Genomic DNA, 56,022 nt, shown 5'->3' on the forward strand with positions numbered 1-56,022 from the left:
AAGGCGTCGTACCAGATGGACCCGGCCAACAGCCATGAAGCCCTGCACGAAGTGGCCGCCGACTTGGCCGAAGGTGCCGACATGGTGATGGTCAAACCCGGAATGCCCTACCTGGACATCCTTTACCGGGTTAAAGAGGAATTCAAAGTGCCGACCTTTGTCTATCAGGTCAGCGGTGAATACGCCATGCACATGGCCGCGATCCAGAATGGTTGGTTGAGTGAAGGGGTGATCCTCGAATCCCTGACTGCCTTTAAACGTGCTGGCGCTGATGGCATTCTGACCTACTTCGCCGCCCGCGCCGCCCAATTGCTTAGAGAGCAACAATAGCCCTCACAGGAACACTCGATGAATACCGAAGGCCTTTCAGAAGTTGCCGTAAAAGACGCTCACCCGGTGGTGGAAAAAGTCACTGAAACCCCACCGGAGCTGGAGCCGGCCCCGCCTGTAGTGGTGGCCGAAGCGCCCGCGCCGGCCCCGGTTGCCGCCGTCACCAACCTGGATGACAGTAGCCTGTACATCCACCGCGAGCTGTCACAACTGCAATTCAATATCCGCGTGCTGGAACAGGCACTGGATGAGTCCTATCCGCTGCTGGAACGGCTGAAATTCCTGCTGATTTTCTCCAGCAACCTGGACGAGTTTTTCGAGATTCGCGTTGCCGGCCTCAAGAAACAAATTACTTTTGCCCGCGAGCAAGCCGGGGCCGACGGCCTGCAGCCGCATCAAGCGCTGGCACGTATCAGCGAGCTGGTGCACGGCCATGTGGATCGCCAATACGCGATCCTCAATGACATCCTGCTGCCGGAGCTGGAAAAACATCAGGTCCGCTTCATTCGTCGTCGCCAATGGACCACCAAGATCAAAACCTGGGTGCGCCGCTATTTCCGCGATGAGATCGCGCCGATCATCACCCCGATCGGCCTCGACCCGACGCACCCGTTCCCGCTGCTGGTGAACAAGAGCCTGAACTTCATCGTCGAACTGGAAGGTATTGATGCCTTCGGCCGCGACTCCGGCCTTGCGATCATCCCGGCACCGCGTCTGTTGCCACGCATCATCAAGTTACCGGAAGAGGTAGGGGGGGCTGGCGACAACTATGTATTCCTTTCGTCGATGATCCACGCGCATGCCGATGACTTGTTCCAGGGCATGAAGGTGAAAGGCTGCTACCAGTTCCGCCTGACCCGTAACGCCGACCTGGCGCTGGATTCCGAAGACGTCGAAGACTTGGCCCGTGCACTGCGCGGCGAGCTGTTCTCGCGCCGTTACGGCGATGCGGTGCGCCTTGAAGTGGCGGACACTTGCCCCAAACACCTGTCGGACTACCTGCTCAAGCAGTTCAATCTGAGCGAAAGCGAGCTGTACACGGTGAATGGCCCGGTGAACTTGACGCGTCTGTTCAGCATTACCGGCCTGGACAGCCACCCGGAGCTGCAATACACGCCGTTCACTCCGCAGATCCCGAAACTGCTGCAAAACAGCGAGAACATCTTCAGCGTGGTGAGCAAGCAGGACATCCTGCTGCTGCACCCGTTCGAGTCGTTTACGCCGGTGGTCGACCTGCTGCGCCAGGCTGCCAAGGACCCGCATGTGTTGGCCGTACGCCAGACGCTGTACCGCAGCGGCGCCAACTCGGAAATCGTCGATGCCCTGGTAGACGCTGCGCGTAACGGCAAGGAAGTTACGGCAGTGATCGAGCTGCGTGCGCGGTTTGATGAAGAGTCCAACCTGCAACTCGCCAGTCGCCTGCAAGCCGCCGGTGCGGTGGTGATCTACGGCGTGGTCGGCTTCAAGACCCACGCCAAGATGATGCTGATCCTGCGCCGCGAAGCCGGTGAGATCGTGCGTTACGCACACTTGGGCACCGGCAACTATCACGCCGGCAACGCCAAGCTCTACACCGACTACAGCCTGCTGACGTCCGACGCCGCCTTGTGCGAAGACGTCGGCAAGTTGTTCAGCCAGTTGATCGGCATGGGCAAGACCTTGCGCATGAAGAAGCTGCTGCACGCGCCGTTCACCCTGAAGAAGGGCATGCTCGACATGATTGCCCGCGAGACCCAGTTCGCCCTCGACGGCAAGCCGGCGCACATCATCGCCAAGTTCAACTCGCTGACCGATCCGAAGATCATCCGCGCGCTGTACAAGGCCAGCCAGTCCGGCGTGCGCATCGACTTGGTGGTGCGTGGCATGTGCTGCTTGCGGCCAGGCATTGTCGGGGTCTCGCACAACATCCACGTGCGCTCGATTATCGGCCGCTTCCTGGAACACACGCGGGTGTTCTACTTCCTCAACGGCGGCGAAGAACAGATGTTCCTTTCCAGTGCCGACTGGATGGAGCGCAACCTCGATAAGCGCGTCGAGACGTGCTTCCCGGTAGAAGGCAAGAAGTTGATCATGCGGGTCAAGAAGGAGCTGGAAAGCTACCTCACCGACAACACGCACAGCTGGAGCCTGCAGTCGGACGGCCGTTACGTGCGCAACACGCCGACCGGCAACCAGAACCCGCGCAGTGCCCAGGCAACCTTGCTGGAGAAGCTTGGCAGCCCGATTCTGTCGGTGAACTAAACGCCTGTTGGGTCTCAACAATGTGGGAGGGGGCTTGCTCCCTCCCACATTTTTTTGCAGTGTGTTTTAGATCGGCTTAACGCAAGTTCAGGCTGAACCCCACCCGCGTCAGCCAGTCGGCTTCCTGGGCGAAGTCTGCCTGGGTCAGTTGGTTCTCATCCAGCCAGCCTTTCGGGAACACCACGTCCAGGCTGTCGCCGTTGGCACGCAGTGTCACTTGGGGCATTTCCTGGGTGCCACGGATGTGGTGGAACAAAATCGCAAAACGCAGCAGCACGCACAGGCGAATCAGCTTGATGCCTTCGTCGCCGAAGTCGGCAAACTTGTCCCTGGGGATGTTGCGGCGATGGCCGCGCACCAGCAACGCCAGCATCTGTTGGTCTTCGCGGGAGAAACCAGCCAGGTCCGAGTGCTCGATCAGGTAAGCGCCGTGCTTGTGATAATGGTAGTGGGCGATGTCCAGGCCCACTTCATGCACCTTGGCGGCCCAGCCGAGCAGCTCGCGCCACACGCCGTCTTCCAGGTCCCAGTCTGCGGCCACTTGGTCAAAGGCATGCAGGGCTTTGCGCTCCACACGGGCGGCTTGTTCCAGGTCAACGTGGTAACGCTCCATCAGCGAGCTGAGGGTGCGCTCACGCACATCTTCGTGGTGATGACGGCCGAGCAGGTCGTAGAGCACGCCTTCGCGCAAAGCACCATCACAATGGTCCATGCGTTGCAGTTCGAGGGCGTCGAAGATCGCTTCGAGAATCGCCAGGCCGGCCGGGAAAATGGCGCGACGGTCGGGCTTGATGCCGTCGAAGTCGATTTTCTCTGCATCGCCCAGCTTGAACAGTTTGCGCTTGAGCCACGCGAGGCCTTCGGCGTTGACCTCACCAGCGCCATGGCCACCCGCCTTCAAGGCCAGGCCGATGGCGCGAATGGTGCCGGACGAGCCGATGGCTTCATCCCACGTCAGGCGGTGCAGGGCGTGCTCGATGCTCATGATTTCCAGCCGCGCCGCGGTGTAGGCCTGGGCATAACGTGCCGGGGTGATCTTGCCGTCCTTGAAATAACGTTGGGTATAACTGACGCAACCCATTTGCAGGCTTTCGCGCAGGAGGGGTTCGAAGCGCTGGCCGATGATGAACTCGGTACTGCCGCCGCCGATGTCCGCCACCAGGCGTTTGCCGGGGGTATCGGCCAGTGTGTGGGATACGCCGAGGTAGATCAGGCGCGCTTCTTCACGGCCGGAGATGACTTCTACAGGGTGCCCGAGGATCTGCTCGGCGCGGCGGATGAATTCGCCGCGGTTGCGCGCTTCACGCAAGGCGTTGGTGCCGACGATTCGCACGGCGCCCAAGGGCATGCCATTGATCAGTTGGGCAAAACGCTTAAGGCAATCGAGCCCGCGTTGCATGGATTCTTCGTTGAGCTGGCGCGCGTCGTCGATCCCGGCAGCCAGTTGCACTTTTTCGCCGAGCCGCTCAAGGATGCGGATCTCGCCGTTCTGGGCCTTGGCCACGACCATATGAAAGCTGTTGGAGCCCAGGTCGATGGCGGCTATCAGGGACAGATTCTTGGCTTGGGATTGCGGCATGGTTTGGGGGTCTCGGTCGATAACCCGACCATCGTGCCACGATCGACCGCTGCCGCCAACGCGTAGTGCTTCAGTAATTTCGCTGACGCTCTCTATGGGGAATTCTTGTGGGAAGTGTAGGCGCGTTTTGTAAGTTGCCGACGAATAGAGCCTTCGCAGGTGTAGGGAGTTTTAACTCTGCACTGTTGTAAAGCGGTTTGTGAATTCTCCTACAGCGATGGAGTACAAGTTACCTTTGTTATTTTGTTAAGGGCTACCTGGTAATTGAGTTAGAGCGACTGTTTATTTTTACAACTCCCACAGCGACTGGCGTGTTGTCTGATTCTTTAATGAAGTGCCAAAGCGGCAGACTTGCACCCGGCAATTTTGCCAGGGTGTTATTTATTTATCGTTGTGTATGTCCGGGAAGATAGACAGTGGGGCGATGGAGTCGCCAACACACAAATAAACAACGCCTGATAACTTTAGTGACAGGACCAACATGAAAAAAATCATCGGCTTGACTCTCGGTATTACATGTTTGGCTGCGGCCATGGGTGCGCAAGCCTCCACCAGTGCCCAGTTAGTGGTCAGGGGCACGATCACACCGGCCGCCTGTAACCTCAGCCTGGCGGGTAGCGGCGTGATCGACTACGGCACGATTCGCTCCGGCGAATTGTCCCAGACGGCGTTCAACCCGCGCGAGGAAAGGAGCACTGCCTTGACCGTCAGTTGCGGCACCACAGCGGCCAGGTTCGGGCTGACCTTTACCGACCTGCAAGCCGGTAGCAAGGTTACCGGGGTGCTTGGCGCAGGGTTTACCGAAGCGCAGAACTTTGGTTTGGGAGCGGTAGGCACCCGGCGTACCGGTGGTTATTCGGTCACCCTCAAGGACCTCAGAGCGGCGGGTACTACCTTGTTGCCCATCACGCGCACTGGCACCGGCGCTTGGCAGAGCAGTGATGGCAAAGTCGCCCAATCGCCTAGCCAATACTCGTGGCGCAATGGCAGCGCGGTTACACCTGCCTCGATTACGCACTTGACCGGTACTGTTGCGGTCAAGGCTGTGATCAACAGGGCACAGGACCTGGACCTGAGCCGCGACATTTCCATTGATGGGCGCGCCACGCTTGTATTGAGCTACCTCTAAAAAGCTGAAAACAGCCGACCAACAAACTAACGTTTTTGGTCGGCTGTTTTTTGTGGGCGCTTGACGGTCAATTATGAACTTCATCAAACGCGGGGAATACTGAGTGCCTGGGTTTTCAATAATAAGCAGCGCGTTATTGTGTTGTGCAAGTTTTTGTCTTTTTTTTAGTGCTGTTACTACGGCAGACGGCATGCTGCCGGAAACCACGGTGGTAGTACTGTATGAAGAAGAGGGCGAAGCCACCATCAATATCAAGAACACTGATGCCGGGCCGGCGCTGCTTCATTCAGTGGTCGAAAATGTGCCCGAGGACCTGGAACCCTTGGTCATTGTCACGCCGCCCATTACGCGCGTAGAGGCGGGCGACACACAACTGGTGCGCTTCATCAGCACCTTGAAGGCGCCGCTCAAGACTCAACGGCTCAAGCGCGTGTCCTTTGAAGGCATTCCGCAAGCGCGGGCTGCCGGCGGCGCAACCATCGGTATCACCCTTCGGCAGAACCTGCCGCTGATCCTGCACCCGCAAGGCTTGCCTCGGCATCACACGCCTTGGGAGTTGCTGAAGTGGAAGCGCGTGGGGGAGCGCCTTACGGTTCATAACGACAGCGCTTATGTCGTTCGCATGGCGCCAGAGGTGCAGCTCTTGCCACACAGCATCCCGGCCACGTTGCCGCGTACCTATATCTTGCCGGGTGAGGCGTTGACGTTGAAGGTTGATCGCCCCTTGGGCGCTGTAGCCGAGGTCGAGATTCAGCCGGCCACGGTCTATGGGTTTTCGGTGGATAACTACCGGGCACCGATCAGCACCGATGAGGGCTGATCGATTGATGATCAACCCATCGAGTTACAGCACTACGGCATCGTTCTGGCTCTGCAACCGCACGTTGCTCATAGGGTTTGCGACGCTATGTAGCTCGCCGGGTCTCGTATCTGCGCTGGAGCTTGGTGAGGGCTTCGACCTTGCGGCACTGGCGGCCCACGGTATTGACCCGAAGGTCTCCGAGTACTTTCGCAGCGCGGCGCGTTTTCGCGAAGGTGTGCAGGTGGTCGGGTTGCGGGTCAATGGAAACCCGTTGGGGCTGGTGGATGCACGGTTCGACGCGCAGGGGCGATTGTGTTTCACCGCAGGGCTGCTGGACAAAGCCGGGCTGGTAAAGCCCAGCGCGATCATTCGCGAAGACGCCTTGCCGGACCAGGCCTGCCATGATTTTTTGGGTGCGTTCCCGACAACCAATGTGAGGTTGCGCCCTGGCACAGACGAGGTGGCGCTGGTGGTGCCGACCCAGTCACTGCGTGAGCCGCAGTGGGCCGCGGGGCAATTTACCAAGGGCGGAGCGGCGGCGTTATTCAATTATGACGTACTGGGTTTCGACAGCCGCTCGCGCAGTGGGCCCAGCCGGTTTATCTCGGCCTACACCGAGGCAGGTTTCAACCTGGAGGACTGGATTGTTCGCAGCCGCCAGTTCTATGTGTCCGACAACGGCAAGGCGCGCACCGAGCATCTGTACGCGTTTGCCCAGCGTGATATTGCCGCGCTGCAATCGACTTTCCAGGTGGGCCAGCTCTCCAGCAATAACCCGGTGTTTGGCGGCGTCCAGCTGTCGGGCCTGCAGTTTTTCCCCGATGGCCAATCACGCGCTTCAGCGGGCGGCAACAGTGCGGTGGTCGAAGGCCTGGCCCAAAGCCAGTCGCGGATTGAAGTTCGCCAGTCCGGCGTGTTGATCCACAGCACGTTGGTGCCTGAAGGGCCCTTTCGGCTGACCGGTTTGCCGTTGCTCAATGGCACCAGTGACCTTGAAGTCAGCGTGATTGATGTGCGTGGCGCCAGGCGCAGTTTCGTGGTGCCGGCGGCATCGTTTGCAGGCGCAGCACCGGCGGCGCCGGGTTATTACTTCTCGGCGGGTAAGCTGCGCAAAGATAACGGCGAGGAGGGGCCGTCACCGGTGGTTGCCATGGGCAGTGGCACTTGGGGGCTTGGGCAGGATTCGTCTGCGGGTTTTGGGTTGTTGGGCACTGACGAGTATTGGTCGGCAGGCGGCACCTTGAGCAGCGTGTTTTTCCAGCGGGTTTCTGTGAGCGCACGGCATAACCTCTCGCGTGACGGCAAAAACGCAGTGTCCGGCGCGCGCAGCAGCGTATCCGTGAGCAGCCCGGTATACGCCAATATCGACGTTAACCTCAGTGCAACCACGCAGACCCTGGGTTATCGCGAGGTCACTGAAGCCGGACGGTCAGCCAGGGCCAATGAACTGGATTCGCGCTTCAAAAACCAATACACCGCTGGCATGAGTTGGGCCGATCCTGTGGCGGGTGTGTTTTCCCTGGGGTATACGCGCAGTTCGCAATTTGACGGGCGCGCGTCCGAACACGTATTTGCCTCGTGGAACAAGTCATTCAGCCGCGCCGACGTTGCGTTGATCGCTGATTCGCAAGTAGGCGGCACGCGCAGTCGCCGTGACGCCACGCCCGTTGGCAGCCCGCGTGAGCGTGCCCTGGACAACGACCTGTCGGTGCGGCTGCAGGTCAGCGTGCCGCTGGGCAGCGATCGACGTGTGACCAGTTACACCAGCCGCCGTGGCGACCTATTCACTGCGGGCACAGCGCTCAGTGAACGCGTCAACGACTATGTGAATTACGAAGTGGGGGTCGAGCGCGACCTCAATGCCCGCGACCAATCATTTCGCGGGCAGGTCGGGCTGTTGCCACGTTATACACGGATAGGCCTGGGTGTCAGCCGCGACCCATTGGGCAGCAGCTATACCGGGCAGTTGCAAGGTGGTGCGGTGGCTCACGCAGGTGGGCTGACCTTCTCGCCTTACACCGTTCAGGACACGTTCGGCATTGTCTCGGTCGGCGACATCGGCGCTGCAAAAGTCGAGACCCCGCAAGGCCCGGTGTGGACCGACTTCAGCGGGCAAGCGGTGATCGCCGGTCTGCCTGCCTACACACCTAGCCGGGTCCAGGTGCAAACCCCGTCCTTGCCCAAACGCGTCGACCTGAAAAACGGTACGCAGACGCTGACTGCTGGCCGTGGCTCCTTTAACGCGGTGGGTTTTGATGTCGTAAAGGTACGCCGTGTGCTGCTCAACGCGACTGATCAGCAGGGGCGGCCGCTGCCTCAGGGCGCCGCCGTATTCGGCAAAGGCGACCTGTTCCTGACCAGCGTGGTGGGTGAAGGCATGATTTTTCTCAACGACGTCAGTGAGTCGCAAAACCTGCGCGTTTCATTGCCGGACTCTTCCACCTGCCTGTTGCGCATTGACCCCGGGAGCCAGCCTGACAATGACAAATTCTATGAAACCACCTCGGCGGTGTGCCATGGCCGTTAGGCTAAAAAGCCTGCCCCTCGCGTTGCTGTTCGCGGTGCTGGCAGCGCCTGACGCACAGGCAGAAAACTGCCGGTTATCGGTAAGCCAGCCGCGCATCGACTACGGCGCTATTCGCAGGGAAGCGCTGGTTGAACGGACCTCCATCGCGCTCGGCACTCGCTCGTTGCAGGTGAATGTTTTTTGCACTGAGCCTGCGGCAATCGGCCTGCGTTTTATCGGTGTGGCCGCCGATGGGCAGGGGTTTCGGTTTGGTCGCCAAGGGCGATTCAGGCTGAGCCTCAAACATGCCCAAGTGGATGGGCGGGCTGTCGGTTGGGAGGCGCAGCACCTGCCCGGCCAGCCTGTCGGAGGGCAGTTGCTGCCGGGCCAAAGCCTGGTGGCGCGGGCGGCGGGTATGCCGGTAACAGGCCGGCAATTGACCGCCCAAGTCGATATTGATACCGACCTGCCCGCCGATGCCCTGGAGGTGCGCAGCGAGACGCGCCTGGAAGGGCTGGGCAGTTTCGAACTGGTCAGTTCGGTTGTTCCACCGAGCCAATGAAGTTGGCGAGTTCGGGCGTTTTCGGGTTGGCAAATAATGTTTTTGGGTCGCCCACTTCATGCACCTTGCCCTGATGCATGAACACCAACTTGTCGCCGACCTCGCGGGCGAAGCGCATTTCGTGGGTCACCATGATCAAGGTCATGCCGTCCTTGGCCAGTTGGCGCACCACGCTGAGCACTTCATTGACCAGTTCGGGGTCGAGGGCCGAGGTGATTTCATCGCACAACAGCACCTTGGGCGACATGGCCAATGCGCGGGCGATCGCCACCCGTTGTTGCTGGCCACCGGACAGGCGATCCGGGAACGCGTCGAACTTTTCCCCCAGCCCGACCCGCTCCAACATCTGCCTGGCAAGCTGTGCAGCTTTGGCCTTGGGCACTTTCTGCACCACTTGGGGGGCGAGCATGACGTTTTCGCCCACCGTCAGGTGCGGGAACAGGTTGAACTGCTGGAACACCATGCCGACTTTCTGCCGCAGGCTGCGCAAGTCGGCGCGAGCGGCATCAAGGTACTCGCCGTCGACTTCAATCACCCCGTCGTTGATCGACTCCAGGCCGTTGAGGGTACGCAACAAGGTGGATTTGCCCGAGCCGCTACGGCCGATGATCGCCACCACCTGGCCTTCTTCAACGGTCAGGTCGATGCCCTTGAGTACGTGGTGATCGCCGTAATACTTATGCAGGGCGGAAATTCTAAGCAGAGGCATGCAGTCTCCTTTCCAGATAGCGCGCACTGAGTGACAAGGGGTAGCAGAGCAGGAAGTAACCGAGCGCCACCAGGCCGTAGACCATGAAGGGCTCGAAGGTCGCGTTGGCGAGCATGCCGCCGGTTTTGGTCAGTTCGGTAAAGCCGATGATCGAGGTGACGGCGGTGCCTTTAACCACTTGCACCGAAAAACCCACGGTCGGCGCCACAGCAATGCGCAATGCCTGCGGCAAAATCACGTAGCGCAGTTGCTCAAGCGGGTTGAGTGCCAGGCTGGCCGAGGCTTCCCATTGCCCGTGGGCGATGGACTCGACGCAGCCGCGCCATATCTCGGCCAGGTAGGCGCTGGTAAACAGCGTCAAGGCAATCGCCGCCGCCAGCCAGGGCGAAATATCCACCCCCAGCAGGGCGACGCCGAAAAACACCAGGAACAGCTGCATCAACAGCGGCGTGCCCTGGAACAGTTCGATATAAGTGCGCGCAAGATTACGCGGGAAGGTTTTGCGGCTGATGCGCATCGTCATCACCAGCAAACCAATGATGCCGCCACCGATAAACGCCACCAGCGACAGCAGCAGGGTCCATTGCAGGCCGATAGCGAGGTTGCGCACGATGTCCCAGAACGAAAAATCACTCATCGGCTGTTCCTCATCACAAATCGGCGGCCGATCCAGTTGAGCAACTGGCGAATCATCAGCGCCATGCACAGGTACACCAAGGTCGTCAGCGCGTAGGTTTCGAACGCGCGGAAGTTGCGCGACTGGATAAAGTTGGCGGCAAAGCTCAGTTCTTCAGTGGCGATCTGCGAACACACTGCCGAGCCGAGCATCACGATGATGATCTGGCTGCTCAGGGCCGGCCACACCTTGCCCAGTGCCGGCAGCAACACCACGTAGCGGAACGCCTCGAAACGCGTCATCGCCAGTGCCGCTGCGGCTTCCAACTGGCCGCGAGGAATCGCCTGGATGCCGGCGCGGATGATCTCGGTGGAATACGCCCCCAAGTTGATCACCATTGCCAATACAGCCGCTTGCCACTCGGTGATTTTAAGGCCCAGGGATGGCAAGCCGAAGAAGATGAAGAACAACTGCACCAGAAACGGTGTGTTGCGGATCAACTCGACATACACGCCGAAGAACCAGGCGAACGGCTGGATCTTCCACGCCCGCACCACGGCGCCGACGATGCCCAGGGCCACCCCGAGGATCGCGCCGATGGCCGTCAGCTCAAGCGTGAACAGAGCGCCGCGCAACAGCAGGTCGGTATTTGCCAGCACCGGCACAAAGTCAAATTGATACGCCATGAATCAACTCCGTCGCGTCAAAGATCTGCGGGCAGCGGCTCTTTTAGCCATTGCATCGCGTTCTTTTCCAGGCTGCCGTCGGCCTTGGCCGCGACCAGAATCTGGTTGACCTTCTCAAGCAGCGCCGGCTCGTTCTTGTTCACGCCTACGTACACCGGGGAATCTTTGAGTTTCACTTTCAGCACCGGCACGCGTTTAGGGCTCCGTTCGCTGATCGCCACCATCACCACGTTGCCGCTGGCAATCAGGTCGACCTGGCCGGCCAGGTAAGCAGCGATGGTCGAGTTGTTGTCTTCGAAGCGTTTGATGGTTGCTTCCTTGGGCGCTACCGCGGTCAACTCGATGTCTTCGATGGCGCCGCGTGTGACGCTGATGGTCTTGCCCTTGAGGTCGTCGGTGGTGCTGACGGTCGCATCAGGCGGGCCGAACACCGCCAGGTAGAACGGCGCGTAGGCCCTGGAAAAATCGATTACCTTTTCGCGCTCCGGGTTTTTGCCCAAGCTGGAAATCACCAGGTCGACTTTGCCGGTGGTAAGGAACGGAATGCGGTTGGTGCTGTTCACCGGGGTCAGCTCCAGCTTGACCTTGAGCTCGTCGGCCAGCAGCTTGGCGGTGTCGATGTCCAGGCCGCGGGGTTTCATGTCGGGGCCGACCGAGCCGAACGGCGGGAAGTCCTGTGGCACGGCAACTTTGAGGGTGCCACGGGCGACGATGTCGTCCAGACCATTGGCCTGGGCGGGTGCCTGGCTCAGCATCAGGCTGGCAAACAGGGCAGTGAGCAGGGCGCTGTAGCGCTTGGTCATGGCAACTCTCCGAAGGGCGAAGGAATTTTTTGTTTCTGCTCATGGCGTGATTGCACAGCGCATGCCATCACCGGCTGAATCGTCTGTAAGGCCGGAATTCGTTGAGGTTCGGCGGTCTTACTGGTCTGAACAGTTCGCCCGCTTTTCGCACCTTTTTCGAGCGCCGATAAAACCCCGCGAACCCCTTTGGGGCGTGGCTTGCCTAGGTCCCGGAATAGCTTTACAACTAGCCGCTCAGTTGTCTGGAACTACGAGTTTTTTATGAATTCCATCGCCCAAGCCGTACCGGAAGCGGCCCTGCAGGCCATCCGAAAACTGATCAAAGAGCAGGGCTTCGCAGCGGGCGATGCGCTGCCGTCCCAGCGCGACCTGGCGGTGCAGTTAGGCGTCAGCCGGGCATCGTTGCGCGAGGCGTTGTCATCCTTGAGTGCCTTGGGCGTGGTCAGCGTACAGCCGGGTAAAGGCGTGTTCGTGCAGGAGGTGCAAGAAGCACCGGGGTTTGCGTGGCCCTTCGCCGCCCAGGCTACGCCATTGGATATTTTCCAGTTGCGCTATGCCCTGGAGGGGTTTGCAGCGGGCTTGGCGGCAATGACATTGACCCTCGATGAGCTGGACAGCCTGCAAGACAATGTCGAGGCGATGCGCAAGGTGCTTAAGGCCGGCGACTTTGAAGCGGCCGGCCGGCTCGACTTCGAATTCCATCAACGGATTTTGCTGGCCAGCGGCAACCAAGCGATGGTGAGCATTTTGAGTGCGAGTGCCGAGGTGTTTCTGGAGAGTCAGAAACTACCGTTCATCCGGCCGGAACGGGCCATGGAAACCTGGCAGGAGCACCGCAGGATTTTGCGTGCGCTGGCCCGGCGCGCCAGTGCGGCGGCGCAGAAAACCATGCAGGAACATGTACGCAATGCGGCCTTACGCACCGGCATCGCCTTCGTCACGCCGGTTGCGCCGTGAGTGGGGTATACCCAAACTCATTCATCACCATAGCAAGACTCAATCAGCGGCGGCTTCCTGAACGGGGGAAGGGCGGCTATGATGGGCCACGTTTTTTTTGCTTACAATCCGGAGACATCCATGAGCAACGATCTTATCAAGCACGTCACCGACGCGACCTTTGAGGCCGAAGTACTCAAGGCTCAGGGCCCGGTGCTGGTTGACTACTGGGCTGAATGGTGTGGCCCTTGCAAAATGATCGCCCCTGTTCTGGACGACATTGCGACCACCTACGAAGGCAAGTTGACCATTGCCAAACTGAACATCGACGACAATCAGGAAACCCCGGCCAAGCACGGCGTGCGTGGTATTCCGACCCTGATGCTGTTCAAGGGCGGCGAAGTTGCGGCGACTAAAGTCGGCGCGCTGTCGAAGTCCCAACTGCAAGCTTTCCTCGACGCCAACATCTAAGCGTCGTCAAAAAAGCCCCGCAAATAGCGGGGCTTTTTCGTGAAACAGGGCTAGACGCTCCGAAACTCAGGTGGTACATTCGGCCCCGCACTGGTTTCTCCACTGCCCCCTGCAAGCCGTCGCCGACGCATTCCTTTTTGATTAGTACGCGATCCTGTCGCCTTCTCTGCGGCGCGGCCTCATTAAGCCAAAAGCTTAATTTCCCCCCCTCCATAAATGATTACGTCATTCCTATATGAATCTGACTGAACTCAAGCAAAAGCCGATTACCGACCTGCTCCAATTGGCCGAAGAGATGGGCATAGAAAATATGGCCCGTTCGCGCAAGCAGGATGTGATTTTCTCCCTGCTCAAAAAGCACGCAAAAAGCGGTGAGGAAATCTCCGGTGATGGCGTGCTGGAGATTCTCCAGGACGGCTTCGGCTTCCTCCGCTCTGCTGACGCTTCCTATCTTGCCGGCCCAGACGACATTTACGTCTCGCCGAGCCAGATCCGTCGCTTCAACTTGCGCACTGGTGACACCATCGTTGGCAAGATCCGTCCCCCGAAGGAAGGCGAGCGTTATTTCGCCCTGCTCAAGGTCGACACGATCAACTTTGACCGTCCCGAGAACGCGAAAAACAAGATTCTCTTCGAGAACCTGACCCCGCTGTTCCCGACCATTCGGATGAAGATGGAAGCCGGTAACGGTTCCACCGAAGACTTGACCGGCCGTGTCATCGACCTGTGCGCCCCGATCGGTAAAGGCCAGCGCGGCCTGATCGTCGCACCGCCGAAAGCCGGTAAGACCATCATGCTGCAGAACATCGCAGCGAACATCGCGCGTAACAATCCTGAAGTTCACTTGATCGTGTTGCTGATCGATGAGCGTCCGGAAGAAGTAACCGAAATGCAGCGCACCGTGCGCGGCGAAGTGGTTGCCTCGACGTTCGATGAGCCGCCAACCCGCCACGTGCAGGTTGCCGAAATGGTCATCGAGAAGGCCAAGCGCCTGGTCGAACACAAGAAAGACGTGGTGATTTTGCTCGACTCCATCACCCGTCTGGCGCGTGCCTACAACACCGTGATCCCGAGCTCCGGCAAGGTACTCACCGGTGGTGTTGATGCCCACGCCCTGGAGAAACCAAAGCGTTTCTTCGGCGCCGCGCGCAACATCGAAGAAGGCGGCTCGCTGACCATTATCGCCACCGCGCTGGTTGAAACCGGCTCGAAGATGGACGAAGTGATCTACGAGGAGTTCAAGGGTACCGGCAACATGGAACTGCCCCTGGACCGTCGTATCGCTGAAAAACGCGTGTTCCCTGCGATCAACATCAACCGTTCCGGCACCCGCCGCGAAGAGTTGCTGACCGCCGACGACGAACTGCAGCGCATGTGGATTTTGCGCAAGCTGCTGCACCCGATGGACGAAGTTGCGGCCATCGAGTTCCTGATCGACAAGTTGAAAACCACCAAGACCAACGACGAGTTCTTCTTGTCGATGAAGCGTAAATAATACGACGCTTCAGGTCCGAAAAATGGCGCCCTACGGGGCGCCATTTTTTTTGTATCAAAAAAGGGAGGTTTTCAGCACCAAAGTGTCAGTTATGAAACAAAAAAGTTGAGTGACGCTACGCTCATCTCCATTCGTATCTGCCTGACCTTAAATTTATGACCACTTTTGCTTACCGAAGAGACATTGATGGCCTGCGCGCCATCGCTGTCCTGGCTGTTGTACTGTTTCACTTTGGAGTACCGGGCTTCACTGGCGGCTTTGTCGGCGTAGACGTGTTTTTCGTGATTTCCGGCTACCTGATCACCTCGATCATCTGGCGCGAACGCCAGGTCGGTCGCTTCAGTTTCGTGGATTTCTGGGCGCGGCGTGCCCGGCGTATCTTGCCAGCCCTGTTTGTGATGATGGCGGCCACACTGGTGGTGGGTTGGTTGCTGCTGGCGCCCAAGGACTACGAGGCGTTGGGGCGGTCGGCGCATTACCAGGTGACATTCACCTCCAACCTGCTGTTTGCGCGCCAGCACGGTTATTTCGACTCGGCCTCCGACATCAAACCCTTGCTGCACACCTGGTCGCTGGCGGTGGAGGAGCAGTTCTATATTCTCTTTCCACTGCTGCTGGCAGTGCTTTCAAGCCGCCTGAAACACTGGCGTCTGGCGTTGTTCGGCGTGCTGCTGGTGTCTTTCGGCATGAGCGTCTGGGCGGTCGCTCATCAGCCGCAAAAAGCCTTCTTTCTGCTGCACTTGCGGGCCTGGGAATTGCTCGCTGGGGCAATGCTGGCGGTGATGCCGTTGCGTGAATGGCGCGCCTCGCCGGCCCTGGCGCAAGGGGTCAGCCTGGTGTCCATGGCGTTTATCCTGATAGCCGTATTCGGTTTCGACCGACATACCCCGTTCCCTGGCGCGGCCGCTTTGCTGCCGGTGTTGGGCGTGGTCGGATTAATCTGGGCGAATGGGCAACAGCACACGGCGGTCGGGCGTTTGTTGAGTTCGCGGGTGATGGTCGGCCTGGGGCTTATTTCGTATTCCTGGTACCTGTGGCACTGGCCGGTGTTTGTGTACGCCAACTATGCCGCGGTGGACGGTTTGAGCGCGCTTGAGCTGGCCGGGCTGATGCTGCTGAGCCTGGTACTGGGCTACCTTTCGTGGCGATTTGTAGAAGCGCCGTTTCGCGAAAAACGCCTGCTGGCCGGGCGCAAAGCGATCCTCGCGGCCGCCGCAGCCGGCATCCTGTGTCTGGGTTTTACAGGCCTGGCATTGCGCGAGGCGAAGGGTGTGCCTTGGCGCTTGTCCGAGCAGGCCCTGCGTTACGCCCAGGCGAAGACATGGAGCCCGGAACTGATGGCCTGCATGGCCGACAAAGACACCCCCGACGATCGGCTGTTCTGCCACTTCGGCCCCAAAAACCGCTCGACGTCTGCGCTGGTCTGGGGCGACAGCCATGCCACGGCGCTGGTTCCGGCGCTCGAAGACGCTGCCAAACGGCACACGATCAGCCTGGCCCAGACCAGTTTTGCCGGTTGTGTGCCGCTTGATGGTCTGGAGAACATCGCCCGCTGCGCACGTTTCAATCAACGCGTCGAGAAGGCCATGGCCGCGCAATCGTTCACTGATGTGGTGCTGGTGGCGCGCTGGAGCCTGTACCTGTACGGGCAAATGTCGGGGGACAAAGAGCATGCGCTAAAAGACCCGGGCACTGGCCAATACGTGCGTGCCATCGCCGAGCAGCGCTTCGCCGAAGGCCTGCGCGAGCGCGTCAAAGGTTTGCGCGCCGCCGGGTATCACGTGTGGCTGGTCAAGGAAGTACCGTTGCAGGAAATCATCGTTCCCTACCGCCTCAGTCGCCTGGCCATGATGCACCGGCCGGTCGACGGTGAAGGGCTGCCGGTAGCGGAACATCAGAAGCGCCAGCGCTTTATTACCCAACTGTTCGACGAACTGGCCGCGGCCGACCGTGGCGTTAGCGTGCTGGACCCGGCGCCCCTGCTGTGTGGCGCCGATGGCCTGTGCCGGGTGGAGCTCAACGGCCGTGCGCTGTACACCGACGATAACCATCTTTCGGACGTCGGGGCGCGGCACATTGAGGCGTTCCTGGAGCCCTTGTTCAATTCGCTGCAATCGCGCGGGCTGACGGCCAATTAAGCTGCCAGCCGCCTTCAGAGCAGGTAGGATGTAGGCCTATTTTACGGGTGGCATGGTTAATGAAATTCAAGGATCTTCGGGATTTCGTGCAGCAACTTGAGCAGCGCGGAGAGTTGAAACGTATCCAGGTACCGGTTTCGCCGGTGCTGGAAATGACTGAGATTTGTGACCGTACCCTGCGCAGCAAGGGCCCGGCACTGCTGTTCGAAAACCCGACCGGCTTTGATATTCCGGTGCTCGGCAACCTGTTCGGTACGCCCGACCGCGTGGCCTTTGGCATGGGCGCCGAGTCGGTCAGCGAGCTGCGCGAGATCGGCAAGCTCCTGGCCTTCCTCAAGGAGCCCGAGCCACCCAAAGGCCTGAAGGATGCCTGGTCGAAGCTACCGATCTTTCGCAAGATCATTGCCATGGCGCCCAAGGTGGTCAAGGACGCGGTGTGCCAGGAAGTGGTGATCGAGGGTGATGATGTCGACCTCGGCATGCTGCCCGTGCAGACCTGCTGGCCCGGCGACGTCGGCCCGCTGATCACGTGGGGCCTTACTGTGACCAAAGGCCCGAACAAGGATCGCCAGAACCTGGGTATCTACCGTCAGCAAGTGATCGGCCGCAATAAAGTGATCATGCGTTGGCTGAGCCACCGTGGCGGCGCACTCGACTTTCGTGAATGGTGCGAAAAACATCCCGGCAAGCCTTTCCCGGTTTCCGTCGCCCTGGGCGCTGACCCGGCGACCATCCTTGGCGCCGTCACGCCGGTGCCCGACAGCCTGTCTGAATATGCCTTCGCCGGTCTGTTGCGCGGTAACCGCACCGAACTGGTGAAGTGCCGCGGCAACGACCTGCAAGTGCCGGCCAGTGCGGAAATCATCCTCGAAGGCGTGATTCATCCGGGCGAAATGGCCGACGAAGGCCCTTACGGCGACCACACCGGTTACTACAACGAAGTCGACAGCTTCCCGGTGTTCACGGTCGAGCGCATTACCCACCGGATCAAGCCGATCTACCACAGCACCTACACCGGCCGGCCACCGGATGAACCGGCTATTCTGGGTGTGGCGCTGAACGAAGTGTTTGTGCCGATCCTGCAAAAGCAGTTCCCGGAGATCACCGACTTCTACTTGCCGCCCGAAGGCTGCTCGTACCGCATGGCCATTGTGACCATGAAGAAGTCCTATCCAGGCCACGCCAAACGGGTAATGCTGGGAGTGTGGTCGTTTTTGCGACAGTTCATGTACACCAAATTCGTTATCGTCACCGACGACGACATCAATGCTCGCGACTGGAACGACGTGATCTGGGCCATCACCACGCGCATGGACCCCAAGCGCGACACGGTGATGATCGACAACACGCCGATCGACTACCTCGACTTCGCCTCGCCGGTGTCGGGCCTCGGTTCAAAGATGGGCCTGGATGCCACCCACAAATGGCCGGGTGAAACCACCCGCGAGTGGGGCCGGGTGATCGTCAAGGATGAGGCTGTGACTGCCCGTGTCGATGCTATGTGGAAAGAATTGGGAATAGATTGATGCGTGTAACCCTGCAACCTTCCGGCGCGGTACTGGAACTGATCCCTGGCGAGCGAATCCTTGAAGGCGCGCGCCGTCTGGGCTACGAGTGCCCTCAGGCGTGTCGCAATGGCGTGTGCCATGTGTGTGCGGCGTTGCTGGTTGAGGGCCGGGTGCTGCAAGCCGGTGAGGTGCTCGACCACGGTGAGTTTTACACCTGCATCGCTGAGCCGCTGGAAGATTGCATTGTGTTATGGGATGGCGTGCTGGCGCCGGGAGAGTTGCCGTTGCGCAAGTTGTCGTGCCAATTGACTGAATGTGTGGAGGTCGGTGGTGATGTGTGGCGCGTGCGCCTGCTTGCCCCGGCCGGTAAAGCGCTGCGTTACCACGCTGGGCAATACTTGATGATCGAGCGGGAGAATGGCGAGAAGTCGGCGTTCTCGCTGGCGTCGGCGCCGCATTCCGGGCGTGAGCTGGAGTTGCATGTGCTGGTGCGGGAAGACAGCGCGCGCAACCTGCTTGAGCAGTTGCAGCGTAATCAGATGGCGCGCATCGAATTGCCTTTTGGCGACACGCACCTTGCCGAGCTACCCGACGGGCCGTTGGTGTTGATCGCCGCGGGTACCGGCATGGCGCAGATGCACAGCTTGATAGAGCATTGCCGCGCTTCCGGTTTCAAGCACCCGGTCCATTTGTACTGGGGTGTGCGTCGGCCGGAGGATTTTTACCAGATCGAGCACTGGGACCAATGGCTGCAACTGCCGAATTTATTCCTGCACAAAGTGGTCAGCGACCTGTGTGGTTGGCAAGGGCGTTGCGGGCTGCTGCATGAAGCGGTGTGTGAAGATATTCGCGATCTCAAGGGTGTGCACGTCTACGCAAGTGGCTCGCCTGCGATGATCTACGGCACGCTGGATGCGCTGGTTGACGCCGGCATGGACGCGCATCAGATGCGTGCTGATGTGTTCGCCTACGCACCGCGCCCTTAATGTGGGAACCGGCGCCTACACAGATAGGCAGTGTCGTTAGAAACGCGCCCCCGCCGTCAGCATCGCCGCATTAAAGCCCAGCAACACCAACTCGCTGGTCACCGGGCCGAAATTCACGCCCACCGAGGGGATGATCGCCGGTGCCACGCCAAAGCGGTTGAGCGGGATTTTGTCGCGGTACTTGCCGCGATACCCCTGAAGCGCGCCTGCGGTCACCTTCATGTAGAACGGCGAGTCGCCAAGGTCATAGCGTTTACCCGCGTAAACATAATATGAGCGCTGGCTGAACGAGTTGCGAAAGGTCGCCCCGCCGTACACCAGCCCGGACGCTTCGTTGCGCTCCAGGTTGATCAAATCCTGGTTGTTGTTGTGCTTGGGGTTCGGTGAAAAGTGCTGGGTGTAGAGGCTCGTCTGGGCGTACCAGAAGCCCTTATCGCCTTTGACGGCCGCCTCAGAGGCCAGCGCGGTAGCGGCTTGTGCCATAAGCAGCAAGCCGGAATAAACGTACTTCATGGTTCGACCTCGATAGTCGTTTGAATAGGCGGCTAATGTGGGGTCGCTAAACTTCTACAGTTTGGCGGCTAACGTCCTGCGGGGCCTGAACCTGCGCTGAAGGTTTGGTCGCCTATGCTTATGCAATTAAGGTATTACTTATGTAGGAAAAATCTCATTAAGCTATAAGGCACCGGACTACCGCCTTTCATCAATCACCAATAACTGACCGCCACCGCCCGCCAGACGGATCGATCGTAAGCACTCAGAGCAGCAAGTTCTGATGTTTGATTCCTGGGTTAAAAGGAGTGGGAGCGGTATGGGGAGCTACAACAAACACGCGCTGTACACAGCGATTTTGTCGGCTAATTTGCTGACCGCTGTGGGATTTAATCCAGCCTTGGCGGCCGAAACAGCCGCTGCCGATGTGCCAAAACTCGACACCGTGATCGTCACCGGTACGCGCGCCCAAGAGCGCACCGCCAGTGCTTCGCTTTCGCCGATTGATGTGATTTCCGGCGAAACCTTGCGCAGTACCGGCTCCGATGAGCTGGGAGCAGTGCTGGCGCGCTTGATTCCGTCGATCAACTTCCCGCGTCCAAGCCTGGTGGATGGCGCCGAGCTGGTGCGCCCCGCGCAGTTGCGCGGCCTGTCGCCGGATCAGGTGTTGGTGCTGATCAACGGTAAACGTCGCCACACCAGTGCCTTCGTTAACCTCGGCGGGGCCGTTGGCCGTGGCTCGGCACCGGCGGACTTGAATGCAATTCCGTTGTCGGCGGTCGACCACGTTGAAGTGCTGCGTGACGGTGCGTCGGCGCGCTATGGCTCTGACGCGATTGCCGGGGTAATCAACGTGATCCTCAAGCACGACGACCATGGCGGTTCGGTCTCGAGCAAATTTGGCGAATACAAAAAGGGCGATGGTATTCAACGCAATGTCAGCGGCAATACCGGCTTGGCGCTGGGTGACAATGGTTTTATCAACCTTTCCGCTGAAGGTGCCGACAACGATTACACCAACCGCGCCGGCGATGATTTCCGCCCGGCCAGCGTAGGTTCCACCACCTACGGCCAGCGTGTGTTCCGCCAGGGCGAACCGGCTACCAATGAAGGCAAGTTGCAGTTCAACTCCGAGTATTCCTTCAGCGACGGGCTGGAGTTCTACACGTTCGGCGGCTACAGCAAGCGACGTGGCGAAACCGCAGCGTTCTACCGGGCCAGCAATGCGTCCAACAACATTGCAGCGCTCAACCCCAATGGCTACTTGCCGCTGATCAAGGGCAACCTTGAAGACACCTCATTGGTGGTGGGCTTGCGCGGCTTGCTGGCCTACGACTGGCACTATGACCTGTCGGCCAACTATGGCAAAAACCAGTACGAATTAAGCACCGACACCATCAACACCTCACTCGGCCTTGCTACGCCGCGCAAGTTCGACAATGGCACCCTGAGCAACGATCAGAAGCAAGTCAGCCTGGACCTCTCACGTGAATTCGACGTGGGCTTTTTGCCCTACCCGGTGTCGGTAGCTTTTGGTGGCGAATACCTGCACCAGGGCTATGAGATCGAAGCGGGCGAGCCTGCGTCCTATTACCAGACCGGCAGCTCGGGCCTCGGTGGTTTCCGTGATGCCGACGCCGGCAGCAGCTCGCGGCATAACTGGGCGCAGTACCTGGACCTGGAAACCAACTTCACCGAAAAGCTCAGCGCCTCGGCCGCCGTGCGGCATGAGGATTACAGTGACTTTGGCTCCAACGTCAGCGGCTCGCTGTCGGCGCGGTATGACTTCACCCCGCAAGTGGCGTTGCGTGGCAGCATTTCCAACGGTTTCCGCGCGCCATCCCTGGCCCAGCAGAATTTTGCCTACACCTCGTCGCAGTTGATCGGCAGCACCATTCAGGAGGCGGGCACCTTTCCGGCCGACAGCCAGGTGGCAAGACTGCTCGGCGCCGAAGACCTGAAAGCCGAAAAGTCACGTAACTACAGCCTCGGCCTGGTGCTGGAGCCTGCAGATGACCTGACCGTAACGCTCGACGTTTATCGCATCGACATCCGCGACCGTATCAGCCTGTCCTCCAACCTTAATCTGAACCCGGCAACCGTGGCTTACCTGCAAGCCAACGGTGTTGGCAACATCAACTACACCAGCGCGCGCTACTTCACCAACGCCACCGATACCAGCACCGATGGCGTCGATTTGGTGGCCAACTATCGTTATCAATTCGATAACGGCATTCGTTGGAACAGCACGGTAGGGTATAACTACAACCACACCAAAGTGACGGACGTGAAAGCCAACCCGGCCATTCTGGACAGTTTGGGCGCCAACTTGGTGCGGGTGGACCGCCGCGAGCGTATCGGTTTACTCGGCGACACCACGCCGCAGCACAAACTCAGCCTGGGTAACGATTTCACCTACGGCCGTTGGGCACTGCACAGCAACCTGGTGCGTTATGGTGAGTTCACCAGTTACCAGGCGGACAAGGTCAACGACCAGACCTTCAAGGCGGCTTGGGTGCTGGACCTGTCGGCGGACTACAAACTGAAGAACTGGACGTTCACCGTGGGCGGTGACAACGTCACCGACAAATACCCGGAGAAGGTCAATGCCTACGCCAGCAGTGGCGGCAATTTGGCCTATAGCACTTTTTCGCCGTACGGTTACAGCGGCGCGTTTTATTACGGTAAAGTTGCTTACAACTGGTAATACACAGGAGGCGCACCGCTTTTCGCCATGACCGCCATTGAAACCGATCTTTTGCAATTGGCTTACCCTCCGCGGCTCGATCTTGGGCCGCAACTCACTCACGAACAGTTAATGAGCTCGATGCAGGCCACGATGGCCCGGCATAAGGGTGGGCCGGTCTGGCTATTCGCCTACGGGTCGTTGATCTGGCGGCCTGAATGTTCGTCGACCGAGCGCGTGCGTGCGCGGGTTCACGGTTACCACCGGGGCTTGTACCTGTGGTCCCACGAGCATCGGGGCACGCCGGAATTGCCGGGGTTGGTGTTCGGGCTGGACCGTGGCGGTTCCTGCAGCGGGTTTGCCTACCGTTTGCCGGAAGACCAGTTGGAAGCCTCGCTTTACGCCTTGTGGCAGCGCGAGATGCCTTACCCCTCCTACCGGCCGCACTGGCTGACCTGCCGTTTGGAAGATGGCAGCCAGGTTCAGGCGCTGGGTTTTGTGTTGGAGCGGCACTTGCCCAGCTATGCCGGCAACTTGCCCGACATCGTGCTCAATCACGTGCTGCAAAGCGCTTGCGGGCGTTACGGCACGACTCGCGATTATGTCGAGCAGACCGTTAACGCCCTGCGTAGCCACGCCATGCCAGATAAAAACCTGGAGGCGCGGCTCAAGCGTTGTGCAAAGGATTGCTCAGGCGATTAACGCGCTGTGCTGACACTGTTGGTGTGCCACAGCGTTGGGATCAGGAACGCGATCGCCAACAAGCACGCACCTATCAGCAGGACAAAACCACCGTCCCAGCCGAAATGGTCAACGGTGTAGCCCATGGCCGCACTGGCCGCCACCGAGCCACCCAAGTAGCCGAACAAACCGGTGAAGCCCGCCGCGGTGCCAGCGGCTTTTTTCGGCGCCAACTCCAGCGCCTGCAGGCCGATCAGCATCACCGGGCCGTAGATCAGGAAGCCGATGGAGAACAGCGCAATCATGTCGACCATCGGGTTGCCTGGCGGGTTGAGCCAGTAAACCAGGGTCGCCACGGTGACCAAGGCCATGAATACGATGCCGGTCAGCCCACGATTGCCACGGAAGATCTTGTCCGACATCCAGCCGCACAGCAGCGTGCCCGGAATACCTGCCCACTCATAGAAGAAGTACGCCCACGAGGTTTTATCCACGTCGAAGTGTTTGGCTTCCTTGAGGTACGTCGGTGCCCAGTCCAGCACGCCGTAGCGCAACAGGTAGACAAACACGTTAGCGAAGGCGATGTACCAAAGCATTTTGTTGCGCAGCACGTACTTGACGAAGATTTCCTTGGCGCTGAATTCGTCTTCGTGGCTGGCGTCGTAGCCTTCCGGGTAATCGTTTTTGTATTGCTCAATCGGTGGCAGGCCGACCGACTGCGGCGTGTCGCGCATGGTGATGAAGGCAAACGCCGCCACGGCCAGGGCCACGGTCGCCGGCACGTAAAACGCTGCATGCCAGTCGTTAAACCACGCCATACCGAGCAAGAACAGCGGGCCGATCAGGCCGCCGCCGACGTTATGCGCCACGTTCCATACCGACACCACGCCGCCGCGTTCTTTCTGCGACCACCAGTGCACCATGGTCCGCCCGCTGGGTGGCCAGCCCATGCCTTGGGCCCAGCCGTTGATGAACAGCAAAATGAACATCATGGTCACGCTGGACGTTGCCCAAGGTGCGAAACCGAAAATGAACATTACGCCCGCCGACACCAGCAGGCCAAAAGGCAGGAAGTAACGCGGGTTCGAGCGGTCGGACACCAGGCCCATCAGGAACTTGGACAGGCCGTAGGCAATCGCAATTGCCGACATCGCCAAGCCCAGCTGGCCGCGGGTGTAGCCCTCGTCAATCAAGTACGGCATGGCCAGCGAGAAGTTCTTGCGCAGCAAGTAGTAGCCGGCGTAACCGAAGAAAATACCGGCGAAGATCTGCCAGCGCAGTCGTCGATACGTGCTGTCTATTTTTTCTTCAGGCAGGGGCGCCTGGTGTGCGGCAGGACGAAAGAAAGCAAACATTCAAGAGCTCCAAATTTCTTGTTTTAACTGCGGATGCGAATGTTACAGTTTCGTTACCGAATATAGCATCATTGTCGTTATTGAATTCTTCAGTGCTATAGAGATGCAAATGTGGGAGGGGGCTTGCTCCCGATAGCAATGGCTCAGCTAACATTTCTGTTGACTGAAGCACCGCTATCGGGAGCAAGCCCCCTCCCACATTGATTGCATTCAGGTCGGTTAGCGGACTTGAACCACCACTTTGCCCACCGCCTTACGCTGCCCCAAGTCATTGATCGCCTGGGCGGCCTGTTCGAGTGGATAGACTTTCGACACCAGCGGCTTGAGCTTGCCCTCGGCGTACCACGTGAACAATTGCTGGAAGTTCGCCGCATTGTCTTGCGGCTGGCGCTGGGCGAACGAACCCCAGAACACCCCGACCACGGCTGCGCCCTTGAGCAACGCCAGGTTCACCGGCAGTTCCGGGATGCGCCCGCTGGCAAAACCGACTACCAACAGGCGGCCGTTCCAGGCGATGCCGCGGATAGCCTGGTCAAACAGATCGCCGCCCACCGGGTCGTAGATCACGTCGACACCGTTGCCATCGGTCAGGCGTTTTAGTTCGTCTTTAAGGCTGGCTTCGCTGTAGTTGATCAACTCGTCCGCGCCAGCGGCCTTGGCCACGGCGAGTTTATCCGCACTGCTGGCGGCGGCGATCACCCGGGCGCCCATGGCTTTGCCGATTTCCACCGCCGCCAGGCCCACGCCGCCGGAGGCGCCGAGCACCAGCAAAGTTTCGCCGGGTTGCAGGTTGGCGCGTTGTTTGAGGGCGTGCATCGAGGTGCCGTAGGTCATGCTGAAGGCGGCGGCGGTGTTGAAGTCCATGCTCGGCGTTATCGGCAGTACGTTGTAGCCCGGTACCGCGACCTGTTCGGCAAAGCTGCCCCAGCCAGTCAAGGCCATCACGCGGTCACCGACTTTCAGGTGGCTGACTTTTTCGCCCACTTCGGTGACCACGCCGGCCGCTTCGCCACCCGGTGAAAAAGGGAAGGGCGGCTTGAACTGGTATTTGCCCTCGATGATCAAGGTGTCCGGGAAATTCACCCCCGCCGCGTGCACGTCCAGCAGGACCTCGTTCTTCTTGATCGCAGGGTTCGCGATCTCATCGAGCACCAGGGTTTCGGCGGGGCCGAAGGCTTTGCACAGCACAGCTTTCATCGGACTATTCCTTTTAGCATCGTGGCCGATAAGTGTAGGTGGGTGCGCCCGTGGGTCAACGAGCATGCCCGGGCCTGATAAGCCGCCATAAGCTTGTACTCAGCCTTGCTAGCGTTATGCTACCCGGCAACCGAATTCGAGGAATGAACTGTGAAAGCGTGGATCCTGTTGATGCTCGCCCTGACTTTGCCGATGGCAGCCCAGGCCGAAGAAGCGAAAGAAGGCGAGGCCCCCAAGGTCAGTTATATCAGCCTGACCCCGCCGTTCGTGGGTAACTACGGCTTGGACGGCACGGCCAAACTCAAGGTATTCAAGGCCGACATTGCCCTGCGCGTGACCGGCACTGAAGCCGCCGCCGCGGTCAAAGCCAACGACGCGCTGATCCGTAACCAATTGGTGGCCCTGTTTACCCAGCAGACCAACGACGCCATGAGCACGGTTGAAGGCAAAGAAAAGCTGCGCCAGGAAGCCCTCAAGCAAACGCAACAAGTGATGAACGACGAGACCGGTAAACCGATGGTCGAAGACCTGTTGTTCAATAACCTGATCATTCAGTAACGGGTGGCGTCACGTTCCAGATTTTCAGCAATGCTGCGCTGAAGGCGGGCTCAAGCACGCGGTTGCCATGGCCGCTGAGGTGGTTGGAGTCAAAAAACAGGGGCTTGGCATGTTCGTCATAGGCCGAGCAGGTCGGGCCAGGGCACAGCAGCGGCAACGGGTCCCAGACGTGCAAGGCCGAGTAATCCGCCTGCAAATTTTGCAGCAGTTGCATCTGCGGCGCGCGTAGCCGTTCAAGCTGGTCACGCGCCATGGTCATGCCCGGCTCGCAGATTGGGTTCATCCGGTTGAACCAGTCCGAGCAGCGGTTGGGCGCTGACTTGAACAATGGTTTGGGGGCGTCAATCAAGAGGTTGAGCTGTGCCGCCTGCAAGCGGCTCAACAACGCATCAGCGGATATTCGCGCCGCTTCGAGGTTTTCGGCAGTCAACTCACCCAGTGCCTCGTCGATCATCGCCGCTTCACCGTTCTGCCACGCGCGCCCGTCGAGTTCCGGCATGCGCAGCGAGGCCAAAAATACCACGTCACCCGGCTTGGCCTGCGCCTCGATTGCCCTGAGTTGGGCTTCGCGTGAAACGGCGCAATGCGCGGGGTCGGCGCCGATCAGGCTGACGAGCGCGCAGCCGCCTTGTTCGTATTCCACTACCGTGATGCCCAGTTTGAGCGAGACCAGTTTCAGCAAGGTGCGGTAGGCGGCCGTGTGCGAATCGCCGATGACAAACAGCTGCCGTCCCTCTAGGCGCGGGTCGTCGAGGGTCTCGAAAGCTTCCTGGGGATAGTGTTGATAGGCATACCAGGTGTAGCTGTCGCGAGTCTGGCTGAGTGACAGGGTTGATGCGTTGTTTGACACCCACTGCGCACCCAGCCACATCAGGCCCGTAACGCCCAAACCGCTCGCAAAGGTGAGCCATGCCGTGCGTTGCACAGCCGACTTGCCGCTGCGCACAGGCGTTTCTATCCAGTGGTAGGACGCCGCCGCGAGCGCGAATACCAGCACGGGGTAGAGCACTTGTACGGCCAGCAGCTCCAGACCGGTGGTCCACCGCAGGAACACTGCAACCGGCCAGTGCCACAGGTACAGCGAATAGGACAGCCGGCCAATGTAGGTTGCCAGCGGGTGTTGCAGCAGGCGTTGCAGCATGCCCGGGGCGCTGTCGGCCTGCAGCACTATCCCGGCGATCATCGACAGCGAGCCTGCTACGGTGAGCATTGCCCACGGAAAAGGGAACTGGCTGGGGCTGGCGAGCAAGAAACCGGCGACCGCCAGGCCGAGGCCGCCAGCCAGCATGGCCGGTGCCAGGCGGTTTAGGCGCGGCGTCACATCGCGCGTACCGATCAGTTGAAACAGGATTGCACCGGCGGCCAATTCCCAGAAGCGCCCAGGCAGCAGATAAAACGCCGACAGCGGCTCGGCAGTTACCTGATAAGCACCGACGCTCAGCGAGGCAATCGCCATCAGCGGCAGCACCGCCCAGGCACATGCCGCCTGCCGATAACGCAGCCACACAAAAAACAGGGCCGGGAAGATTACGTAGAACTGTTCTTCAACGCCCAGTGACCAGGTGTGCAGATACGGGTTGAGTTCAGCGCTGGGTGAAAAGTAGGTGTCGGTGTTCCATGCGAGGACAAAATTGCTCAGGCCAAAAAATGCCGCGAGGCCGGTGCTGTTGATCATCTCGCTGAGCCAGAACTGCGGCATGAACATCGCCGAAAGCACAAAGCTGACACACAGCACGGTCAGCAACGCGGGCATGATGCGCAGCAGGCGGCGCCGGTAGAAGTCTGCCAGGTAACGGCCGAAGGTCAGGTCACGACGCTGCCACAGTGATTGGCTGATCACGTACCCGGAAATCACGAAGAACATATCCACGCCGGTAAAACCACCGGGCAGCCAGTCTGCAAAATTCAGATGGAAGATGATCACGCTGAGCACGGCAATGGCGCGCAGCCCATCGATAGCGTGTCTGTAAGTGGGAGTAGACACGCGACCTTCCTTGCTGATGGGCGGGGCAGTGATTCTGCCCCAACCTACGGTGAGCGGCGACTAGCCGTTTGGACAGGTTTGAGTCGGCGTGTTTCGTTATCAGCGCACCGAGTGTGTGCTGATCAATCAACTAATTGAAGGATGGCGGCCCACTGCTCGGCAGTGACCGGCATCACTGAAAGCCGGCTGCCTTTTTGCACCAATGGCAGCTCGGCGAGAGCGGCCTGCTGTTTCAGATAGCCCAAGCCCAGCACCGCGGGAAAGGTCTGTAGGTGCGCGACGTTGATTGCGCTCCACGGATTTTTTTCGGCGCTGGCCTTGGCGTCGAAATAGTGGCTTTGCGGCTCCAGCGCGGTGGGGTCCGGGTAGGCCGCCTGGGTGATTTTGCCGATGCCGGCAATGCCAGGCTCGGGGCAACTGGAGTGGTAGAAGAAAAACTCATCGCCCACTGCCATGGCCCGAAGAAAATTGCGTGCCTGATAGTTGCGCACCCCGTCCCAGCGGGCTTCGCCAAGTGTGTGCAGGTCTTTTATCGAGAGTTCATCGGGCTCGGATTTCATCAGCCAATAGGCCATTTGTGGGCTCCTGAAAAAGGCAGTGGGGAAGTTGCGGGGCAATTGCATGACAAACCGACAGTCGGTTGGCGTCAAGGTTTGCGTGTTGGTTCACGTTACCGCAGAATGCCCGCTTTTAAGCTTGACGCAGCTGCAACGGACTACTTTGGAACGTTGTTGTCATCGTGTACGAGGTGCCTGCAGGGGGGCAATCGATGCAACGTAAGCCGGATTTACTATGGATTTTGGTTATTTTGTTTGGTCTGGGCGTCGTGACCACCGGTTATGCCCAGAGCTTGTGGTCGAACAAGACCGATGCGCCGATTGAGCTGGCTCAGCAGCAGCCACAACTGTTCAAGCGTTAATACGACTTCAAGGCGTCGCTGACTCCAGCGGCGTTTCTGCGACATACCACTGCTTATCGGTAACGGTGCCTGCCAGTGGCACGTCCCAACTCGCCTGTGCCAGGCGTTCGACTTTCTGACATTCGTGGGCCAGCCCCAGCAGCGTCGGCGCACGCCAGTTTTTGCGCCGGGCAAGGTAGGCCAGGCTGCGATCATAAAAGCCGCCGCCCATACCCAGGCGACCACCCACATCATCAAAGCCCACCAGCGGCAACAGCACCAGGTTCAGTGCCCACACGTGGCGCTGGCGATGGGCATTGATGCGGGGCTCAAGAATGCGAAAGCGGTTGGGCAGTAACGTATCCCCAGGCCGCACACGCTGGAACACCATCTTGGTTCGCGGCCAGGCACTCAGCACCGGTAGGTACGTCGCCTTGCCCCGGCGCTGAGCGGCGCGCAGCAGCAGGCGCGGATCGATTTCGCCGTCCGTCGGTAGGTATAAAGCAATATGTTTGGCGCGGCGAAACAGCGGGTGCTGTGCCAGCTGGCGATACAAGCCTTGGGCTGCCTGGCGCTGTTCACTCGGCGTGAGGGCGCGGCGGGCTTTGCGCAACATGCGTCGAAGTTGCGGACGAGAAAGCGGCGCAGGTTCGGTCATGGCTTTTCGGCTCATAAAACAATGCCAGTCCTGAGACTGGCATTGAGTTTGGATATTCAGGCTCCCCGACAGAGTCGCTGTCGACTAAGCCCTTGAACCCGAAAGTTCAAGGTGGAAGATGCAGTAGGCTTTAAGGCTTTCCGTCTAGCGGACATGCACACCAGCCCAACGTGCAACTTCCAGGGTAGTGCGAATCGGCTCCGGGACATCGCCGACTGGCAAACACGCCAGGGAGTGAGGCGAGTATACCTTAAACGTGCGCGGCAATCAGCCCTTGGGTGGCTCTTGATCGGTAGACAGCACCAGATCCACGCGCTCCAGCAGGTCACGCACTTGCTCACGTGTCGAGCCGCTGGCCTGCACGTCAGGCCGTTCCTGCTTATGCAGCAAGTCGTGGGTAATGTTGAGTGCAGCCATCACGGCGATACGGTCGGCGCCGATGACTTTGCCGCTGCTGCGGATTTCACGCATTTTGCCGTCCAGGTAGCGGGCAGCACTCACCAGGTTGCTGCGCTCTTCCTGGGGGCAGATGATCGAATATTCTTTGTCGAGGATCTGCACGGTTACGCTATTGCTTGAACTCATGAGTCTTGCTCCAGGGCCTTCAGGCGCGAAATCATCGATTCGACCTTACGCCGGGCGATTTCGTTTTTTTCAATGAGGTGAGCGCGTTCCTCGCGCCAGGTCTTTTCCTGAGCTAATAGGAGTCCGTTTTGGCCCTTTAGTTGCTCGACCCGGGTAATTAGCAATTCGAGTCTGGCCATCAGCGCTTGCAGGTCGGTGTCTTCCATTGGGTTCCACTGGATTTGTCTGATGAATGGCGACTGCAGGATAAACGATCTGACGCCCTTGATAGTCTTGGTACGTATGCCGGTGCTAGGATACAGCGCTTCATTCTAGACATTGCGCCGTCTGGCGCCTAGCTCACCATGCCTATTCAGAACTCCCCGTACGATGCTTTTTCCAAACTGCTGAGCACCAGTGGCCATCCTTGCTCGCCTGCCGAACTGCACGGTGTGTTGTTGGGCCGCAGTTGCACCGGCGTCGGCTTTGACGCCGACAACTGGCTGGCTGACGTCGCCGAACTGCTGGAGACCGAGCCGACCGAGAACGTGCGTAATGCGTTGATCGGCCTGCAAGAAATGGTCAAGGGCGAGCTGACCGGTGATGACGTCACCGTGGTCTTGCTGTTGCCGACCGACGATGCGCCGCTTACTGAGCGCGCCGCAGCGCTGGGCCAATGGTGCCAGGGTTTCCTCCACGGCTTTGGCGTGAACGCCGGCGGCCTGGAGCTGAGCACTGACGCCAAGGAAGTGTTGCAAGACTTGGCCGCCATCTCCCAGGTGCAGGATGCCCTGGAAGAATCGGAAGACGGCGAAGGCGACTATATGGAAGTGATGGAATACCTGCGCGTCGCGCCGTTGTTGCTGTTCACCGAGACCAAAAAGGCCGCTGAGCCAACCGCAACCAAGCCGTCGCTGCACTAAAAAAGGAAGCCCAACTGCCCATGATTCATATCCCAAGAGCGGAATACACCCGTCGCCGCAAGGCGCTCATGGCGCAGATGGAACCCAACAGCATCGCGATACTGCCGGCCGCCGCCGTGGCCATTCGCAATCGTGATGTCGAGCACGTTTACCGTCAGGACAGCGATTTTCAGTACCTGAGCGGGTTCCCTGAACCTGAAGCGGTGATCGTGCTGATGCCCGGTCGCCTGCACGGTGAGTACGTGCTGTTCTGCCGCGAACGCAATGCCGAACGCGAATTGTGGGACGGCCTGCGCGCCGGCACCGAAGGCGCTGTGCGTGACTTTGGCGCCGACGATGCGTTTCCCATCACTGATATCGACGACATCCTGCCCGGCCTGATCGAAGGTCGTGACCGGGTGTATTCGGCCATGGGCAGCAACGCCGAATTCGACCGGCACGTGATGGAGTGGATCAACGTTATCCGCTCTAAAGCGCACCTCGGCGCGCAGCCGCCGAACGAATTCGTTGCCCTGGACCATCTGCTCCACGACATGCGCCTGTATAAATCGGCGGCAGAAGTGAAGGTGATGCGCGAGGCTGCGCGAATTTCCTGCGCCGCGCATGTGCGGGCGATGCAGGCCAGTCGTGCCGGTTTGCACGAGTTCAGCCTCGAAGCCGAGCTGGATTACGAATTCCGCAAGGGCGGCGCCAAGATGCCCGCCTATGGCTCCATCGTCGCGGCTGGGCGCAACAGCTGCATCCTGCATTACCAGCAGAATGACGCCGTGCTCAAGGACGGCGACCTGGTGCTGATCGACGCCGGTTGCGAGATCGACTGCTACGCCAGCGACATCACGCGGACCTGGCCGGTCAACGGTAAGTTTTCGCCGGAACAAAAGGCCATCTATGAAATCGTGCTGGCCTCGCAGGAAGCCGCCTTCGCCGAGATCGCGCCGAACAAACACTGGAACCAGGCCCACGAGGCGACCGTGCAAGTGATCACCGCCGGGCTGGTAAAGCTGGGGCTGTTGCAGGGTGACGTTGACGCGTTGATTGCCAGCGAAGCCTACCGTGCGTTCTACATGCACCGCGCCGGCCACTGGCTGGGAATGGATGTGCACGATGTGGGCGATTACCGGGTGGGCGGCGAATGGCGTGTGCTGGAAGTCGGCATGGCATTGACCGTGGAGCCAGGCATCTATATTTCGCCGGACAACCAGAGCGTGGCGAAGAAATGGCGTGGTATTGGCGTACGTATCGAGGACGACGTGGTGGTGACCAAGCAAGGCTGTGAAGTTCTGACCGGCGGCGTGCCCAAAACCGTCGACGACATTGAAGCGCTGATGGCGGCTGCGCGATGAGCCGGGTCAACCTGGCGATCATCGGCGGCGGCCTGGTCGGCGCCAGCCTGGCGTTGGCATTGCAGGCGGGCGCGAAGGCACGTGGTTGGAGCATCGTGCTCATCGAACCGTTCGCGCCCGGTGACACTTACCAGCCGAGCTATGATGCACGTTCTTCGGCGTTGTCCTTCGGCGCGCGGCAGATTTACCAGCGGTTGGGTGTGTGGCCGGAGATTTCCCGTCGCGCCGAACCGATCAAGCAGATTCACGTGTCGGACCGTGGGCGCTTCTCTACCGCGCGCTTGTCCGCCATCGAAGAGGGCGTACCCGCGCTCGGTTATGTGGTTGAAAACGCCTGGCTGGGCCAATGCCTGTGGCAAGGGTTGGACAAAGAGGTGGTCAGTTGGCGCTGCCCGGCGGAAGTCACGCGCATGGAGCCGCTGCCGGATGGCTATCGCCTGACCCTCAACGATGAAACCGTGCTGGAATGCGACCTTGCGGTGCTGGCCGACGGCGGCCGTTCGGGTTTGCGCGAGCAATTGGGCATCGGCGTGAAAACCCGCCCTTACAACCAGAGCGCGCTGATCGCCAATATCACCCCAAGCGAAGCGCATAACGGCGAGGCGTTCGAGCGTTTCACCGATGACGGGCCGATGGCTTTGCTGCCGCTGCCGGACAACCGCTGCGCGCTGGTCTGGACCCGCATCGGCATGGACGCGCAGCGCCTGGCTAACCTTGATGAACGCAGTTTCTTGAGCGAATTGCAGGGTGTGTTCGGCTACCGCCTGGGCACCTTGAAACAGGTGGGGGCTCGCCATTTGTACCCGCTGACGTTGGTTGAGGCAGAAGAGCAAGTACGCTCGCATTTGGCGGTCCTCGGCAATGCCGCGCACAGCCTGCACCCGATTGCCGGGCAGGGTTTCAACTTGTCCCTGCGCGACGCGAATGCATTGGCCGAGGCCTTGCTGGCCGGGCCGGCGGTGCCAGGTGATTTGGCGACCTTGCAGCGCTATCGCCAGCGCCAGCGCCAGGACCAGAACCTCACCGTGGGTTTCTCTGATCACGTCACGCGTTTGTTTGGCAGCGCTCAACCGTTGGTCGCGCTGGGCCGAAACATGGGCTTGCTGGGCCTGGATGTGTTGCCGCCGGCCAAACGCTGGTTTGCCCGTCAGGCCATGGGCCTGGGCACGCGCCCGGATGCGTAACTGGCTGATCAAGCGGTTCGGCAAGGCGCGGTTGTTGCGTTGGATCATGACCCTGTACCCGCCGTACTTGGGCGCCGGGGTCAGCGTGCAGCACATGAGCGCGGATTTTCGTCACGTCAAAGTGCGCATGGGCTTGGGCTGGTACAACCGCAATTACGTTGGCACACAGTTTGGCGGCAGCCTGTATTCAATGGTCGACCCGTTCTACATGCTGATGCTGATGGAGAACCTTGGCCGCGATTACATCGTGTGGGACAAGGCCGCGAGCATCGACTTTATCTCGCCGGGCAAAGGCCCGGTGTACGCCGAATTTTCAATCGACGAAGCCTTGCTGGATGAGGTTCGTCGACACACCGAAGGGGGCGATAAGTACTTGCCCCACCTTGAGGTGCAGATTCATGACGGCTCCGGCACCCTGGTGGCGCGAGTCGACAAAACCCTTTACGTGCGGCGCAAGCCGCCAGCGAGACAGGCTTAAAGCATGGACATGCGCGCAGATGTGCTGATTGTCGGGGCCGGAATGGTCGGAAGCGCCTTGGCGCTGGCGTTGCAGGGCAGTGGCTTGCAGGTGCTGCTGGTCGACGGCAGCCCATTGAGCGTCAAGCCGTTCGACGGTGAAGCGGCCTTCGAGCCCCGCGTCAGTGCCCTGTCTACCGCCAGCCAGCGCATTCTGGAACGCCTGGGCGTATGGGATGGTGTGGTGTCGCGCCGCGCCAGCCCCTACGGCGAGATGCAAGTGTGGGATGGCAGCGGCACCGGGCACATTCATTTTTCGGCGGCCAGCGTGCACGCTGAAGTGCTCGGGCATATCGTCGAAAACCGCGTGGTGCAGGATGCCTTGCTCGACCGCTTGCATGAGTGCGACCTGGGCTTGCTGGCCAATGCACGCCTGGAACAGATGCGCCGCTCCGGCGATGAGTGGCTGCTGACCCTCGCCGACGGCCGCAGATTGCGCGCGCCGCTGGTGGTTGCTGCCGACGGCGCCAACTCCGCCGTGCGCCGCCTGACTGGCACGGTGACGCGCGAATGGAATTACCTGCATAACGCCATTGTTACCAGCGTACGCAGCAGCCAACCACACCAGCGCACCGCCTGGCAGCGCTTTACCGACAACGGCCCGCTGGCGTTTTTGCCACTGGTGCGCGATGGCCAAGAAGATTGGTGCTCGATCGTCTGGTCAACCACGCCCGCCGAGTCCGAACGCCTGATGGCGCTGGATGATGAACGCTTCTGCCATGAACTGGAGCGCGCCTTTGAAGGGCGACTCGGCACAGTCATCAGCGCCGACCCACGCCTTTGCGTGCCGTTGCGTCAACGTCACGCCAAGCGCTACGTGGCCGAAGGCCTGGCGTTGATTGGCGATGCGGCGCACGTGATCCATCCCTTGGCGGGGCAGGGCGTGAACCTTGGTTTTCTCGATGCGGCGACCCTGGCCGAAGTGCTGTTGGCGGCGAACGAACGCGGCGAGCGTTTGGCGGATGTAAAGGTGCTGAGCCGTTACGAGCGCTGGCGCATGCCGCATAACCTGGCGCTGATGGCGGCGATGGAGGGGTTTGAGCGGTTGTTCCAGGCTGATCAGTTGCCGTTGCGCTGGCTGCGTAATGCCGGGTTGAAGCTGGTCGACCAGATGCCCGAAGCCAAGGCCGTGTTCGTACGCCAAGCGCTGGGCTTGACGGGTGATCTACCGAAACTGGCCAAACCCTGAACCTGAAATACAAACCCCTGTGGGAGCGGGCGTGCTCGCGAAGAGGCCACTCGCTCCACTGCACATGCCGGCCATGCAACATCTGGTAACGCCTCCATCAAGCGTTACCAAATGTGAGTCCTTATCATTTGCCCTCTTTTTGCAAATGAGAGACCGCACCCATGTTGGCACCCAAGCGCCTCCTGACTGCCCTGGCACTCACCCTAATCGGCAGCACCACCGTGCAGGCAGCCGACGAAGTCGTGGTCTACTCCTCGCGCATCGACGAACTGATCAAGCCGGTATTCGACGCCTACACGAAAAAAACCGGCGTACAGGTGAAGTTCATCACCGACAAAGAGGCTCCGCTGATGCAGCGCATCAAGGCCGAAGGCGAAAACGCTACGGCCGACCTGTTGCTCACCGTCGACGCCGGCAACCTTTGGCAGGCCGAGCAAATGGGTATCCTGCAACCGTTTACCTCCGATGTGATCAACAAAAACATTCCGCTGCAATATCGCTCATCCAACCACGGCTGGACCGGCTTGAGCCTGCGTGCGCGGACCATCGCCTATTCCACCGACCGCGTTAAGCCGGCTGACCTGACCACGTACGAAGCCTTGGCCGACAAGCAGTGGGAAGGCCGCTTGTGCCTGCGCACTGCGAAGAAGGTCTACAACCAATCGCTGACCGCCACCCTGATCGAAACCCATGGCGCGGCCAAGACCGAAGAAATCGTCAAAGGCTGGGTCAACAACTTGTCCACCGACGTGTTCTCCGATGACATCGCAGTGCTTGAAGCGATTAACGCCGGGCAGTGCGACGTGGGCATCGTCAACACCTACTACTTTGGACGCCTGCACAAAGAGAAGCCGGACCTGGCGGTGAAGCTGTTCTGGCCGAACCAGGGCGACCGTGGCGTACACGTGAACCTGTCGGGCATTGGCCTGACCCAGCATGCGCCGCACCCGGAAGCGGCCAAGGCGTTGGTGGAGTGGATGACCACGCCTGAAGCGCAGAAGATCTTTGCCGATGTGAACCAGGAGTTCCCGGCTAACCCGGCCGTACCGCCATCGGCGGAAGTGGCGACCTGGGGCAAATTCGTCGCCGATACCTTGCCGGTGGAAGTGGCGGGCAAGCGCCAGGCTGAAGCCATTCGTTTGATGGACCGCGCCGGCTGGAACTGAATGTGTAAAAGGTGCGAGGCTCCCCTACAGCCTTGATGCAGCGCCGTCGAAAGCGCTTTTTTGTGGGAGCGGGCTTGCTCGCGATTGCGGTTCGCCAGTTGAAAAATACTGATCTGACACACCGCAATCGCGAGCAAGCCCGCTCCCACATTTTATCGCGTTCGGCTTTTGAGCTTGGCGGGGCTTGCCCGTCACTGTTTTGTGTCTGCCTTTAGATTACCCACTCACTGAGAATCCCTTTTGGCCCACCCCGCCCAACGTCGCTGGTACCTGCCGGTGTTCAGCGTCGCCGCCCTGGTGCTGCTGCCGCTGAGCGTGCTGTTGCTGTCCTGGCAAAGTATCGATCAACAGATCTGGGCGCACCTGTGGGAGACCCAGATGCCGCGCCTGCTGGGCAACACCTTGACGCTGGTGCTGGGTGTCGGTGTCGGCGTGACGCTGTTGGGCGTGAGCCTTGCGTGGTTGACCAGCCTTTGCGAATTCCCGGGGCGGCGCTGGCTCGATTGGGCGTTGATGCTGCCCTTCGCGATTCCGGCCTACGTGCTGGCCTTTGTGTTTGTCGGCCTGCTGGACTTCGCAGGCCCAGTGCAAACCCTGCTGCGTGAATGGTTCGGCACGGGCTTGCGCCTGCCGCGCGTTCGCTCTACCAGCGGCGTGATTATCGTGCTGGTGCTGGTGTTTTACCCGTATGTCTATCTGCTGGCGCGTAGCGCATTTTTAGCTCAGGGCAAAGGCCTGATGGAAGCGGCGCGGGTACTCGGGCAATCACCCTGGCAAGCGTTCTGGCGCGTGGCGCTGCCCCTGGCGCGACCGGCAATTGGCGCGGGTGTGGCGTTGGCCTTGATGGAAACCCTGGCGGATTTCGGCGCCGTTTCGGTCTTCAACTTCGATACCTTCACCACCGCCATCTACAAAACCTGGTACGGCTTTTTCAGCCTGTCCAGCGCGGCCCAACTGGCGAGCCTGCTGCTGTTGGTGGTGATGCTGGTGCTGTACGGCGAACGGCGTGCGCGGGGTGCGAGTCGACCGAGCAATGAGCGGCCACGCGCCAAGGCGTTGTATCAGCTGCGTGGGTTCAAGGCGGCAGCGGCCAGCGCGTGGTGTGGCGTGGTGTTCGCCTGCGCCTTCGTCATCCCGATGCTGCAACTGATCGCCTGGTTCTGGCAGCGTGGCCGGTTTGACCTGGACGAGCGCTACACCGGCTTGATCATCCACACCCTGTATTTGGGTGGTATGGCCGCTCTGATCACTGTCAGCGTGGCGCTGGTACTGGCCTTTGCCAACCGGCTGGCGCCAACCCGGGCGATTCGCTCCGGCATCAGCCTGGCCAACGTCGGCTATGCCTTGCCGGGCTCGGTGCTGGCAGTGTCGATCATGCTGGCGTTCAGCTACCTGGACCGCGCGCTGGTGGTGCCGCTGTCGGGTTGGCTCGGCGGCGCGGGCAAACCCTTGTTGCTCGGCAGCCTCTTGGCGCTGGTGCTGGCGTATCTGGTGCGTTTTCTGGCGGTGGCCTACGGGCCATTGGAAAACAGCTTGGCGCGAATTCGTCCGTCGTTACCGGAAGCGGCCCGCAGCCTCGGGGTGAGCGGCCCGCGACTGTTTTACAAAGTGTATCTGCCGTTGTTACTGCCAGGCACATTGAGCGCGGCGCTGTTGGTATTCGTCGATGTACTGAAAGAGATGCCCGCGACCCTGCTAATGCGTCCGTTTGGCTGGGACACACTGGCGGTACGGATCTTTGAAATGACCAGTGAAGGCGAGTGGGCGCGGGCGTCGCTGCCGGCGTTGACCCTGGTATTGGTGGGCTTGTTGCCGGTGGTTGGCTTGATCCGGCGCTCAGCCCGTCAAATCGGCTAGGTGTCAGTCCTACGGCTTGCGGCTACAATGCGCGGCATTCGGTGCGCTTCGTCTTTCGGGGTGAGTCGCTGTATGCCGCTGCAGGCCTCGTAATTCGAGGCGTATAGCGCACATGGCAATTCTGCGCATCTTCGCCAAGCCCGGAAGGAGAAACCCATGGGACAGCGTACGCCTCTGTATGACCTGCATCTCGCCCTCGGCGCGAAAATGGTCGATTTTGGCGGTTGGGATATGCCTCTGCACTATGGTTCGCAAGTTGAAGAACACCATCAGGTGCGACGCGACTGTGGGGTGTTTGATGTATCTCATATGACCGTGATTGATGTCACAGGCCTTCAGGCCAAGGAATGGCTCCAGCATTTGCTGGCCAATGATGTTGATCGTTTGCAGGGCTGCGGCCGTGCGCTTTACAGCGCCATGCTTAATCAGCAGGGTGGCGTGGTGGACGACATGATTGTCTACCGTACCGAAACCGGTTATCGGCTGGTGGTCAACGCCGCTACGCGCGACCAGGATATGGCCTGGATGCAGGCACAGTTGGGCAACTACTCGGTGCAATTGCATGAACGGTCCGAGTTGGCCATGCTGGCCATTCAAGGCCCACATGCGCGGCAAAAAATCGCCGAGCTGGTTACCCAGTCGCGCGGCACGCTTATCCACGCGCTCAAGCCCTTTGAAGGCCAGGCGGATGGCGATTGGTTTATCGCCCGCACCGGTTACACCGGTGAAGACGGCCTCGAAATTGTGCTGCCAGCCGATCAGGCGCCGGGTTTTTTCAACGACCTGGTCGGTGCGGGTATTTCACCCATTGGCCTCGGCGCCCGCGATACCCTGCGCCTGGAAGCCGGCATGAACCTGTATGGCCAGGATATTCACCAAGGTGTTTCGCCGCTGGCGGCCAACATGGCCTGGAGCATTGCCTGGGAGCCTGCTGCGCGCCAATTCATCGGGCGCGCCGCCCTGGAGGCGGAAAAAGCCGCCGGTGTGCAGTCCAAATTGGTCGGGCTAGTGCTGGAAGAGCGGGGTGTTTTGCGCGCTCACCAAGTGGTTCGTATCGCCAATGTTGGCGAAGGGGAGATCACCAGTGGTAGTTTCTCTCCTACGCTGAGCAAATCCATTGCCCTGGCGCGCGTGCCGACGGCCACGGCTGATCGGGCCGAAGTGGAAATCCGCGGCAAGTGGTACCCGGTTCGAGTGGTCAAACCGACCTTCGTGCGCCATGGCAAAACCTTGATCTAACTATTCCGGCAGGCCAAAGGCCGCTGACATTTCTTCTTGAGGACACAGACTATGAGCAATATCCCTGCCGACCTGCGTTTTGCCGAAAGTCACGAATGGGCCCGTCTGGAAGCTGACGGCAGCGTGACCGTCGGTATCTCCGACCATGCTCAGGAAGCGTTGGGTGATGTGGTGTTTGTTGAGTTGGCTGAAGTTGGCGCCACCTTCAAAGCTGAAGGCCAGGCCGGCGTAGTTGAATCGGTGAAAGCCGCTTCGGATATATACGCCCCGATTGCCGGCGAAGTGATCGCCGTCAACGAAGATCTGAGTGCCAGCCCTGAGCTGCTGAACTCCGACCCGTACGGCGCCTGGATCTTCAAGCTCAAGCCAAGCAACCCGGCAGACCTTGAAAAACTGCTGGACGCTGCCGGTTACAAATCCGCCATCGGCGAATAAACGCAAAACCCCTGTGGGAGCGGGCTTGCTCGCGAATGCGGTCTGTCAGTAACAGATGTCCTGATGGATACAGCGCATTCGCAAGCAAGCCCGCTCTCACATTGTGCTGTGCCTGCCGTAAATGATCAGTTTGCTTTCAATACCGCTTTCACCGCCGCAACCGACCGCTCGACGTCCGCCTCTGTCATCGCTGTAAACATCGGCAACGACACGATCAAACGTCCAACACGCTCCGCTACCGGGAACATACCTTCCTTGAAACCCTGTGCCCGATAAAGGCTGAGCAGGTGGATCGGCGGGTAGTGATAGCCAATGCCCACGCCGTGAGCCTGCATCTGTTCCATGAACGTTGCGCGCGCAGGCAGGCCATCCTGACGCTCTGGCAGCACCAGTTGGAACAGGTGCCAGTTACTGTTTTCGAAATCCGCCGGCGGCAACTGCGCGCCGTATTGCGCTTCAAAATCACTGCCGAAGCACTTGAAGTAGTGGCGTGCCAGGTTCTGACGGTGCGCGGTGATCTTCTCGATGTGCGCAAACTGCCCCAGGCCGATAGCGGCGGCAATGTCGGTCATGTTGAATTTGCCGCCCAACACATCCACGTCCAAGCCATCGAAGCCGGTACGGGTCACACCTTGCAGGCGGTACTTTTCGGCCAGGCGCGCTTCTTCGGCGTTATTCAGCACCAGGCAGCCGCCCTCGGAGGACGTAATGTTCTTGTTCGCCTGGAAGCTGAACGATACGAAGTCACCGGTAGCGCCGATACGCTCACCGTCCCAGCTGGAGCCCAAGGCTTGGGCGGCGTCTTCGACGATACGCAGGTTGTACTTGTTGGCCAGTGCATACAGCATCGGCATGTCCAGCGGCAGCCCCGCCAGGTAAACCGGAATGATCGCCTTGGTGCGTGGTGTGATCGCGGCTTCCACTTGGGCCAGGTCGATATTGCGCGTGACCGGGTCGATGTCGGCAAACACCGGCGTGGCGCCGACTTCCAGAATCACGTTGGCCGTGGCGACCCAGGAAATCGGTGTGGTAATGACTTCATCCCCAGGGCCAATCCCGGCGATGCGCAAGGCAATCTCCATGGTGCACGTGCCGGAGTTGAATGTGCGTACCGGCCGGCCGCCAAAGTATTCCGACAGTTGCGCTTCGAATGCCTGCACTTTCGGTCCGCTGGTGATCCAGCCCGAGCGTAATACATCGCCGACCGCCGAGATGGTGGCTTCATCAATGGTAGGTTTGGAGAACGGCAGAAAGGGCTGTTGGCTCATAACGACGAAGGCATCCGTTTCAGATAGGCGATGAGTGGGGTACGTATCAGTACCCGCATGGTTACACGACTCGACTGAATATAGCCTGTCACCCGTGAATGAATCGTCATGCCGGGCACAAAAAAAAGCCGCTCCCAAAGAGCGGCATTTTTTATGCGGGGTGGTTACTCGGTCACAGCGTTTTTCGCCAGGATCGCGTTGGCCAGCTCCATGTCCGTTGCCTGCAGGGTAGGGTTATCGGCGCGGACTTTTTGCATGGCAGCTTCCAGATACGGGCCACGGATACCGCCGTTGCTGGCAACAAAGCTGCCCGCGTCGTCTTGGGCGGCTACCACCAGCTTGTGGTCCTTGAAGGTCAGGTATGTCGAGCCAGTAGTGGCGCCCGAGGAAATGACATTGCGCCAGAAGCTATCGGCCATGGCTGAACCGACAGGTAGGGAAAGCACAGCGAGGGTCGCGACAGCATATTTGAGACGCATGGTGGGTAACTCCGGTGGGTTATCTGTACGTTATGATTGTGTTTAGCCCAACTGAGTTCCCTCACGGGCTAAACCGTTTCGACCTTCAACATCGTCCCATCCTGCCCAATCACCCGTACTTGGGTGCCTACAGGGCTGTCTGGTCCGCAGGCGATCCATACACCATCGCCGACTTTTATCTTGCCTCGGCCATCGACAATCGCCTGATGCACCATAAACGTGCGCCCGATCAACTCGGAACCACGCATGTTCAGTCCCGGCTGGTCGCTGACCTTTGCGCTGCTGCGCTGGCGCTTCCACCAGTACACCGCCGTCAGAATCGACAGCACGGCGAATAGCAGCAGTTGCCATTCCAGGCCAAGCGGCGGCACCAGAAACTTGATCACGCCCACGGCGGCTGCGGCGATGCCCATCCACAACAGGTAGCCACCGGTGCCAAATACTTCAAGAATCAACAGCACGGTGCCCAGTGCCAACCAATCCCAAAACGATAGATGCTGCAGGAAATCCCACATGGCGATTGCCTCAGCCTTTTTTGTTGTCGAAGGTTGCCTTGACGATTTCGCCGATACCACCGACGGCGCCAATCACCTGGCTGGCTTCCAGCGGCATCAGGATGACTTTGCTGTTGTTGGCCGAGGCGAGTTTGCCCAGTGCATCAATGTATTTTTGCGCGACGAAGTAGTTGATGGCCTGCACGTTACCGGTGGCGATTGCTTCGGAGACCACCTGGGTCGCGCGGGCCTCTGCCTCTGCCTGACGTTCACGCGCTTCAGACTCGAGGAACGCGGCTTGGCGCCCACCTTCGGCTTCTAGAATTTGCGCCTGCTTCTTGCCCTCTGCCGTCAGGATCGCCGATGCGCGCAAGCCTTCGGCTTCCAGTATTTGCGCACGCTTGATGCGCTCGGCTTTCATCTGGCCAGACATTGCGGCCATCAGGTCGGCAGGCGGGCTGATGTCCTTGATCTCGATACGCGTGATCTTGATGCCCCACGGTGCCGTGGCTTCGTCGACGGTACGCAACAGTTTTTCGTTGATGCCGTCGCGCTGGCTGAGCATTGCGTCCAGCTCCATGGAGCCCAGCACCGTGCGGATATTGGTTTGCAGCAAATTGCGAATGGCGTGCTCGAGGTTGTTCACCTCGTACGCAGCTTGTGCGGTGTTGACCACCTGAAAGAAGCACACGGCATCGATTTGCACGGTGGCGTTGTCGGCGGTGATCACTTCCTGAGGCGGTATATCCAGCACGCTTTCCATCACGTTGATCTTGCGGCCGATACGGTCCATGACCGGGATGATGATGTTCAGGCCAGGCTTTAGGGTGTTGGTGTAGCGGCCGAAACGTTCGACCGTCCACTGGTAGCCCTGAGGCACCACTTTAAAACCCATGAACAGGATGGCAATCGCCAAACCCACGAAAAGAAGCAGTACCGTTCCAATCTGCATAACGATTCCTTATCTGGTTGTGTCAGTGAAACAACGTTGGGCCGATTGTAACGGTCTGCTCACCGATAAGGAGGGTTTCACGGCCTGACGCTAAAAGCATTTGTATCTGAATCCCCAGGCGTGACCCGTAATGCCTCTGCCATCGTGGTCAGCCCGGCGTTGACTTTGTCGATGCCGGCCATGCGCAGGCTGCACATACCTTGCCCGAGCGCTGCACGACGTATTGCCTGCACATCGGCGCCGGGAGTGATCAGCGCTTTCAGCGTTTCGTCCATCGGCATGATTTCGTAAAGCCCGGCGCGGCCTCTGTAACCGCTGTCCCGACATTCCGCACAGCCTACGGCTTGGTAAACAGTACCGAGCGCATTCTCTGCGCGTTTGCAGTGCGGGCACAAAAGCCGCACCAAACGCTGTGCCATCACGCCGACCAACGTAGCCTTGATCAAATAATGAGCAATGCCAAGCTCTTGCAGACGACTGATGGCGCCGGGTGCATCGGTGGTGTGCAGGGTCGACAGCACCAGGTGCCCGGTCAGCGCGGCCTGGATCGCCATTTCTGCGGTTTCCTGGTCCCGGATCTCGCCAATCATGATGATGTCCGGGTCTTGGCGCAGCAGGGCGCGGATACCGCTGGCGAACGTCAGGTCAATGTTGTGCTGCACTTGCATCTGGTTGAAGGCCGGCTCAACCATTTCGATTGGGTCCTCCACCGTGCACAGGTTGACCTCCCGGGTCGCCAGTTGCTTGAGCGTGGTGTAGAGCGTACTGGTTTTGCCCGAGCCGGTGGGGCCGGTGACCAGGATGATGCCATTCGCTTGGCGGGTCATGGCGTGCCAGCGCTGTTGGTCCTCGCGGGACAAACCCAACTGGTCAAAATCCTTGAGTAGCACCTGCGGGTCGAAAATCCGCATCACCAGCTTCTCGCCAAACGCCGTCGGCAAGGTTGAAAGGCGCAATTCGACTTCGGCGCCCGTCGGGCTCTTGGTTTTGACTCGCCCGTCCTGGGGTTTGCGTTTTTCCGCGACATTCATTCGGCCAAGGCTTTTCAGGCGGCTGACCACCGCCATGCTGACCTGAGGCGGAAACTGATACACGTCGTGCAGCAGGCCATCAATACGAAAGCGCACACGGCCTTGGTCGCGGCAAGGTTCGATATGAATGTCGCTGGCCCTTTGGCCAAAGGCGTACTGCAGCAGCCAGTCGACAATATTGACGATGTGCGCGTCGTTGGCGTCCGGCTCTTTATCGCTGGCACCGAGGTTGAGCAGTTCACTATTGCCCGGCGCCGCCACCTTTTGCTCTGCGCCGCTGACCGACTTGGCCAGCCGGTAAAATTCGCCGATGCAACGTTGAATGTCGTGAGGGTTGGCCACCACCCGTTTGATCGAGCGTTTGAGCACATGTGCCAGCCCTGCTTCCCAGCCGGTGATGTAGGGCTGGGCGCTGGCGACGGTAACGGTCTGCGCGTCCACGGCCACCGCGAGAATAGCGTGGCGTTGGGCGAAGGCGTGGGACATCAGTGGCACCACCGTCGCCACATCGATTTTCAGCGGGTCGATACGCAGATAAGGCTGCCCGACATGCAGGGCCAGCCAGTGGGTCAACGTTTCCAGGCAAGGCCCTTCAGCCGCGATGCATTCCAACGCATGTTGGGTAGGCGTAACGCTCGACAACCGTTGCGCCCTGTCCGCTGTTATCAACCCCTGCTCGACTAACGCAGGCAGCAGCGCTTTTAGGTCCAATCGACGATCTTGCAAGGCAGCGGACATTAAGGTGTTCCTGATCGGCATTGGGCTTAATCGCAGGCTAGTCAGCCTTTGGCGTTCCACCTCCCGCCGTGTGTTGCAGGCCTTTACTGCGCGACTGTCAGCACTGCCTCAGGCCGCGCAGAGTCAGCCGACCACACGTCCAGCGAACACACGCTGATCAGGTTTCGAATCTTTTCAGCGATGACTTGAGCGCGGTGCCAGCTCAAACCGTCCATCACGATAGTGATGTTCAGGCGATCTTCTTGCCGGTGCACACTCACCTGTTGCGGCGTTAAAAACTGCAGCGCGAAATAGTTGAGCACCCGGCACAGCACGTCCGGTTCTGCTTCGGCAACAATCCGGTAATGCGCCTGGCAATGGGGGCTGTTGACGGCCCACGCATCGACGCGGGTAACGGGGTGAGTGGTTTCGACGACGTGCATGCGCGTTCTCCGGTTTCATTGGAGAAATTTTTACATCCGACGTTGGGTATTTCTTATCTAAGATGGGCTTTAATGACGATTAATCGAATCAATCAATTCAAGATCAGCGCTATATAAGGTTTTTTTATGCACAGTGAGTTGGACGTCTATGACCGCCGTATTCTGGCCCTGTTGCAAGAGGACGCCTCGCTCTCCAGCGCGCAGATCGCCGAGCAGGTGGGCTTGTCGCAGTCGCCATGCTGGCGACGCATTCAGCGGCTCAAGGAAGAGGGTGTAATTCGCGGCCAAGTCACTCTGCTGGACCGAAAAAAGATCGGTCTCAACACGCAGATTTTTGCCGAGATAAAACTCAGCGCCCACGGCCGATCCAATTTCACCGAGTTCACCGAAGCGATTCGCGGGTTTCCCGAAGTGTTGGAGTGTTATGTGCTGATGGGGTCGGTGGATTTTCTACTGCGCATCGTCACTTCCGACATTGAGGCGTACGAGCGGTTCTTCTTCGAGAAGCTGTCGAGGGTGCCGGGGATTCAGGAGGTTAACTCGATTGTGGCCTTGTCCGAGATCAAGTCCACCACCAGCCTGCCGGTTTTGCGCTGACAGGGCGGGCCTCATCGGGAGCGCCCCTCCACAGGGGGACGGGGCTTGCTCCCGAGGACGGTATTACAGACGCAGCAAGGTTTTCCAGGCGCGGTTCTGATACACCGCAATCGCCTGATGCATGCGCGCATCCAGCGACTCATCGGTGATCGGCTGGTTGGCCAGTTGCACCAGCTTGTTCAGCTCGCCGTACAAACGGTCCAGCTCTGCAACGTCGAGCACTTGGCGCGCGTGATGCAGCCAGGCCTGGATGCGCTCGATGCGCGGCAGTTGCTCGGCCAAATCTTCGGGTTGCTGCTGATAGCGCGGCAGTTGCAAGGCCACGGCGTCGTCGGCCAACAGGCGCGGCAGCCAGTTGGCGATTTGCGCAGCGCCCTGGCGGTTGCCACGCACGGTGCGGTCGGCGGTCCAGGTGCGAGCCAGCAACCAACGGGAGGTGTTCAGCGAGAACAAACCCCAGCGCACGTCGTCCAGTTCTTCAGCAAACTGTTCCGGTGCGGCTTTGCGGATGTCTTCGTCGTCTTCACCGGCTTGCACCAGCGGGCGCCAGTCTTCCAGCAACGCGTCCAATGCACTGCGCAGCTCGCTGGTGGCCTGGCGCGGAGCGGCTTGGCCGAGGCTGCCGATCAGGGCACGCAGTTCGCCGAGGTTGTCGACCCAGTCCTGCAACAAGCGCCAGTGGCCATTAAAACGGTATTGCTCAGCCAGGCGCTGGCTGCTGCCGAGCAAGTGCCACATGATCGCGGCGAAGGCATCGTCCAGCGGCATTTCGGCGTGAATTTCAGGGGCTGGCAGGCTCAGCGAGTAGCTGCTCGCGTCGTACAGGCGGTAGCCGCGCTCAGCCTTGCTGATGTCGCAGGGCATCAGCGCCAGGGTGGCGGCCAGTTCAGCGGCCAGCTCCAACAGGGCGGCGGGTTCGCCTTCGCGCAGTTCCAGTTCCAGCTCGCAGATTTCTTCTTTCTGCTTGCCGACCACAACATGGCCCAGGTCCAGGGCAGCTTCGATCACCACCTTGGCCTTGCCACGGCCCCAAGCGATTTCGGCGCGCTCACGCACAAAGTCGGTGGTGAAGATCGGCTTGAGGGTCTTTTTGTCCAACTCGGCCAATTGCTCGGGCCAGCACTCGCCGTCGAGTTTCTTCACGTCGAGCTTGGCTTTGGGCAGGTCCCAGTTGTACTCGTTGCGTTCCGACAAGCCGGCAACGCTTTGGCCACGGGTTTTGAGGGTCTGGATGATGTCGTCACCGTCCTTGCGCAAGCGCAGGGCAACCTTGGCCTGGGCCAGGTCGCGCTCGGGGGTGTCGAAGTACTGGTTCATCAACTCACGGCGTTCCCAGCCACTTTTGTTGCGTTTTTTCAGTAACGGGTGCTCACGCAGCGCGGCGAGTGTTTCGCGGCTGACGCGGAGCTTGATTTCGGTTTCTTTCTGCATGGCCGGAAAATCCAGGATCGGGAGCGCAGCCGGGAAAAAGAGTGGCTGCCAAGGTCGTGCAGTGTACAGGACTGAGCCTTGCAACGTGCCGCAACGGTTTATTGTGTTGTGCAGATGCCTCTATAGTGGGGCTCATCCGGGAAGTTGGGAGACCGCGCATGCCGTTACCGTCCATGAAAGAGCAGTTCGCCGCATTGATTGCCGCGCCTTCGGTGAGTTGTACCCAAGCGTCTCTCGACCAGACCAACCGCCCGGTGATTGATTTGCTTGCCAACTGGCTGGGCGACTTGGGTTTCGCCATCGACATTCAACACGTCAGCCCCGGCAAGTTCAATTTGCTGGCCAGCTTCGGCAGTGGCCCCGGCGGCCTGGTGCTGGCCGGGCACAGCGACACCGTTCCTTATGACGCCGCGCTGTGGAAAACCGACCCGCTCAAGCTGACGGAGGTTGACGGGCGTTGGGTAGGGCTGGGCAGTTGCGACATGAAGGGCTTTTTCGCCCTGGCGATTGAAGCCGTGTTGCCGCTGCTGGATCAGCCGTTCAAGCAGCCCTTGCTGATTCTCGCCACCTGCGATGAAGAAAGCTCGATGTCCGGCGCCCGCGCGCTGGCCGAAGCAGGCCGCCCACTCGGCCGTGCAGCGGTGATCGGTGAGCCGACGGGGCTCAAGCCGATCCGCCTGCACAAAGGTGTGATGATGGAACGCATCGACATTCTCGGGCGCAGTGGCCATTCGTCGGACCCAAGCCTTGGGCACAGCGCCCTCGAAGCCATGCACGATGCCATCGGCGAACTGCGTGGCCTGCGTTTGGCCTGGCAGCGCGAGTACCGCAACGCGCAATTCAGTGTGCCGCAACCGACCATGAACTTTGGCTGCATCCACGGCGGCGACAACCCCAACCGCATCTGCGGCCAGTGTTCGCTGGAGTTCGACTTGCGGCCCTTGCCGGGCATGGACCCGCAGGTGCTGCGCGCCGCGATTCGGCAAAAGCTTGAACCCTTGGCCGAGCGCCATCAGGTAAAAATCGATTACGCACCGTTGTTTCCCGAAGTGCCGCCGTTCGAGCAGGCCGAAGACGCCGAGTTGGTGCGGGTGGCTGAACGATTGACCGGCCATCGTGCCGAAGCAGTAGCGTTCGGCACCGAAGCGCCTTATCTTCAGCGCCTTGGCTGTGAAACCCTGGTACTTGGCCCCGGCGATATTGCCTGCGCTCACCAGCCGGGCGAGTACCTTGAAATGTCACGCTTGACGCCTACAGTGCGTTTATTGCGCGAACTGATCGAGCATTACTGCCTCAAGCCTGCATAAATTAACCTTTGCCCATTCGTACATAAGGAGAGCGAGCGTGTCGCCAAGCCTGTTCCGACGATAACCATCAGCCCGCTGTGCGTTTTCACGATTCTTCCTTTTTTGGCTGCTCTTTATTACAGGCCCAGGTTTTATGCCCGACTACGTCAATTGGCTTCGTCATGCTTCGCCTTACATCAATGCTCACCGCGACTGCACCTTTGTGGTCATGCTGCCCGGCGATGGGGTTGACCACCCGAACTTCGGCAATATCGTTCACGACCTGGTGCTGCTGCACAGCCTGGGCGTTCGGTTGGTGCTGGTCCACGGTTCGCGCCCGCAAATCGAAACACGCCTGGAAGCACGCGGCCTCACCCCGGTTTACCACGAAGGTTTGCGCATCACCGATGCCGCCACGCTGGAATGTGTGATCGAAGCGGTTGGCCATTTGCGCATCGCTATCGAAGCACGCCTGTCGATGGACATGGCCTCATCGCCCATGCAGGGCTCGCGCTTGCGCGTGACCAGCGGCAACCTGGTGACTGCGCGGCCAATCGGTGTGCTTGAAGGCGTGGATTACCACCACACCGGTGAAGTGCGCCGGGTCGACCGCAAGGGCATCAACCGCTTGCTCGACGAGCGCTCCATTGTGCTGTTGTCGCCGCTGGGTTATTCGCCCACCGGGGAAATCTTCAACCTGGCCTGCGAAGACGTCGCGACCCGCGCCGCCATCGACCTTGGCGCCGACAAGCTGCTGCTGTTCGGCGCCGATCTCGGCCTGATCGATGAACATGGCCGACTGGTACGTGAACTTCGCCCGCAGCAAGTGCCGGCGCACCTGCAACGCCTTGGCAATAACTATCAAGCCGAACTGCTCGACGCGGCCGCCCAAGCGTGCCGTGGCGGAGTAGGGCGCAGCCATATCGTCAGCTATGCCGAAGACGGCGCATTGCTCACTGAGCTGTTCACCCGCGACGGCGGCGGTACGCTGGTGGCCCAGGAGCAATTTGAGCTGGTGCGCGAAGCGGCCATTGAAGACGTCGGCGGTTTGCTCGACCTGATCAGCCCGCTGGAAGAGCAGGGCATTCTGGTACGGCGCTCACGTGAAGTGCTGGAGCGTGAGATCGAGCAGTTCAGCGTGGTCGAGCGCGAGGGCATGATCATCGCCTGTGCGGCGCTGTATCAGATCGCCGATTCGGATGCCGGTGAACTGGCGTGCCTGGCGGTCAACCCGGAGTACCGCCACGGCGCTCGCGGGGATGTGTTGCTGGAACGCATAGAGACCCGCGCTCGCTCGCAGGGTTTGAAAACCTTGTTTGTGCTCACCACGCGCACCGCGCACTGGTTCCGTGAACGCGGGTTTGAGCCGAGCAGTGTTGATCGCCTGCCTTCTGCGCGGGCGTCGCTGTACAACTATCAGCGTAACTCGAAGATTTTCGAGAAAGCGCTGTAAGCCTGGTGCTGCTTACCTCGCCAGTGCAAATGTGAGAGGGGGCTTGCTCCCGATGGCTTTGAGTCAGTCAGGTAACTGCCGACTGACACTGCGCCACCGGGAGCAAGCCCTCTTTCACATCCCATCACACTAGCAGGCCTTCAGAAGCGTCGATCCGCGCCGATAGCGTCAATGCAGGCGCAGCGCGTGACACTAAAAGAAATTATTAGTGACACAAAAACTGTAACAAATTGACGTGAGTATGTGCATTTCGCCATCATGGCGTCGCTTTTTTGATCGAGAGTGACGTATGCGGCGTTACGTCTACGCCAATCGATCTAAAAAAAAGCGAGTAAATACCCTTGGGGAATTAGCTTATAGCGACGGATGGTCTACGCTGACCGGCTCGTCTGCGTTAAGCGCTTATTCCAGAAGCGTATGAAAAAGAATGAAACAATTCTTTTTGGGTGTATGAAAAACTCATTACCCTGCAGGGACCAAATTAACTGCAGTTAGACCAAGGTAGTAGACACACAAAGTTACGATTGACTTGTGGGTCACTCTCTGGCGCTAATCGCGCATCTGTGGATCGAGGGCGTTAGACCCAAGACCGAAGACATACAAAAATTAGAAATGAGAGGAGCGGTACATGAAGAAGTCTACCTTAGCGTTGGCTGTGGCTTTGGGCACAATCGCCCAGCAAGCAGGCGCCGCTGGTTTCATTGATGACAGTAAAGTAACGCTGGGTCTGCGTAACTTCTACATCAACACCGACAACCGCGATGGCCAGCCATCCGCGACGTCCAACACCCGCAACAAGAATGCTGAATGGGGCCAGGGTTTCGACCTGCGCTTCATCTCCGGCTTCACCCAAGGGACTGTTGGCTTCGGTCTTGATGCTATCGGCCTGTACGGCGTGCGCCTGGACTCCAGCCGTGCCGAACACGGCAACTACACGGGCACCGCTTCGGGCGGCACCGTGTTCCCAAGCGATGGCAACACTGCCGTCAACGATTTCGCCAGCCTGGGTGTGACCGGTAAGGTCAAGATCTCCCAGACCGTAGCGAAAATCGGCACTCTGCAGCCAAACAACCCGGTCATCAAGACCAACGACGGTCGTTTGCTGCCACAAACCTTCCAGGGCGGCGAGATCTCTTCGAACGAGATCAAAGACCTGACCCTGACTGCTGGTCAGATCGAGCACGCCAAGGGCCGTAACTCCAGCAACAACGAAGGTTTGTCGCTGGCTGGCGCCAACGGTAGCTCGAACTACAACGCGGGCAACTTCGTTAACAAGTTCTACTACGCCGGTGCTGATTACAAAATCACCAAAGACCTCACCGCTTCGTACTACTTCGGCGAGCTGAAGGACTTTTACGCGCAGAACTTCCTGGGCCTGGTACACAACTGGTCCATCGGTCCTGGCGTACTGAAAAGTGACCTGCGCTACTACCGCAGCCGTGACAACGGTGCCAACGGTGACGAAGCTGGCTACTACACCTCGGGTTACTACTCGGACAAGCCGACCAACGCTACCAAGGTTAAAGGTAAGGTCGACAACGACCTGTACAGCTACCTGGCGTTGTACTCGATTGCCGGTCACACTTTTGGTGGCGGTTACCAGTACACCAAGGGCGACAGCGACTTCCCTTGGCTGAACCAGGGTGATGGCTCGTCGAACAGCACCACGACCGACATGCAGATCCAGAAGTTTGCCCGTGCTGGCGAACGTACCTGGCAAGCTCGCTACGCTTATGACTTCGCCAAGATTGGCGTGCCTGGCCTGACGGCCGGTATGGTCTACCTCAAAGGCAGCAACATCGAAACTGTTGTCGGCGAGAAAACCGAGTGGGAACGCGACCTGACCCTGGCTTACGTTGTTCCAGAAGGTCCGCTGAAGAACCTCGGCGTAGCCTGGAAAAACGCTATGTGGCGCACCGACTTGGTGAACACCCGTTCCCAAGACGAAAACCGCGTAATCGTTAGCTACAGCTACGCGTTCAAGTAAGACTGTAAAACCTTGCCCGGCGCAATGCCGGGCAAGGTGTCTTGCTTTCAAGTCGGGCTCAACCCCCGCAAGCCCTTCCCGAATTCCTCTTTGCAGCGTCTCAAGGCCTTCTCGAACCTTGGAATGGATGTTGATCCCAGCCTTTTCTCACGTCCAGTGAACAGATTTTTAATATTCCTTTATCGTCTGGATAAATCGATATTTATTCTTTTTAAATAATCCTCAACCCATGCACAGTGGGCTCCATAAGCACTCATCAGGAGCCACACCATGAGCCTAAGACTGGGCGACATCGCCCCCGACTTCGAACAGGATTCCAGCGCCGGCAAGATTCGTTTCCACCAATGGTTGGGCGACAGCTGGGGTGTGCTGTTCTCTCACCCGGCCGACTTCACCCCGGTGTGCACCACCGAGCTTGGCTTTACCGCCAAGCTCAAAGACGAGTTCGCCACACGCGGCGTCAAAGCCATCGCCCTGTCGGTGGACCCGGTGGACTCGCACCACAAGTGGATCGAAGACATCAACGAAACCCAGAACACGGTGGTCAACTTCCCGATCCTGGCGGATGCCGATCGCAAAGTGTCGGACCTCTATGACCTCATCCACCCGAACGCGAGTGACACCCTCACCGTGCGCTCGCTGTTCGTGATTGACCCGAACAAAAAGATTCGCCTGACCATTACCTACCCGGCCAGCACCGGCCGTAATTTCCACGAAATTCTGCGGGTGATCGATTCGCTGCAACTGACCGACAACTACAAAGTCGCCACACCCGCCAACTGGCAGGACGGTGACGAAGTGGTCATCGTGCCGTCGCTCAAGGACGAGGAAGAAATCCAGAAGCGCTTTCCCAAGGGCTACCGTGCAGTGAAGCCATACCTGCGCCTGACCCCACAGCCCAACCGCTGAGGCTGACACCGCCATCGGGGGCAAGCCCCCTCCCACAGTTGACCGCGTTCCCCTGTGGGAGGGGGCTTGCCCCCGATGGCGTCTGTAGATACACCACTGATTCAATGCAAGGGTTTTCAGGCCGTTTTCACGGCCTTTTTTTTCGCCTGGCGGTTCAGTTTTCGCATATGCATTTAGAGAATAAACAAATGAAAAAATGAGATTTATAGATATATAAATCTACTGATAAGGTCTGTCCCATCTTGGCGACATCGCCACACAGCGAACCGCTGACACTTGCTCAAGGAATTTCCTACATGCTGGTCGTAACACTTGGAGGCAGTCCCAGCCAGCGTTCGCGCTCCGGGGTCTTGCTGGAAAAATCCCGTCAGTGGCTGCAAGACAAAGGCGTGGAAGTCGTCAGTTATCAGATACGCGACTTCCCCGCCGAAGACTTACTGCATGCCCGCTTCGACAGCCCCAAAGTCATCGACCTGTTGCAGCAGGTGGCCAACGCCGACGGCCTGGTTATCGCCACGCCGGTGTACAAAGCGTCGTTTTCCGGTGCGTTGAAAACCGTGCTCGACCTGCTGCCCGAACGCGCACTGGCGCACAAAATCGTATTGCCGATGGCGACGGGCGGCAGCATCGCCCACATGCTGGCGGTCGACTACGCCTTGAAGCCCGTGTTGTCGGCCCTCAAGGCGCAGGAATTGCTCCACGGCATTTTTGCCGAAGACAGCCAAATCGCCTACGCCGAAGGCAGTGCCCAGGCGCAATTGGTGCCGGTGCTTGAGCAGCGTTTACACGAGGCGCTGGAGACGTTTTACAGCGCCATGGCGCGTCGCCCGAAACCGCTTGATCCGAATGTGTTGAATGAACGTTTGTTGAGTGCTCGCTGGAGCATTTAAGCCTTACCGGATTGTGTAGTACTCACCTTACTCAGCCGCCAACGGCCAAGCAGGTGCAGCCAACCCCCTAATCGCACTTTTTGGAGAGAGCGCCATGCGCACTGTCATCTTGCGTCGTGGTCTGGTCGCACTGTTTGCTGCGGCTGTGTCCTTCGGCGCCATTGTCCAAGCCCAGGCCGCCGACACCCTGCGGATCGGTTATCAGAAATACGGCACGCTGGTGTTGCTCAAGGCCAAAGGCACGCTCGAAAAACGCCTCGCGGCTCAGGGCGTGCAGGTGCAGTGGACCGAGTTCCCCGGTGGCCCGCAGTTGCTCGAAGGCCTGAATGTCGGCTCCATCGACTTCGGCGTCACCGGCGAAACCCCACCGGTTTTCGCCCAAGCCGCCGGGGCAGATTTGCTGTATGTCGCCTACGAGCCACCGGCGCCGACCAGCGAAGCGATCCTGGTGCCGAAAGACTCGCCGATCAAATCGGTGGCAGAGCTTAAGGGCAAGAAAGTTGTGCTCAACAAAGGCTCCAATGTGCACTACCTGCTGGTACGTGCACTGGAAGACGCCGGCCTCAAATACACCGATGTGCAGACCGTGTTCCTGCCGCCCGCCGATGCCCGCGCCGCGTTCGAGCGTGGCAGCGTCGACGCTTGGGTGATTTGGGACCCGTACCAGGCCGCCGCCGAGAAACAACTGCAAGCGCGCACCCTGCGTGACGGCACCGGCATTGCCGACAACCATCAGTTCTACCTGGCCACCAAGCCCTACGCCGAACAACACCCTGACGTGATCAAGGCATTGGTGGAAGAAGTGCGCGCCGTGGGCGAATGGTCCAAGGCCCACCCGGAACAAGTCACCGAACAAGTCGCACCGCTGCTTGGCCTGCCGGCTGACATCACCCTGACCTCGGTGAAGCGCCAAGGCTACGGCGCGTTGTTCCTGACCCCGGAAGTGGTGGCCGCCCAGCAGAAAATCGCCGACAGCTTCTACCAACTCAAATTGATCCCCAAACCCTTGAACATCAAGGACGTGATCTGGACGCCACCCGCCGCCGTTGCCAACGCGCCGTAATTCGATTTCTTCAGGAGACAACTCCATGAGCCTCAATATTTTCTGGTTCCTGCCTACCCACGGCGACGGCCATTACCTTGGCACCGCCGAAGGCGCTCGCGCCGTCGATCATGGTTATTTGCAGCAGGTGGCCCAGGCCGCTGACCGCCTCGGCTTTGGCGGGGTACTGATCCCCACCGGTCGCTCCTGTGAAGATTCGTGGCTGGTGGCCGCCTCGCTGATCCCGGTGACCCAGCGTCTGAAGTTTCTTGTCGCACTGCGCCCAGGGATCATTTCCCCGACGGTGGCTGCGCGTCAGGCCGCGACTCTGGATCGCCTGTCCGGCGGCCGCGCGTTGTTCAACCTGGTGACCGGCGGTGATCCCGACGAATTGGCGGGCGACGGTTTGTTCCTCAGCCACGAAGAGCGCTACCAGGCCTCGGTAGAATTCACACGTATCTGGCGCCGCGTGCTGGAGGGCGAAACCGTGGACTACGACGGCGAGCACATCAGCGTCAAAGGCGCCAAATTGCTCTACCCGCCGATCCAGCAACCGCGCCCGCCGCTGTACTTCGGCGGCTCCTCGGAAGCGGCCCAGGACCTGGCAGCCGAGCAAGTGGA

Annotated in this window: 53 protein-coding genes and 1 other RNA gene (2 of these 54 only partly in view); 33 read left to right on the forward strand and 21 right to left on the reverse strand. The window is 59.6% G+C overall.

The features are described 5' to 3' along the window. Window positions 1-330, forward strand: partial view of a porphobilinogen synthase gene (hemB, locus tag ACOZK9_RS12220; protein ID WP_172979511.1) — the 3' end only. It extends 684 nt beyond the left edge of the window; the window shows 330 of its 1,014 coding nt (coding positions 685-1,014); its start codon lies beyond the left edge, outside the window; its stop codon occupies window positions 328-330. Window positions 331-348: 18 nt separating this feature from the next. Beyond that, window positions 349-2,571, forward strand: a complete 2,223-nt coding sequence (gene ppk1, locus ACOZK9_RS12225) for a polyphosphate kinase 1 (RefSeq protein ID WP_058413782.1) — start codon at window positions 349-351, stop codon at window positions 2,569-2,571. A gap of 76 nt (window positions 2,572-2,647) precedes the next feature. On the opposite strand, the gene ppx is transcribed toward ppk1, so the two are convergent. Next, window positions 2,648-4,150, reverse strand: a complete 1,503-nt coding sequence (gene ppx / locus ACOZK9_RS12230) for an exopolyphosphatase (protein ID WP_058413781.1) — start codon at window positions 4,148-4,150, stop codon at window positions 2,648-2,650. A gap of 481 nt (window positions 4,151-4,631) precedes the next feature. Between ppx and ACOZK9_RS12235 the strand changes: the two genes are divergently transcribed. The 4 genes from ACOZK9_RS12235 to ACOZK9_RS12250 all read left to right on the forward strand — a co-directional run bounded on the left by ACOZK9_RS12235 (window position 4,632) and on the right by ACOZK9_RS12250 (window position 9,149). Further along, the gene (locus tag ACOZK9_RS12235; RefSeq protein WP_122250767.1) at window positions 4,632-5,279 is read left to right on the forward strand and encodes a DUF1120 domain-containing protein; all 648 of its coding nucleotides are present in this window, start codon (window positions 4,632-4,634) and stop codon (window positions 5,277-5,279) included. 121 nt (window positions 5,280-5,400) lie between these two features. Next, a complete protein-coding gene (locus tag ACOZK9_RS12240) occupies window positions 5,401-6,099 on the forward strand; it encodes a fimbria/pilus chaperone family protein (RefSeq protein WP_421555932.1) in 699 nt (232 codons plus the stop codon). Window positions 6,100-6,106: 7 nt separating this feature from the next. Next, complete coding sequence (locus tag ACOZK9_RS12245) at window positions 6,107-8,608, forward strand: fimbria/pilus outer membrane usher protein (RefSeq protein WP_421555917.1); 2,502 nt, start codon at window positions 6,107-6,109, stop codon at window positions 8,606-8,608. Next, complete coding sequence (locus tag ACOZK9_RS12250) at window positions 8,598-9,149, forward strand: DUF1120 domain-containing protein (RefSeq protein ID WP_421555918.1); 552 nt, start codon at window positions 8,598-8,600, stop codon at window positions 9,147-9,149. Before ACOZK9_RS12245 ends, ACOZK9_RS12250 begins: the two co-directional genes overlap by 11 nt. Here the strand turns inward: ACOZK9_RS12250 and ACOZK9_RS12255 are convergent. From ACOZK9_RS12255 to ACOZK9_RS12270, 4 genes are read right to left on the reverse strand one after another with little or no spacing between them, the layout of a single operon-like run. Next, the gene (locus ACOZK9_RS12255) at window positions 9,121-9,858 is read right to left on the reverse strand and encodes an amino acid ABC transporter ATP-binding protein (protein WP_058413776.1); all 738 of its coding nucleotides are present in this window, start codon (window positions 9,856-9,858) and stop codon (window positions 9,121-9,123) included. The two genes, ACOZK9_RS12250 and ACOZK9_RS12255, sit on opposite strands and share 29 nt — an antisense overlap. Next, entirely contained in the window at window positions 9,845-10,495 is a 651-nt protein-coding gene (locus ACOZK9_RS12260) for an amino acid ABC transporter permease (protein ID WP_058413775.1), read from the reverse strand. Before ACOZK9_RS12260 ends, ACOZK9_RS12255 begins: the two co-directional genes overlap by 14 nt. Beyond that, window positions 10,492-11,160 (reverse strand): amino acid ABC transporter permease, encoded by a 669-nt coding sequence (locus tag ACOZK9_RS12265; RefSeq protein WP_122250762.1) that lies wholly within the window; start codon window positions 11,158-11,160, stop codon window positions 10,492-10,494. Before ACOZK9_RS12265 ends, ACOZK9_RS12260 begins: the two co-directional genes overlap by 4 nt. A gap of 17 nt (window positions 11,161-11,177) precedes the next feature. Beyond that, on the reverse strand, window positions 11,178-11,963 hold the full coding sequence (locus ACOZK9_RS12270; RefSeq protein WP_152750448.1) for a transporter substrate-binding domain-containing protein: 786 nt from the start codon (window positions 11,961-11,963) through the stop codon (window positions 11,178-11,180). Window positions 11,964-12,224: 261 nt separating this feature from the next. Between ACOZK9_RS12270 and ACOZK9_RS12275 the strand changes: the two genes are divergently transcribed. The 6 genes from ACOZK9_RS12275 to ACOZK9_RS12300 all read left to right on the forward strand — a co-directional run bounded on the left by ACOZK9_RS12275 (window position 12,225) and on the right by ACOZK9_RS12300 (window position 19,497). After that, window positions 12,225-12,920, forward strand: coding sequence for a FadR/GntR family transcriptional regulator (locus ACOZK9_RS12275; protein ID WP_122250760.1), 696 nt, complete (start codon window positions 12,225-12,227; stop codon window positions 12,918-12,920). Window positions 12,921-13,040: 120 nt separating this feature from the next. Further along, complete coding sequence (trxA, locus tag ACOZK9_RS12280) at window positions 13,041-13,370, forward strand: thioredoxin TrxA (RefSeq protein ID WP_058413771.1); 330 nt, start codon at window positions 13,041-13,043, stop codon at window positions 13,368-13,370. Between the two features lie 235 nt (window positions 13,371-13,605). Then, entirely contained in the window at window positions 13,606-14,865 is a 1,260-nt protein-coding gene (gene rho, locus ACOZK9_RS12285) for a transcription termination factor Rho (RefSeq protein ID WP_058413770.1), read from the forward strand. A 155-nt stretch (window positions 14,866-15,020) separates the two neighbouring features. Continuing rightward, a complete protein-coding gene (locus tag ACOZK9_RS12290) occupies window positions 15,021-17,003 on the forward strand; it encodes an acyltransferase family protein (RefSeq protein WP_421555919.1) in 1,983 nt (660 codons plus the stop codon). A 59-nt stretch (window positions 17,004-17,062) separates the two neighbouring features. Continuing rightward, the gene (gene ubiD / locus ACOZK9_RS12295; protein ID WP_058413768.1) at window positions 17,063-18,529 is read left to right on the forward strand and encodes a 4-hydroxy-3-polyprenylbenzoate decarboxylase; all 1,467 of its coding nucleotides are present in this window, start codon (window positions 17,063-17,065) and stop codon (window positions 18,527-18,529) included. After that, a complete protein-coding gene (locus tag ACOZK9_RS12300) occupies window positions 18,529-19,497 on the forward strand; it encodes a CDP-6-deoxy-delta-3,4-glucoseen reductase (RefSeq protein WP_058413767.1) in 969 nt (322 codons plus the stop codon). Before ubiD ends, ACOZK9_RS12300 begins: the two co-directional genes overlap by 1 nt. A gap of 36 nt (window positions 19,498-19,533) precedes the next feature. Here ACOZK9_RS12300 and ACOZK9_RS12305 read toward each other — a convergent pair whose 3' ends face one another. Continuing rightward, the gene (locus ACOZK9_RS12305; RefSeq protein ID WP_058413766.1) at window positions 19,534-20,010 is read right to left on the reverse strand and encodes a hypothetical protein; all 477 of its coding nucleotides are present in this window, start codon (window positions 20,008-20,010) and stop codon (window positions 19,534-19,536) included. A gap of 298 nt (window positions 20,011-20,308) precedes the next feature. Between ACOZK9_RS12305 and ACOZK9_RS12310 the strand changes: the two genes are divergently transcribed. Next, entirely contained in the window at window positions 20,309-22,696 is a 2,388-nt protein-coding gene (locus ACOZK9_RS12310; protein WP_152750444.1) for a TonB-dependent receptor plug domain-containing protein, read from the forward strand. A 27-nt stretch (window positions 22,697-22,723) separates the two neighbouring features. Continuing rightward, window positions 22,724-23,377, forward strand: coding sequence for a gamma-glutamylcyclotransferase (locus tag ACOZK9_RS12315; protein ID WP_058413764.1), 654 nt, complete (start codon window positions 22,724-22,726; stop codon window positions 23,375-23,377). Here the strand turns inward: ACOZK9_RS12315 and glpT are convergent. Next, on the reverse strand, window positions 23,374-24,711 hold the full coding sequence (glpT, locus tag ACOZK9_RS12320) for a glycerol-3-phosphate transporter (protein ID WP_058413763.1): 1,338 nt from the start codon (window positions 24,709-24,711) through the stop codon (window positions 23,374-23,376). The genes ACOZK9_RS12315 and glpT overlap by 4 nt on opposite strands. Before the next feature lie 219 nt (window positions 24,712-24,930). Beyond that, window positions 24,931-25,908, reverse strand: a complete 978-nt coding sequence (locus ACOZK9_RS12325) for an NADPH:quinone oxidoreductase family protein (RefSeq protein ID WP_421555920.1) — start codon at window positions 25,906-25,908, stop codon at window positions 24,931-24,933. Window positions 25,909-26,058: 150 nt separating this feature from the next. Here ACOZK9_RS12325 and ACOZK9_RS12330 point away from each other — a divergent pair, with 150 nt between their 5' ends. Further along, window positions 26,059-26,466: a flagellar basal body-associated protein FliL gene (locus ACOZK9_RS12330; protein ID WP_058413761.1), complete on the forward strand. Its 408-nt coding sequence runs from the start codon at window positions 26,059-26,061 to the stop codon at window positions 26,464-26,466. Here ACOZK9_RS12330 and ACOZK9_RS12335 read toward each other — a convergent pair. After that, window positions 26,456-28,450 (reverse strand): SGNH hydrolase domain-containing protein, encoded by a 1,995-nt coding sequence (locus ACOZK9_RS12335; protein ID WP_172979852.1) that lies wholly within the window; start codon window positions 28,448-28,450, stop codon window positions 26,456-26,458. The genes ACOZK9_RS12330 and ACOZK9_RS12335 overlap by 11 nt on opposite strands. A gap of 122 nt (window positions 28,451-28,572) precedes the next feature. After that, window positions 28,573-29,025 carry an EVE domain-containing protein gene (locus tag ACOZK9_RS12340; RefSeq protein WP_122250755.1) on the reverse strand — a complete coding sequence of 151 codons (453 nt, stop codon included), beginning with the start codon at window positions 29,023-29,025 and terminating at the stop codon, window positions 28,573-28,575. Window positions 29,026-29,219: 194 nt separating this feature from the next. On the opposite strand from ACOZK9_RS12340, the gene ACOZK9_RS12345 reads away from it, so the two are divergent. After that, window positions 29,220-29,369 carry a hypothetical protein gene (locus ACOZK9_RS12345; protein ID WP_099234915.1) on the forward strand — a complete coding sequence of 50 codons (150 nt, stop codon included), beginning with the start codon at window positions 29,220-29,222 and terminating at the stop codon, window positions 29,367-29,369. Between the two features lie 7 nt (window positions 29,370-29,376). On the opposite strand, the gene ACOZK9_RS12350 is transcribed toward ACOZK9_RS12345, so the two are convergent. The 4 genes from ACOZK9_RS12350 to ACOZK9_RS12365 form a co-directional block, all read right to left on the reverse strand. Next, on the reverse strand, window positions 29,377-30,006 hold the full coding sequence (locus tag ACOZK9_RS12350) for a 5-formyltetrahydrofolate cyclo-ligase (protein WP_122250754.1): 630 nt from the start codon (window positions 30,004-30,006) through the stop codon (window positions 29,377-29,379). Window positions 30,007-30,064: 58 nt separating this feature from the next. After that, window positions 30,065-30,243, reverse strand: a non-coding RNA gene (gene ssrS, locus ACOZK9_RS12355) — 6S RNA. Window positions 30,244-30,273: 30 nt separating this feature from the next. Continuing rightward, window positions 30,274-30,591, reverse strand: a complete 318-nt coding sequence (locus tag ACOZK9_RS12360; protein WP_029289530.1) for a cell division protein ZapA — start codon at window positions 30,589-30,591, stop codon at window positions 30,274-30,276. Beyond that, window positions 30,588-30,797, reverse strand: a complete 210-nt coding sequence (locus ACOZK9_RS12365; protein ID WP_058413757.1) for a TIGR02449 family protein — start codon at window positions 30,795-30,797, stop codon at window positions 30,588-30,590. The genes ACOZK9_RS12360 and ACOZK9_RS12365 overlap by 4 nt, the downstream gene beginning before the upstream one ends. Window positions 30,798-30,935: 138 nt before the next feature. Between ACOZK9_RS12365 and ACOZK9_RS12370 the strand changes: the two genes are divergently transcribed. From ACOZK9_RS12370 to gcvH, 9 genes are all read left to right on the forward strand, one after another. Next, the gene (locus ACOZK9_RS12370; RefSeq protein ID WP_058413756.1) at window positions 30,936-31,493 is read left to right on the forward strand and encodes a YecA/YgfB family protein; all 558 of its coding nucleotides are present in this window, start codon (window positions 30,936-30,938) and stop codon (window positions 31,491-31,493) included. Between the two features lie 20 nt (window positions 31,494-31,513). Next, complete coding sequence (gene pepP / locus ACOZK9_RS12375) at window positions 31,514-32,836, forward strand: Xaa-Pro aminopeptidase (protein ID WP_152747582.1); 1,323 nt, start codon at window positions 31,514-31,516, stop codon at window positions 32,834-32,836. Continuing rightward, entirely contained in the window at window positions 32,833-34,020 is a 1,188-nt protein-coding gene (gene ubiH / locus ACOZK9_RS12380; RefSeq protein ID WP_421555921.1) for a 2-octaprenyl-6-methoxyphenyl hydroxylase, read from the forward strand. The genes pepP and ubiH overlap by 4 nt, the downstream gene beginning before the upstream one ends. Further along, window positions 34,013-34,498 (forward strand): DUF4442 domain-containing protein, encoded by a 486-nt coding sequence (locus ACOZK9_RS12385; protein ID WP_058413753.1) that lies wholly within the window; start codon window positions 34,013-34,015, stop codon window positions 34,496-34,498. The genes ubiH and ACOZK9_RS12385 overlap by 8 nt, the downstream gene beginning before the upstream one ends. A 9-nt stretch (window positions 34,499-34,507) precedes the next feature. After that, on the forward strand, window positions 34,508-35,725 hold the full coding sequence (locus ACOZK9_RS12390; RefSeq protein ID WP_172979854.1) for a 2-octaprenyl-3-methyl-6-methoxy-1,4-benzoquinol hydroxylase: 1,218 nt from the start codon (window positions 34,508-34,510) through the stop codon (window positions 35,723-35,725). Between the two features lie 161 nt (window positions 35,726-35,886). Then, complete coding sequence (locus ACOZK9_RS12395; protein WP_122250751.1) at window positions 35,887-36,891, forward strand: extracellular solute-binding protein; 1,005 nt, start codon at window positions 35,887-35,889, stop codon at window positions 36,889-36,891. A 240-nt stretch (window positions 36,892-37,131) separates the two neighbouring features. Then, window positions 37,132-38,748 (forward strand): ABC transporter permease, encoded by a 1,617-nt coding sequence (locus ACOZK9_RS12400; RefSeq protein ID WP_058413750.1) that lies wholly within the window; start codon window positions 37,132-37,134, stop codon window positions 38,746-38,748. A gap of 156 nt (window positions 38,749-38,904) precedes the next feature. Then, window positions 38,905-39,987, forward strand: coding sequence for a glycine cleavage system aminomethyltransferase GcvT (gene gcvT / locus ACOZK9_RS12405; protein ID WP_421555922.1), 1,083 nt, complete (start codon window positions 38,905-38,907; stop codon window positions 39,985-39,987). A gap of 51 nt (window positions 39,988-40,038) precedes the next feature. Beyond that, window positions 40,039-40,422: a glycine cleavage system protein GcvH gene (gene gcvH / locus ACOZK9_RS12410; RefSeq protein ID WP_421555923.1), complete on the forward strand. Its 384-nt coding sequence runs from the start codon at window positions 40,039-40,041 to the stop codon at window positions 40,420-40,422. 125 nt (window positions 40,423-40,547) lie between these two features. Here the strand turns inward: gcvH and ACOZK9_RS12415 are convergent, their stop codons facing one another. From ACOZK9_RS12415 to ACOZK9_RS12440, 6 genes are all read right to left on the reverse strand, one after another. Further along, window positions 40,548-41,690, reverse strand: a complete 1,143-nt coding sequence (locus ACOZK9_RS12415; protein WP_058413747.1) for a DegT/DnrJ/EryC1/StrS family aminotransferase — start codon at window positions 41,688-41,690, stop codon at window positions 40,548-40,550. Between the two features lie 164 nt (window positions 41,691-41,854). Then, entirely contained in the window at window positions 41,855-42,169 is a 315-nt protein-coding gene (locus ACOZK9_RS12420; RefSeq protein ID WP_058413746.1) for a DUF2388 domain-containing protein, read from the reverse strand. 68 nt (window positions 42,170-42,237) lie between these two features. After that, the gene (locus ACOZK9_RS12425; protein WP_058413745.1) at window positions 42,238-42,684 is read right to left on the reverse strand and encodes an NfeD family protein; all 447 of its coding nucleotides are present in this window, start codon (window positions 42,682-42,684) and stop codon (window positions 42,238-42,240) included. A gap of 10 nt (window positions 42,685-42,694) precedes the next feature. Further along, window positions 42,695-43,615, reverse strand: a complete 921-nt coding sequence (locus ACOZK9_RS12430) for an SPFH domain-containing protein (protein WP_046381704.1) — start codon at window positions 43,613-43,615, stop codon at window positions 42,695-42,697. A gap of 77 nt (window positions 43,616-43,692) precedes the next feature. Continuing rightward, complete coding sequence (locus tag ACOZK9_RS12435; RefSeq protein WP_421555924.1) at window positions 43,693-45,384, reverse strand: GspE/PulE family protein; 1,692 nt, start codon at window positions 45,382-45,384, stop codon at window positions 43,693-43,695. A gap of 83 nt (window positions 45,385-45,467) precedes the next feature. After that, entirely contained in the window at window positions 45,468-45,806 is a 339-nt protein-coding gene (locus ACOZK9_RS12440; RefSeq protein ID WP_421555925.1) for a hypothetical protein, read from the reverse strand. Window positions 45,807-45,932: 126 nt separating this feature from the next. Between ACOZK9_RS12440 and ACOZK9_RS12445 the strand changes: the two genes are divergently transcribed. Beyond that, window positions 45,933-46,403, forward strand: a complete 471-nt coding sequence (locus ACOZK9_RS12445) for an Lrp/AsnC family transcriptional regulator (RefSeq protein WP_122250746.1) — start codon at window positions 45,933-45,935, stop codon at window positions 46,401-46,403. 63 nt (window positions 46,404-46,466) lie between these two features. Here ACOZK9_RS12445 and ACOZK9_RS12450 read toward each other — a convergent pair whose 3' ends face one another. Continuing rightward, window positions 46,467-47,834, reverse strand: a complete 1,368-nt coding sequence (locus ACOZK9_RS12450) for a CYTH domain-containing protein (protein WP_058413741.1) — start codon at window positions 47,832-47,834, stop codon at window positions 46,467-46,469. Between the two features lie 158 nt (window positions 47,835-47,992). On the opposite strand from ACOZK9_RS12450, the gene argE reads away from it, so the two are divergent. The 7 genes from argE to ssuD all read left to right on the forward strand — a co-directional run. Next, window positions 47,993-49,141 carry an acetylornithine deacetylase gene (gene argE, locus ACOZK9_RS12455; RefSeq protein ID WP_152747590.1) on the forward strand — a complete coding sequence of 383 codons (1,149 nt, stop codon included), beginning with the start codon at window positions 47,993-47,995 and terminating at the stop codon, window positions 49,139-49,141. A 133-nt stretch (window positions 49,142-49,274) separates the two neighbouring features. Next, window positions 49,275-50,573, forward strand: a complete 1,299-nt coding sequence (gene argA / locus ACOZK9_RS12460) for an amino-acid N-acetyltransferase (protein WP_421555926.1) — start codon at window positions 49,275-49,277, stop codon at window positions 50,571-50,573. Between the two features lie 628 nt (window positions 50,574-51,201). Further along, window positions 51,202-52,560, forward strand: a complete 1,359-nt coding sequence (locus ACOZK9_RS12465; protein WP_058413738.1) for an OprD family porin — start codon at window positions 51,202-51,204, stop codon at window positions 52,558-52,560. Between the two features lie 270 nt (window positions 52,561-52,830). Next, the gene (locus ACOZK9_RS12470; RefSeq protein ID WP_058413737.1) at window positions 52,831-53,469 is read left to right on the forward strand and encodes a peroxiredoxin; all 639 of its coding nucleotides are present in this window, start codon (window positions 52,831-52,833) and stop codon (window positions 53,467-53,469) included. A 296-nt stretch (window positions 53,470-53,765) separates the two neighbouring features. Then, window positions 53,766-54,359 carry an NADPH-dependent FMN reductase gene (ssuE, locus tag ACOZK9_RS12475; RefSeq protein ID WP_058413736.1) on the forward strand — a complete coding sequence of 198 codons (594 nt, stop codon included), beginning with the start codon at window positions 53,766-53,768 and terminating at the stop codon, window positions 54,357-54,359. 94 nt (window positions 54,360-54,453) lie between these two features. Beyond that, window positions 54,454-55,422, forward strand: coding sequence for a sulfonate ABC transporter substrate-binding protein (locus ACOZK9_RS12480; RefSeq protein WP_421555927.1), 969 nt, complete (start codon window positions 54,454-54,456; stop codon window positions 55,420-55,422). Between the two features lie 25 nt (window positions 55,423-55,447). Further along, window positions 55,448-56,022, forward strand: the 5' portion of a protein-coding gene (gene ssuD, locus ACOZK9_RS12485; RefSeq protein ID WP_058413734.1) for an FMNH2-dependent alkanesulfonate monooxygenase. The gene runs 574 nt beyond the window's last position; the window shows 575 of its 1,149 coding nt (coding positions 1-575); it begins with the start codon at window positions 55,448-55,450; the stop codon falls past the right edge of the window.

Origin of the sequence: Pseudomonas kitaguniensis, assembly GCF_049199985.1 — a bacterium.
GTDB lineage: Bacteria > Pseudomonadota > Gammaproteobacteria > Pseudomonadales > Pseudomonadaceae > Aquipseudomonas > Aquipseudomonas kitaguniensis.

Coding starts and splice junctions, on each gene's coding strand:
- ACOZK9_RS12415 (WP_058413747.1), bottom strand. CDS start 41,690: ATGAGCCAACAGCCCTTTCTGCCGTTCTCCAAACCTACCATTGATGAA.
- gcvH (WP_421555923.1), top strand. CDS start 40,039: ATGAGCAATATCCCTGCCGACCTGCGTTTTGCCGAAAGTCACGAATGG.
- ACOZK9_RS12255 (WP_058413776.1), bottom strand. CDS start 9,858: ATGCCTCTGCTTAGAATTTCCGCCCTGCATAAGTATTACGGCGATCAC.
- ACOZK9_RS12265 (WP_122250762.1), bottom strand. CDS start 11,160: ATGGCGTATCAATTTGACTTTGTGCCGGTGCTGGCAAATACCGACCTG.
- ACOZK9_RS12245 (WP_421555917.1), top strand. CDS start 6,107: ATGATCAACCCATCGAGTTACAGCACTACGGCATCGTTCTGGCTCTGC.
- ACOZK9_RS12315 (WP_058413764.1), top strand. CDS start 22,724: ATGACCGCCATTGAAACCGATCTTTTGCAATTGGCTTACCCTCCGCGG.
- pepP (WP_152747582.1), top strand. CDS start 31,514: ATGATTCATATCCCAAGAGCGGAATACACCCGTCGCCGCAAGGCGCTC.
- ACOZK9_RS12305 (WP_058413766.1), bottom strand. CDS start 20,010: ATGAAGTACGTTTATTCCGGCTTGCTGCTTATGGCACAAGCCGCTACC.
- ACOZK9_RS12310 (WP_152750444.1), top strand. CDS start 20,309: ATGGGGAGCTACAACAAACACGCGCTGTACACAGCGATTTTGTCGGCT.
- ACOZK9_RS12365 (WP_058413757.1), bottom strand. CDS start 30,797: ATGGAAGACACCGACCTGCAAGCGCTGATGGCCAGACTCGAATTGCTA.
- ACOZK9_RS12360 (WP_029289530.1), bottom strand. CDS start 30,591: ATGAGTTCAAGCAATAGCGTAACCGTGCAGATCCTCGACAAAGAATAT.
- ACOZK9_RS12390 (WP_172979854.1), top strand. CDS start 34,508: ATGCGCGCAGATGTGCTGATTGTCGGGGCCGGAATGGTCGGAAGCGCC.
- ACOZK9_RS12270 (WP_152750448.1), bottom strand. CDS start 11,963: ATGACCAAGCGCTACAGCGCCCTGCTCACTGCCCTGTTTGCCAGCCTG.
- ACOZK9_RS12420 (WP_058413746.1), bottom strand. CDS start 42,169: ATGCGTCTCAAATATGCTGTCGCGACCCTCGCTGTGCTTTCCCTACCT.
- ACOZK9_RS12370 (WP_058413756.1), top strand. CDS start 30,936: ATGCCTATTCAGAACTCCCCGTACGATGCTTTTTCCAAACTGCTGAGC.
- ACOZK9_RS12395 (WP_122250751.1), top strand. CDS start 35,887: ATGTTGGCACCCAAGCGCCTCCTGACTGCCCTGGCACTCACCCTAATC.
- ppk1 (WP_058413782.1), top strand. CDS start 349: ATGAATACCGAAGGCCTTTCAGAAGTTGCCGTAAAAGACGCTCACCCG.
- ACOZK9_RS12290 (WP_421555919.1), top strand. CDS start 15,021: ATGACCACTTTTGCTTACCGAAGAGACATTGATGGCCTGCGCGCCATC.
- ACOZK9_RS12275 (WP_122250760.1), top strand. CDS start 12,225: ATGAATTCCATCGCCCAAGCCGTACCGGAAGCGGCCCTGCAGGCCATC.
- ACOZK9_RS12260 (WP_058413775.1), bottom strand. CDS start 10,495: ATGAGTGATTTTTCGTTCTGGGACATCGTGCGCAACCTCGCTATCGGC.
- ACOZK9_RS12325 (WP_421555920.1), bottom strand. CDS start 25,908: ATGAAAGCTGTGCTGTGCAAAGCCTTCGGCCCCGCCGAAACCCTGGTG.
- ppx (WP_058413781.1), bottom strand. CDS start 4,150: ATGCCGCAATCCCAAGCCAAGAATCTGTCCCTGATAGCCGCCATCGAC.
- ACOZK9_RS12345 (WP_099234915.1), top strand. CDS start 29,220: ATGCAACGTAAGCCGGATTTACTATGGATTTTGGTTATTTTGTTTGGT.
- ssuE (WP_058413736.1), top strand. CDS start 53,766: ATGCTGGTCGTAACACTTGGAGGCAGTCCCAGCCAGCGTTCGCGCTCC.
- gcvT (WP_421555922.1), top strand. CDS start 38,905: ATGGGACAGCGTACGCCTCTGTATGACCTGCATCTCGCCCTCGGCGCG.
- ACOZK9_RS12440 (WP_421555925.1), bottom strand. CDS start 45,806: ATGCACGTCGTCGAAACCACTCACCCCGTTACCCGCGTCGATGCGTGG.
- ACOZK9_RS12340 (WP_122250755.1), bottom strand. CDS start 29,025: ATGGCCTATTGGCTGATGAAATCCGAGCCCGATGAACTCTCGATAAAA.
- ACOZK9_RS12445 (WP_122250746.1), top strand. CDS start 45,933: ATGCACAGTGAGTTGGACGTCTATGACCGCCGTATTCTGGCCCTGTTG.
- glpT (WP_058413763.1), bottom strand. CDS start 24,711: ATGTTTGCTTTCTTTCGTCCTGCCGCACACCAGGCGCCCCTGCCTGAA.
- ACOZK9_RS12300 (WP_058413767.1), top strand. CDS start 18,529: ATGCGTGTAACCCTGCAACCTTCCGGCGCGGTACTGGAACTGATCCCT.
- ubiH (WP_421555921.1), top strand. CDS start 32,833: ATGAGCCGGGTCAACCTGGCGATCATCGGCGGCGGCCTGGTCGGCGCC.
- ACOZK9_RS12250 (WP_421555918.1), top strand. CDS start 8,598: ATGGCCGTTAGGCTAAAAAGCCTGCCCCTCGCGTTGCTGTTCGCGGTG.
- argE (WP_152747590.1), top strand. CDS start 47,993: ATGCCGTTACCGTCCATGAAAGAGCAGTTCGCCGCATTGATTGCCGCG.
- ACOZK9_RS12470 (WP_058413737.1), top strand. CDS start 52,831: ATGAGCCTAAGACTGGGCGACATCGCCCCCGACTTCGAACAGGATTCC.
- trxA (WP_058413771.1), top strand. CDS start 13,041: ATGAGCAACGATCTTATCAAGCACGTCACCGACGCGACCTTTGAGGCC.
- ACOZK9_RS12235 (WP_122250767.1), top strand. CDS start 4,632: ATGAAAAAAATCATCGGCTTGACTCTCGGTATTACATGTTTGGCTGCG.
- argA (WP_421555926.1), top strand. CDS start 49,275: ATGCCCGACTACGTCAATTGGCTTCGTCATGCTTCGCCTTACATCAAT.
- ACOZK9_RS12450 (WP_058413741.1), bottom strand. CDS start 47,834: ATGCAGAAAGAAACCGAAATCAAGCTCCGCGTCAGCCGCGAAACACTC.
- rho (WP_058413770.1), top strand. CDS start 13,606: ATGAATCTGACTGAACTCAAGCAAAAGCCGATTACCGACCTGCTCCAA.
- ACOZK9_RS12430 (WP_046381704.1), bottom strand. CDS start 43,615: ATGCAGATTGGAACGGTACTGCTTCTTTTCGTGGGTTTGGCGATTGCC.
- ACOZK9_RS12385 (WP_058413753.1), top strand. CDS start 34,013: ATGCGTAACTGGCTGATCAAGCGGTTCGGCAAGGCGCGGTTGTTGCGT.
- ubiD (WP_058413768.1), top strand. CDS start 17,063: ATGAAATTCAAGGATCTTCGGGATTTCGTGCAGCAACTTGAGCAGCGC.
- ACOZK9_RS12425 (WP_058413745.1), bottom strand. CDS start 42,684: ATGTGGGATTTCCTGCAGCATCTATCGTTTTGGGATTGGTTGGCACTG.
- ACOZK9_RS12350 (WP_122250754.1), bottom strand. CDS start 30,006: ATGACCGAACCTGCGCCGCTTTCTCGTCCGCAACTTCGACGCATGTTG.
- ACOZK9_RS12480 (WP_421555927.1), top strand. CDS start 54,454: ATGCGCACTGTCATCTTGCGTCGTGGTCTGGTCGCACTGTTTGCTGCG.
- ACOZK9_RS12465 (WP_058413738.1), top strand. CDS start 51,202: ATGAAGAAGTCTACCTTAGCGTTGGCTGTGGCTTTGGGCACAATCGCC.
- ACOZK9_RS12435 (WP_421555924.1), bottom strand. CDS start 45,384: ATGTCCGCTGCCTTGCAAGATCGTCGATTGGACCTAAAAGCGCTGCTG.